At 31.1% G+C, this 57671-nt stretch carries 59 protein-coding genes and 5 pseudogenes (2 of these 64 running past the window's edge); 63 read left to right on the top strand and 1 reads right to left on the bottom strand.

The annotated features are described in order from the left end of the window. The 5 genes from JOD41_RS02980 to JOD41_RS02960 form a co-directional block, all read left to right on the top strand. Window positions 1-691: the 3' portion of a type III pantothenate kinase gene (locus JOD41_RS02980; protein ID WP_205051507.1), read on the top strand. It extends 92 nt beyond the left edge of the window; only the last 691 of its 783 coding nucleotides appear in the window; its start codon lies beyond the left edge, outside the window; its stop codon occupies window positions 689-691. Window positions 692-701: 10 nt separating this feature from the next. Further along, window positions 702-1631 carry a tRNA dihydrouridine synthase DusB gene (dusB, locus tag JOD41_RS02975; RefSeq protein WP_205051506.1) on the top strand — a complete coding sequence of 310 codons (930 nt, stop codon included), beginning with the start codon at window positions 702-704 and terminating at the stop codon, window positions 1629-1631. A gap of 187 nt (window positions 1632-1818) precedes the next feature. Then, window positions 1819-2292 (top strand): transcription elongation factor GreA, encoded by a 474-nt coding sequence (gene greA, locus JOD41_RS02970; protein WP_156702949.1) that lies wholly within the window; start codon window positions 1819-1821, stop codon window positions 2290-2292. 43 nt (window positions 2293-2335) lie between these two features. Continuing rightward, window positions 2336-4225 carry a lysine--tRNA ligase gene (lysS, locus tag JOD41_RS02965; RefSeq protein ID WP_205051581.1) on the top strand — a complete coding sequence of 630 codons (1890 nt, stop codon included), beginning with the start codon at window positions 2336-2338 and terminating at the stop codon, window positions 4223-4225. A gap of 63 nt (window positions 4226-4288) precedes the next feature. Next, window positions 4289-4570 carry a CD1845 family protein gene (locus JOD41_RS02960; RefSeq protein WP_039880650.1) on the top strand — a complete coding sequence of 94 codons (282 nt, stop codon included), beginning with the start codon at window positions 4289-4291 and terminating at the stop codon, window positions 4568-4570. A gap of 316 nt (window positions 4571-4886) precedes the next feature. On the opposite strand, the gene JOD41_RS02955 is transcribed toward JOD41_RS02960, so the two are convergent. Further along, window positions 4887-6053 (bottom strand): IS110 family RNA-guided transposase, encoded by a 1167-nt coding sequence (locus tag JOD41_RS02955; RefSeq protein WP_205051505.1) that lies wholly within the window; start codon window positions 6051-6053, stop codon window positions 4887-4889. A gap of 284 nt (window positions 6054-6337) precedes the next feature. Here JOD41_RS02955 and JOD41_RS02950 point away from each other — a divergent pair, with 284 nt between their 5' ends. The 58 genes and pseudogenes from JOD41_RS02950 to JOD41_RS02670 form a co-directional block, all read left to right on the top strand. After that, window positions 6338-7111: a replication initiator protein A gene (locus JOD41_RS02950; protein WP_001008418.1), complete on the top strand. Its 774-nt coding sequence runs from the start codon at window positions 6338-6340 to the stop codon at window positions 7109-7111. Continuing rightward, window positions 7108-7935: an ATP-binding protein gene (locus JOD41_RS02945; protein ID WP_000793094.1), complete on the top strand. Its 828-nt coding sequence runs from the start codon at window positions 7108-7110 to the stop codon at window positions 7933-7935. The genes JOD41_RS02950 and JOD41_RS02945 overlap by 4 nt, the downstream gene beginning before the upstream one ends. Continuing rightward, window positions 7928-8413: a PcfB family protein gene (locus JOD41_RS02940; protein ID WP_000606597.1), complete on the top strand. Its 486-nt coding sequence runs from the start codon at window positions 7928-7930 to the stop codon at window positions 8411-8413. The genes JOD41_RS02945 and JOD41_RS02940 overlap by 8 nt, the downstream gene beginning before the upstream one ends. Next, window positions 8410-9144 carry a BRO family protein gene (locus tag JOD41_RS02935; RefSeq protein ID WP_205051504.1) on the top strand — a complete coding sequence of 245 codons (735 nt, stop codon included), beginning with the start codon at window positions 8410-8412 and terminating at the stop codon, window positions 9142-9144. Before JOD41_RS02940 ends, JOD41_RS02935 begins: the two co-directional genes overlap by 4 nt. Further along, a pseudogene (locus JOD41_RS02930) lies at window positions 9137-9475 on the top strand (VirD4-like conjugal transfer protein, CD1115 family); the annotation flags it as partial. The gene JOD41_RS02935 and the pseudogene JOD41_RS02930, both read left to right, overlap by 8 nt. 60 nt (window positions 9476-9535) lie before the next feature. Further along, window positions 9536-11374 (top strand): recombinase family protein, encoded by a 1839-nt coding sequence (locus JOD41_RS02925; protein WP_205051503.1) that lies wholly within the window; start codon window positions 9536-9538, stop codon window positions 11372-11374. A gap of 80 nt (window positions 11375-11454) precedes the next feature. Next, window positions 11455-11637, top strand: coding sequence for a transposon-encoded TnpW family protein (locus tag JOD41_RS02920; protein WP_205051502.1), 183 nt, complete (start codon window positions 11455-11457; stop codon window positions 11635-11637). A gap of 92 nt (window positions 11638-11729) precedes the next feature. Next, the gene (locus JOD41_RS02915; protein ID WP_205051501.1) at window positions 11730-12449 is read left to right on the top strand and encodes a class I SAM-dependent methyltransferase; all 720 of its coding nucleotides are present in this window, start codon (window positions 11730-11732) and stop codon (window positions 12447-12449) included. 95 nt (window positions 12450-12544) lie between these two features. Beyond that, window positions 12545-12865, top strand: coding sequence for a DUF3847 domain-containing protein (locus tag JOD41_RS02910; protein WP_205051500.1), 321 nt, complete (start codon window positions 12545-12547; stop codon window positions 12863-12865). A gap of 243 nt (window positions 12866-13108) precedes the next feature. Then, window positions 13109-14569 carry a MobQ family relaxase gene (gene mobQ / locus JOD41_RS02905; protein ID WP_205051499.1) on the top strand — a complete coding sequence of 487 codons (1461 nt, stop codon included), beginning with the start codon at window positions 13109-13111 and terminating at the stop codon, window positions 14567-14569. A 72-nt stretch (window positions 14570-14641) separates the two neighbouring features. Next, a complete protein-coding gene (locus JOD41_RS02900) occupies window positions 14642-15106 on the top strand; it encodes a 2-thiouracil desulfurase family protein (RefSeq protein WP_205051498.1) in 465 nt (154 codons plus the stop codon). A gap of 45 nt (window positions 15107-15151) precedes the next feature. After that, window positions 15152-15502, top strand: coding sequence for a hypothetical protein (locus tag JOD41_RS02895; protein WP_205051497.1), 351 nt, complete (start codon window positions 15152-15154; stop codon window positions 15500-15502). A 150-nt stretch (window positions 15503-15652) separates the two neighbouring features. Next, window positions 15653-15892: pseudogene (locus JOD41_RS02890) on the top strand (type IV secretory system conjugative DNA transfer family protein); the annotation flags it as partial. Window positions 15893-15946: 54 nt separating this feature from the next. Next, window positions 15947-17599, top strand: coding sequence for a recombinase family protein (locus JOD41_RS02885; RefSeq protein WP_205051496.1), 1653 nt, complete (start codon window positions 15947-15949; stop codon window positions 17597-17599). 97 nt (window positions 17600-17696) lie between these two features. After that, entirely contained in the window at window positions 17697-18026 is a 330-nt protein-coding gene (locus JOD41_RS02880) for a PadR family transcriptional regulator (protein WP_205051495.1), read from the top strand. Window positions 18027-18031: 5 nt separating this feature from the next. Continuing rightward, the gene (locus JOD41_RS02875; RefSeq protein WP_205051494.1) at window positions 18032-18613 is read left to right on the top strand and encodes a DUF1700 domain-containing protein; all 582 of its coding nucleotides are present in this window, start codon (window positions 18032-18034) and stop codon (window positions 18611-18613) included. A 5-nt stretch (window positions 18614-18618) separates the two neighbouring features. Next, a complete protein-coding gene (locus tag JOD41_RS02870; protein ID WP_205051493.1) occupies window positions 18619-19260 on the top strand; it encodes an alpha/beta fold hydrolase in 642 nt (213 codons plus the stop codon). A 14-nt stretch (window positions 19261-19274) separates the two neighbouring features. Next, the gene (locus JOD41_RS02865) at window positions 19275-20126 is read left to right on the top strand and encodes a CPBP family intramembrane glutamic endopeptidase (protein ID WP_205051492.1); all 852 of its coding nucleotides are present in this window, start codon (window positions 19275-19277) and stop codon (window positions 20124-20126) included. Window positions 20127-20258: 132 nt separating this feature from the next. Beyond that, the gene (locus tag JOD41_RS02860) at window positions 20259-20573 is read left to right on the top strand and encodes a DUF3847 domain-containing protein (RefSeq protein ID WP_205051491.1); all 315 of its coding nucleotides are present in this window, start codon (window positions 20259-20261) and stop codon (window positions 20571-20573) included. A gap of 246 nt (window positions 20574-20819) precedes the next feature. Then, a complete protein-coding gene (gene mobQ / locus JOD41_RS02855; protein WP_023056488.1) occupies window positions 20820-22280 on the top strand; it encodes a MobQ family relaxase in 1461 nt (486 codons plus the stop codon). 61 nt (window positions 22281-22341) lie between these two features. Continuing rightward, on the top strand, window positions 22342-22761 hold the full coding sequence (locus tag JOD41_RS02850; RefSeq protein WP_023056494.1) for a nuclear transport factor 2 family protein: 420 nt from the start codon (window positions 22342-22344) through the stop codon (window positions 22759-22761). Between the two features lie 11 nt (window positions 22762-22772). Continuing rightward, entirely contained in the window at window positions 22773-23390 is a 618-nt protein-coding gene (locus JOD41_RS02845) for an SAP domain-containing protein (RefSeq protein WP_023056516.1), read from the top strand. A gap of 108 nt (window positions 23391-23498) precedes the next feature. Then, on the top strand, window positions 23499-23663 hold the full coding sequence (locus JOD41_RS02840) for a transposon-encoded TnpW family protein (RefSeq protein ID WP_205051490.1): 165 nt from the start codon (window positions 23499-23501) through the stop codon (window positions 23661-23663). Window positions 23664-23704: 41 nt separating this feature from the next. After that, window positions 23705-24142, top strand: a pseudogene (locus JOD41_RS02835) (type IV secretory system conjugative DNA transfer family protein); the annotation flags it as partial. 96 nt (window positions 24143-24238) lie between these two features. Continuing rightward, window positions 24239-26065 carry a DUF4368 domain-containing protein gene (locus JOD41_RS02830; protein ID WP_205051489.1) on the top strand — a complete coding sequence of 609 codons (1827 nt, stop codon included), beginning with the start codon at window positions 24239-24241 and terminating at the stop codon, window positions 26063-26065. A gap of 100 nt (window positions 26066-26165) precedes the next feature. Then, window positions 26166-26318: pseudogene (locus JOD41_RS09160) on the top strand (TetR/AcrR family transcriptional regulator); the annotation flags it as partial. Between the two features lie 60 nt (window positions 26319-26378). Then, window positions 26379-26777, top strand: a complete 399-nt coding sequence (locus JOD41_RS02825; protein WP_000184355.1) for a hypothetical protein — start codon at window positions 26379-26381, stop codon at window positions 26775-26777. Window positions 26778-26947: 170 nt separating this feature from the next. Further along, on the top strand, window positions 26948-27541 hold the full coding sequence (locus tag JOD41_RS02820; protein ID WP_001006067.1) for an MptD family putative ECF transporter S component: 594 nt from the start codon (window positions 26948-26950) through the stop codon (window positions 27539-27541). Continuing rightward, the gene (locus tag JOD41_RS02815; RefSeq protein ID WP_048950574.1) at window positions 27542-28228 is read left to right on the top strand and encodes an energy-coupling factor transporter transmembrane component T family protein; all 687 of its coding nucleotides are present in this window, start codon (window positions 27542-27544) and stop codon (window positions 28226-28228) included. A gap of 12 nt (window positions 28229-28240) precedes the next feature. Further along, window positions 28241-29656, top strand: a complete 1416-nt coding sequence (locus tag JOD41_RS02810; RefSeq protein WP_151378260.1) for an ABC transporter ATP-binding protein — start codon at window positions 28241-28243, stop codon at window positions 29654-29656. Window positions 29657-29659: 3 nt separating this feature from the next. Next, window positions 29660-31372, top strand: a complete 1713-nt coding sequence (locus tag JOD41_RS02805) for an ABC transporter ATP-binding protein (RefSeq protein WP_002842109.1) — start codon at window positions 29660-29662, stop codon at window positions 31370-31372. A gap of 1 nt (window position 31373) precedes the next feature. Beyond that, window positions 31374-33116, top strand: coding sequence for an ABC transporter ATP-binding protein (locus tag JOD41_RS02800; RefSeq protein ID WP_002842115.1), 1743 nt, complete (start codon window positions 31374-31376; stop codon window positions 33114-33116). A gap of 256 nt (window positions 33117-33372) precedes the next feature. Continuing rightward, complete coding sequence (locus tag JOD41_RS02795; protein ID WP_151378261.1) at window positions 33373-33789, top strand: sigma factor-like helix-turn-helix DNA-binding protein; 417 nt, start codon at window positions 33373-33375, stop codon at window positions 33787-33789. Window positions 33790-34054: 265 nt separating this feature from the next. Further along, entirely contained in the window at window positions 34055-34345 is a 291-nt protein-coding gene (locus tag JOD41_RS02790; protein WP_205051488.1) for a DUF3847 domain-containing protein, read from the top strand. 345 nt (window positions 34346-34690) lie between these two features. Further along, window positions 34691-36319, top strand: coding sequence for a MobQ family relaxase (mobQ, locus tag JOD41_RS02785; protein WP_205051487.1), 1629 nt, complete (start codon window positions 34691-34693; stop codon window positions 36317-36319). A gap of 73 nt (window positions 36320-36392) precedes the next feature. Further along, complete coding sequence (locus JOD41_RS02780) at window positions 36393-36566, top strand: hypothetical protein (protein WP_205051486.1); 174 nt, start codon at window positions 36393-36395, stop codon at window positions 36564-36566. Window positions 36567-36749: 183 nt separating this feature from the next. Continuing rightward, the gene (locus tag JOD41_RS02775) at window positions 36750-37277 is read left to right on the top strand and encodes a PcfB family protein (protein WP_205051485.1); all 528 of its coding nucleotides are present in this window, start codon (window positions 36750-36752) and stop codon (window positions 37275-37277) included. Between the two features lie 425 nt (window positions 37278-37702). Further along, window positions 37703-38776, top strand: a complete 1074-nt coding sequence (locus JOD41_RS02770) for a PDDEXK nuclease domain-containing protein (RefSeq protein ID WP_205051484.1) — start codon at window positions 37703-37705, stop codon at window positions 38774-38776. A gap of 71 nt (window positions 38777-38847) precedes the next feature. Continuing rightward, window positions 38848-39561, top strand: a complete 714-nt coding sequence (locus JOD41_RS02765) for a replisome organizer (RefSeq protein ID WP_205051483.1) — start codon at window positions 38848-38850, stop codon at window positions 39559-39561. 158 nt (window positions 39562-39719) lie between these two features. Further along, window positions 39720-39905, top strand: coding sequence for a transposon-encoded TnpW family protein (locus JOD41_RS02760; protein WP_143568406.1), 186 nt, complete (start codon window positions 39720-39722; stop codon window positions 39903-39905). A gap of 11 nt (window positions 39906-39916) precedes the next feature. Beyond that, a pseudogene (locus tag JOD41_RS02755) lies at window positions 39917-40726 on the top strand (VirD4-like conjugal transfer protein, CD1115 family); the annotation flags it as partial. A gap of 61 nt (window positions 40727-40787) precedes the next feature. Next, the gene (locus JOD41_RS02750) at window positions 40788-41324 is read left to right on the top strand and encodes a ClbS/DfsB family four-helix bundle protein (RefSeq protein WP_001258251.1); all 537 of its coding nucleotides are present in this window, start codon (window positions 40788-40790) and stop codon (window positions 41322-41324) included. 17 nt (window positions 41325-41341) lie between these two features. Continuing rightward, the gene (locus JOD41_RS02745; RefSeq protein WP_001105422.1) at window positions 41342-42811 is read left to right on the top strand and encodes a PIN-like domain-containing protein; all 1470 of its coding nucleotides are present in this window, start codon (window positions 41342-41344) and stop codon (window positions 42809-42811) included. Between the two features lie 195 nt (window positions 42812-43006). Further along, window positions 43007-43318 (top strand): single-stranded DNA-binding protein, encoded by a 312-nt coding sequence (locus JOD41_RS02740; protein ID WP_000373440.1) that lies wholly within the window; start codon window positions 43007-43009, stop codon window positions 43316-43318. 1 nt (window position 43319) lies between these two features. Further along, window positions 43320-43535: a Maff2 family mobile element protein gene (locus JOD41_RS02735; RefSeq protein WP_000394203.1), complete on the top strand. Its 216-nt coding sequence runs from the start codon at window positions 43320-43322 to the stop codon at window positions 43533-43535. A gap of 10 nt (window positions 43536-43545) precedes the next feature. Further along, on the top strand, window positions 43546-44409 hold the full coding sequence (locus tag JOD41_RS02730; RefSeq protein ID WP_000466914.1) for a VirB6/TrbL-like conjugal transfer protein, CD1112 family: 864 nt from the start codon (window positions 43546-43548) through the stop codon (window positions 44407-44409). A gap of 9 nt (window positions 44410-44418) precedes the next feature. Then, entirely contained in the window at window positions 44419-44709 is a 291-nt protein-coding gene (locus JOD41_RS02725; protein WP_047211601.1) for a hypothetical protein, read from the top strand. A 1-nt stretch (window position 44710) separates the two neighbouring features. Beyond that, a complete protein-coding gene (locus tag JOD41_RS02720) occupies window positions 44711-45121 on the top strand; it encodes a PrgI family protein (RefSeq protein WP_004827263.1) in 411 nt (136 codons plus the stop codon). Further along, window positions 45012-47435, top strand: coding sequence for a VirB4-like conjugal transfer ATPase, CD1110 family (locus JOD41_RS02715; protein WP_205051482.1), 2424 nt, complete (start codon window positions 45012-45014; stop codon window positions 47433-47435). The genes JOD41_RS02720 and JOD41_RS02715 overlap by 110 nt, the downstream gene beginning before the upstream one ends. A 7-nt stretch (window positions 47436-47442) precedes the next feature. Further along, window positions 47443-50022 (top strand): CD1108 family mobile element protein, encoded by a 2580-nt coding sequence (locus JOD41_RS02710; protein ID WP_205051481.1) that lies wholly within the window; start codon window positions 47443-47445, stop codon window positions 50020-50022. A 14-nt stretch (window positions 50023-50036) separates the two neighbouring features. Beyond that, window positions 50037-50276 carry a hypothetical protein gene (locus JOD41_RS02705; RefSeq protein ID WP_001080402.1) on the top strand — a complete coding sequence of 80 codons (240 nt, stop codon included), beginning with the start codon at window positions 50037-50039 and terminating at the stop codon, window positions 50274-50276. Beyond that, a complete protein-coding gene (locus tag JOD41_RS02700) occupies window positions 50263-51846 on the top strand; it encodes a stalk domain-containing protein (protein ID WP_205051480.1) in 1584 nt (527 codons plus the stop codon). The genes JOD41_RS02705 and JOD41_RS02700 overlap by 14 nt, the downstream gene beginning before the upstream one ends. Window positions 51847-51860: 14 nt before the next feature. Next, window positions 51861-52721, top strand: a complete 861-nt coding sequence (locus JOD41_RS02695; RefSeq protein ID WP_001043184.1) for a CD1107 family mobile element protein — start codon at window positions 51861-51863, stop codon at window positions 52719-52721. A gap of 74 nt (window positions 52722-52795) precedes the next feature. Next, window positions 52796-53407 carry a DUF6088 family protein gene (locus JOD41_RS02690; RefSeq protein WP_001089847.1) on the top strand — a complete coding sequence of 204 codons (612 nt, stop codon included), beginning with the start codon at window positions 52796-52798 and terminating at the stop codon, window positions 53405-53407. After that, entirely contained in the window at window positions 53400-54383 is a 984-nt protein-coding gene (locus tag JOD41_RS02685) for a nucleotidyl transferase AbiEii/AbiGii toxin family protein (protein WP_205051479.1), read from the top strand. Before JOD41_RS02690 ends, JOD41_RS02685 begins: the two co-directional genes overlap by 8 nt. 92 nt (window positions 54384-54475) lie before the next feature. After that, window positions 54476-56197, top strand: a complete 1722-nt coding sequence (locus JOD41_RS02680; RefSeq protein ID WP_205051478.1) for a DNA topoisomerase 3 — start codon at window positions 54476-54478, stop codon at window positions 56195-56197. After that, window positions 56190-57140, top strand: a complete 951-nt coding sequence (locus JOD41_RS02675) for a DNA cytosine methyltransferase (RefSeq protein WP_007894979.1) — start codon at window positions 56190-56192, stop codon at window positions 57138-57140. Before JOD41_RS02680 ends, JOD41_RS02675 begins: the two co-directional genes overlap by 8 nt. 1 nt (window position 57141) lies before the next feature. Beyond that, on the top strand, window positions 57142-57671 hold the beginning of the coding sequence (locus JOD41_RS02670) for a helicase-related protein (RefSeq protein ID WP_205051477.1). It continues 7114 nt past the right edge of the window; 530 of the gene's 7644 nt are visible here — the first part of the coding sequence; its start codon is at window positions 57142-57144; the stop codon falls past the right edge of the window.

Here is a 57671-nt window from a genome sequence, read left to right as displayed (position 1 = left end):
GAAGACTAGAACATCAGATGAGTACGGTCTTATTTTTATAAATACACTAACTCATGCCAACATTGATCCACAAGATATTGAAAATGTAATAATTTCTTCCGTTGTGCCAAACCTTATGCACACACTTCCTTCTATGATTAGAAAATATTTTAATAAAAATCCAATGATAGTAAGTGCAGATTTAGACTTGGGACTTAATATAAAATACGATAATCCAAAGGAAGTTGGTGCCGATAGACTTGTAAATGCTGTTGGGGCACTAGAAATTTATGGAAAAAAATCCATTATAGTAGACATAGGAACGGCAATGACTTTTTGTGTAGTTGACAAGGAAAAAAATTATCTTGGTGGTTTAATTATGCCAGGCATAGGAATTTCTGCTGAAGCACTTTTTATGATGACTTCAAAACTTCCAAAAATTGAAATTATTGCGCCAGATAAAGTTATTCAATCTAACACAGTTGGGGCAATGCAATCTGGACTCTACTATGGTTACACAGAAATGATTGATGGAATTGTGGCAAAACTTTTAAAAGAGTTAAATTGGAAGGAAGAAGACACAAATATAATTTCCACTGGTGGTTTCTCCACAATGCTTACTAGCGATTCAAAATATAATTTTATAATAAATAAATTCTTAACTCTTGAAGGACTTAAAATTATATTTGAAAAAAACAACAATATAGATTGAGAGTGATTTTTTGTTAAAAATTTTAGCACCAATGGCAGGCTACACCGACATAGCCTTTAGAGAAGTTGCAAGTGAAAAGGGAGCAGATATAACTGTGACAGAAATGGTTTCAGCCATGGCACTTGTCTATGAAAATAAAAAAACCCTGGACCTTTTAGAAATTTCTCCCAAGGAGAAAAAAGTTTCTGTGCAAATTTTTGGCTCTGACGCAAAAATTATGGGAGAAGCTGCAAGCATTTTAAATGATTATGACTTTTCCTATATCGACATTAATATGGGTTGCCCTGCACCAAAAATTGTAAAAAATAATTCTGGTTCCTATCTTTTAAGCGACCCATCACTTGTATATGACATTGTAAAAGCTGTTGTAGAAAATTCAAAAAAGCCCGTTTCTGTAAAAGTTAGAAAGGGAATAAAGGGAATTTCTTCTATGAAAGCCATAAAAAATATTGAGGCAGCAGGAGCAAGTTTTGTAACAGTTCATGGAAGGACTAGAGAAGAATATTACACAGGTAAGGCAGACTGGGATTTTATAAAAGAAGTTAAAGAAAATGTAAAAATTCCCGTAATTGGAAATGGCGACATCGAGAGTCCAGAAGATGCCCTAGAAAAAATAAACTATTCAAATGTTGACGGCATAGCAATAGGTCGGGGAGCAGTAGGAAACCCCTATATCTTTAATCAAATTGAAGAGCTAATCAAAACTGGAGACTATTATAAACCAAGTGATAGAGAAAAACTTCTACTTATGATAGATGAACTTGAAAGAAAAATATCTTATAGGGGAGAAAAACTTGGCATCCTTGAAATGAGAAAAGTTTATGCAAATTATTTTAAGGGAATGAAGGACTCCAAGGAAGTTAGGAATAAATTAAACACACTAAAGGACAAGGATGAGATAATAAATCTTATTAGATCTTATATTGAAACTTTAGACTAAAATAAATTTTAAAACTCTGTGGTGAAAGTTGCAGGGTTTTCTTTTTTGAAAAAATTATTAAAAAAAGCATTGAAATACTTTAAAATCTTGACATTTAGAGAACTTTCAACTATAATAGCCTAGATTAAAAGGTTTTTGTTAAAGGGCGGCTGACGCCTTATTTTTTATATATTGAGGAGAGAGAATTTTGGAAAAAGATATATTTTTTACACCGGAAGGTCTAGAAAAAATCGAAAATGAAATTGAGTATTTAAAAACTGTTAGAAGAAAGGAAGTTTCTGAAAGAATTAAAGTTGCACTAGGATATGGCGACCTTTCTGAAAACTCTGAATATGATGAAGCTAAAAACGAACAAGCACAAGTTGAAGAGAGAATCGCAAAACTTGAAATGATGGTTCGTAATGCAAAGATAATTGATGAAAAAGATTTAAATACAGATGTAGTTAATATTGGTTCTTCTGTAAAAGTTAGAGAACTAGACACTATGGAAGAAGACGAATATACAATTGTTGGTTCAGCAGAAGCAGATCCTCTTGAAGGAAAAATTTCTAACGAATCACCAGTTGGCTCAAAACTTCTTGGCAATCGCATTGGTGATGTAGTTGAAGTTGAAGTTCCAGATGGAATAATCAAGTATGAAATTTGTGGAATAACTATTTAGGAGGCAATTTGTGAAAAAGACAGAAGATGCAAATCTAAATGAAATGCTTTTGTTAAAGAGACAAAAGCTTGACGAGTTAAGAAATGAAGGAAAAGATCCCTTTGTCAATGAATCTTACGAGGTAACTGCTCGTTCAAAGGACATTAAAGAAGAATTTAAGGAAGATGAAGAAAGAGAAGTTTCTATTGCTGGTCGTGTAATGAGCAAGAGACGCCACGGCAAAATTTGTTTCCTAGATGTGAGAGATGCATTGGGAACTATCCAAGTTTTCGCAAGAAAAGATGTCCTTGAAGATAAATACGAAGAAGTAAAGGGACTTGACATTGGAGACATCATTGGAGTAAAGGGCCTTGTATTTAAAACAGAAGCAGGCGAAATCACAGTTCGTGCCACTGACTTGACTCTACTTTCAAAATCACTTCAAATTCTTCCAGAAAAATTCCACGGACTAAAGGACCCAGACCTTAGATATAGACAAAGATATGTTGATTTAATCGTAAATCCAGAAGTAAAAGATGTATTTATAAAGAGAAATAAAATCATCAAAATAATCAGAGAATTTTTAGATAACTTAGGATTTTTGGAAGTTGAAACACCAATCCTTGGCACAGTAGCAGGTGGAGCAAATGCAAGACCTTTCTACACTCATCACAACACTCTTGACATTGACATGCAACTTAGAATTGCCAACGAACTTTTCTTAAAGAGATTAATCGTAGGTGGCTTTGAAAAAGTTTACGAAATGGGCAAGATGTTTAGAAACGAAGGAATGGACCCTAAACACAATCCAGAATTTACAAATATTGAACTTTACCAAGCCTATGTAGACTACGAAGAAATGATGAGAATAACTGAAAACTTATTCGAATATGTAGCACTTGAAGTTCTTGGAACTGACACAATAAATTATCAAGGCACAGAAATTTCACTAAAAGCACCTTGGAAGAGAATCACAATGATAGATGCAGTTAAAAAATACGCTGATGTAGACTTTAACGAAATCGACACAGATGAAAAGGCAAGAGAAATTGCAAGAGAAAAGGGACTAGAAATTTCAGATCACGACACTTGGGGCAAAATTCTTTCAGAAATGTTTGAAGAATTCTGCGAAGAACACCTTGTTGAACCAACTTTTGTAATTGGCCATCCTGTAGAAGTTTCTCCACTTGCAAAGAGAAATCCAAAGGACCCAAGACTTACACAAAGATTTGAAGCCTTTATAAACACTTGGGAATTTGCCAATGCCTTCTCTGAACTTAACGATCCAATCGATCAAAGAGAAAGATTTGAAGCACAAGTTGCTGAAAAAGAAGCAGGCGACGATGAAGCTCACCCAATGGATTCAGACTTTATAAATGCAATTGAAGTAGGACTTCCACCAACAGGAGGACTAGGAATTGGTGTTGACAGAATGATTGTACTTTTAACAGACCAACCATCTATTAGAGATGTACTTTTATTCCCAACAATGAAGCCAATAGGCTTAGAAAAGGCAGAAAATGGGGATTTGTCAAAAGAAACTTACGAAACTTACGACAAACTTACGACAGAAAAAATCGACTTTTCAAAAGTAAAAGTAGAGCCATTATTTGAAGATATGGTTGATTTTGATACATTCTCAAAATCTGATTTTAGAGTTGTAAAAGTTAAGAACTGCGAAGAAGTTCCAAAGTCAAAAAAGCTATTGAAATTTACATTAGATGATGGTTCTGAAAAAGAAAGAGTTATTTTATCTGGTATTAAGGAATATTACAGTGCAGAGAGCTTAATTGGAAAGACACTACTTGCGATTTGTAATCTTCCTCCACGTAAGATGATGGGAATCGACTCAGAAGGTATGATTATATCTGCAATTTGTGAGTACGATGGAGAGGAAAAACTTAACTTAATAATGTTGGATGATAATATTCCAGCAGGATCAAAATTATATTAAAGGACACGCTAATTATGAAACTGGGATTTGTTATGAATCCCAGTTTAATTTTTAGGGGTATGTATGAGATGGATAATTAGAATAATTTTATTACCGATAAGATTAGTGTTGAGTTTGCTCATAGCTTTTTTAACCTTCATATTAAGTTTGAGTACTGCGTTGTTAAGCGTAGTTTCTACTTTAATTTTTATAATTGGATTAGCTAGCATATTTCAAGGAGACAAGCAAATTGTAATTGAAGCACTAATATTAGCATTTTTATTTAGTCCATTTGGATTACCTAAATTAGGTATATATGTTATTGGATTATTAGAATTATTAAACTATACAATAAAATCAATTTAAAGAAAAATAAATATTAGACAATCGTAGACGATAGAAAGCAATATTCTGTCGTCTTTTTTTATTTCACAGAAAGACTAACTATTAAAAGTCAAGAGGTGAAACAAAGAAAATATAAGTAATGATATTGATAAAAACTGAATAAAAATAAGCATGAAAAAGCACCCTAAAGTTTAAGATTAAAAATAGGGTAAGTAAAGTTTTTGCCTTTTAAATAGTAATTTTTTCAAAAGAACCTGTAAATGATAAAGGCTCCGCCCGAGCAAAGCTCGCCATTTACAGAACCTTTATCAAAAATTTGTAAACAGTTAAGCAAAAACTAACTCTGCACTTGATAAGGTTCATTCTTAGTAAGGACAGCAAAAATAGTATGACAAAGCTTTCTAGCAACAGCGTTTGTAGCAACTAAATGATGCTTGCCTTCACTGATTTTCTTCTGATAATAATCAGAAAAAACAGGGTCACAAAATTCAGCTCTAAGAGCGGATTGAAAAAGAGCACGCCTTAAGTAAGGAGAACCTCTTTTACTCATATGATTGTAAGTAGATTCATATTCTCCAGACTGAGAAACGCTAGCATCCAAACCAGCATAAGCGACAAGTTTTGAAGGATTAGAAAATCTTTTAATATCACCAATCTCACCTAATATAGTAGCAGCATTAACAGAACCAATACCTGGAATAGTAGTAATTGGAGAATTAAGTTTTTCAAGTAAAACCTCAATTTCATTCTCAACATCAGAAACCTGATTTTGAATAAAAGAAATTTGCTCAATAAGCATTTTGATTTGAAGACTAAATGAGTCCAGACAGAAATTAATACCAAAAGAAGAAGCCTTTTTAGAAAGCTCATCAATCTTCTTAGAAGCATAGTTTTTCCTAGTAACAGATTCAAGAAAAGTATTCAAATCATCAGAATTAATATCCTCAAAATCAGAAGGAGTAGAGAAATTTGAAAGAATTTCCTTAGAAGTCTTCCCAAAAATATTACTAAAAGAAGAGGCATATTCAGGGAAAACTTGATCTAAAAGCGCAATAGTTTTTCTTTTAAGATCGCCAATAGAAGAAATAAGGTAGGACCTAAATCTGGAAAGATTCCTCAAAGACAAATAATCTTCATTAGAAAGTGAAGTCTCAACGAAATCTCCATATCTAAGAAGATCAGCTATTAAAAGAGAATCAATAATATCAGTTTTTCTATTTCTAATCTCAATACCTTGTCGCCAACCGTCAGTTTGGATAGGGTTGATAACACGAACAGTAAAGTTTTTTTCAACAAGATATGAGTATAGAGATAACCAATAATGACCTGTAGCTTCCATACCAACTTCAAGTTCATTTTTGAAAGCTTCTAGTTTAAGGATTAAACTTTCAGCACCATCAATGGAATTTGAAAAAGAAAAAGCCTTAAAGATAACTTTTTTCTTGTCATCAACTAATGAAGCAACATGAGTATTTTTACCAATATCGATACCTAAATAAAACATTTGAAACCTCATAAAAAGTATTTTAGATAGAACCTTCTAAATCTAATAACGTTACTGCCTTATGGGAGATACGAAGTACTGAAAATCAGTCAACATCTAACTTATACGTAAACAGTTAAAAGATTAGAGGACTCACTCTTTCAAGTACGAGATTAAATCTCAAGGAGGGGACGAGTACACTCTATCTAATAACAATATTATACAGTAAAACTGAATAATACTTAGTCGATAAAGGGTTATAGGTTACCTTTAACAACCTAAATACATTATATAAGGAGGTAAGGATGAATTTTGATTATTTTTATAATAGGCAATCTGAGATGTATAACTTCATTAGGTTACCTATGGTATTAATGGAAGATGAGATTTTTGAGAGCATTTCTATTGAAGCTAAAGTTTTGTATTCATATATGCTTAATCGAATGGGTCTTTCATATAAAAATGGCTGGATAGATGAAGATGGAAAAGTCTTTATTTACTACACAATGGATGCTATTAAAGAGCAATTTAACTGTGCTAATGATAAAGCCTTAAAGATTATAAATGAGCTTGATATAAAATCAGGAATTGGATTGATAGAAAAGAAAAGACAAGGACTTGGAAAACCAAATAGGATATATGTTAAAGATTTTATGAGTGTTTTCTCCGATTCAAATAATAGAAATCCAGATTTCCGAAAAGCAGAAGTCCAGACTTCCGATAATCGGAATTCAAGAACTCCTAATAACAGACTTCAAGATTTCCGAAAATCGGAAGGTAACTATAACAATATTAGTAATAATGAGTTAAGAAAGAATGATTTTAGTAAGGGACAAAAGCCTTATGGAATATATAAAAACATATTTTTGACTGATGAAGAATACAAGGACTTAACAAATGAGTTAGGAAGTAGAATTAGTGACTACATTGATAGGTTGTCGTCATATATGAAAGCAAATAACAGAGTGTATCAAGATTACAAGGCAACGATAATCAATTGGTATCTTAATGATCAGGCAAAAAACATTAATGATAATACAACAAGGAAAATGAATTACGATATAGGAGAGAGTTTATGAAGAACTTAAAAGATTTTGTATTAAGAGAAAATGATATTGAAAGAAATGGACATATTTATTGTAAGGTATGTGATAAAAGAGTCGATGGAGAATTACTTGACCTTGGCTTTACAAAGTTTATTCCCAGAATTAAATGTGAATGTGAAATAAAAAGAGATAAGGAAAATGAAGAAAGAGAAAGACTAATGAAAATATCATCGCTAAAAAGAGATTGTTTCTCATCGCCACTCCAACACCAATATAATTTTGAGAGATTCTTAAATGAAAAAGGTCAAGCTTACAAGGTTGCTTACAATTATGCTAAAAGTTTTGAACAAATGAAGGAAGACAATGTTGGACTTTTATTTCATGGAGATGTTGGCAGTGGAAAGACTTATCTTGCTTGTTCTATTGCAAATGAATTAATTGAAAGAGAACAAGTTAAAGTTAAGATTATGAATTTATCTCAGGTTATAAATCAAATACAAAAATCAGCATTTAAGCTAGATTCAAATGAAATTATAGATAACCTATCAAACATTCCGTTGTTAATTTTAGATGATCTTGGAATTGAAAGGGATACATCTTATGCAAGAGAACAAGTATATAACATTATAAACTCAAGATACTTAAAAGGTAGGCCGACAATTTTTACTACAAACTTATCATTGGAAATTATTCAAAATCCTAATATTGAACTTGAGTATCAGAGGATATATTCAAGAATACTTGAAATGACAATACCAGTTAAAGTTACGGGAGAAGATTTTAGAAGAAAAATCCATCAAGAGAAGTTAAGAAAATACAAAGAGTTACTTTTATATGGAGGTGGAATAGATGATTAATGAAGAAGTATCTAGGTCGAGTCTTAACCTTGAAGTAAGGCTTGCAAAAGCAACAAGTAAAGCAATTCTTGATGCCTTAAAGAAAGTTCACAAGCAAATAGAAGATCAAGGAGGCTTGAAAAATGTAATAAAAAATAATGGAGAAGAAGTAAAACTAAAAGATATGGTTAAAAAGGGACAGTTAGAAGAAATTAATCTAAAAGATCCTGAGTTAAAAGAATTAAAGAAAATTTTAAACAAACACGGAGTGAAGTTTTCTGTTATGAAAGATAAGGAAACTGGTAACCACTCTGTGTTTTTTCAATCTAAGGATATAAAAGTAATGGAACACGCCTTTAAAAAAGCAGTTAAGGCTTCTGAAAAAAAGGCCGATAGAAAAGATTCAATAACGAAGACTATAAATAAGTTTAAAGATATGGCTAAGGACACCATTAGTAAAGATAAAGTTAAAAATAAACATAAGGAGCAAAGCTTATGATAAGTAATCTAAAAACATTTGAAAATAAGAATTTTGGGAAACTCACTGTTATTGAAAAAGATGGTGAGTTTTTCTTTATAGCAAATGAAGTAGCAACTATGCTAGGATATGTCAATCCCAGAAAAGCTATTTATGACCATGTAGACGAAGAAGATAAGGGTGTAACGAAATGGAACACCCCTAGAGGAATACAGAATATTTCAATAATTAACGAATCAGGATTGTATTCACTTATCCTCTCATCAAAACTACCACAAGCAAAAATATTCAAAGCTTGGGTAACTAGAGAAGTCTTACCAAGTATTAGAAAAAACGGAGGATATATAGTAGGGCAAGAAAAGAAAACTAATGAAGATCTACTTGCAGATGCAATTCTTGTAGCCAATAGAATTATTGCTGAAAGAGAAGAAGAAATTGAAGAATTAAGACCAAAGGCAGATTATTATGACAAATTAGTAGATTATAACCTACTTACAAACTTTAGAAATACTGCCAAAGAGTTAGGAATACCACAAAATCAATTTATAAGTTTTCTAATGGATAAGGGATTAATTTACAGAGATAAGAAAAAGAAACTCTTACCTTATGCAGATAAGAACAAGGGATATTTTGAAGTAAAAGAATGGATTGATCCACTAGGTACACTTGTAGGAATACAAACATTAATAACACCAAAGGGAAGACACTACCTACTAATTTTATTAGATAGTGAAGGTTTCTACGATGAATAAGATATTAGAAGCCATTCTTTCTGATATTAAAAACCTAATTAAAATAGACAACCCAAAGAAATTTATATTATCAAACATTCCCTATCTATCATTCTTCTACATTGGAAATATCTTTTCTAAGCACATCAATTCTTATGTAGGAGGAGATATTATTGATAAAATAATGGTGGGAATTTCTGATATAGGAACTTTATCTTATATACCAAGCCTTAATCCAAGGGACTTGTTAGTAGGTATTTCAGTTGCTTGTCTTGTTAAGCTAATTGTTTATAGCAAAGGTAAAAACAAAAAGAAATATAGGCAAGGTAAGGAATATGGATCTGCAAGATGGGTTGCATAATATTAACTGAACAGGAGTGATATATAGACACGAGAAAAGGAGGATAATGCCATGATAGAATATCACAATAAAATTACAGCACTATACTCCCGCCTTTCAGTTGGTGATGAAGATAGAGACGGTGGCGAGAGTAATAGTATTGTAAATCAAAAAGCCTTTTTAGAAAGGTATGCAAGAGATAAAAAGCTGATAAACATTCGCCACTATATCGATGATGACGAAAGCGGTAGGTTCTTTGACCGTTCAGCCTATACACAGATGATAAACGATGTAGAACAAGGCAAAATCGGTATTGTCATCATGAAAGATATGACAAGATGGGGAAGAGATTATCTTCAAGTCGGAAACGCTATGGAGATATTTCGAAGAAACAATGTACGCTTTATCGCCATCAACAACGGTATAGATAGCATAGACCAAAATACATTGGAATTTGCTCCCTTTATCAACATCATGTCAGAGTGGTATGCAAGAGACATCAGCAAGAAAGTAAAGACAGGAATTAAGACCAAAGGAGCAGACGGAAAGCCTGTCGCAACAGAAGCCCCATACGGCTATATAAAAGACCCTGAGAACAAAGATTATTGGATCGTCGATAAAGAAGCTGCCGAAGTTGTAAAACTCATTTTTAGGCTATTTATGGAGGGGAAAAACAGAAATCAGATAGCTGTTTACCTGAAAGAAAAAGAAATACTAACTCCAACCTTTTATATGAAACAGCAAAACAGAGGAACAGCAAAAAACAAACCACTAAATGAAGAAAACAGATATAACTGGAACAAAGCAACTCTAACACGCATACTGAAAAGACAAGAGTATTGTGGTGATGTAGTCAATTTTAAGACCGAAAAGCATTACAGAGATAAGAGAAACCATTATGTAGATAAAAGCAAATGGCAAATAACAGAAAATGTGCATGAGCCAATAATAGATAGAACTACCTTTGAAAATGTAGAGCGTATGTTAAAAAATGCACCTGTAAAAAGACCAAACGGAGATGGAGAAATTCACGCACTTTCAGGCTTGATGTACTGTAAAGATTGCGGAACAAAAATGCACATTCGCACCATACACAAAAATGGAAGAGTACAGCATGTAACCTATTGCAGTGAATATGCCAAAGGGAAAGCAAAGCACCCCAAATGCAACTCCCCACACCGCATTGATGTTGATGAGGTTATGGAAAATATCGCAGAAGTCTTGCGAAAGATAGCACAGTATTCTTTGGAAAACAAAGCAGAATTTGAGAAACTTGTAAAAGAAAGTCTGTATAAAGAGCAGACCGAAGAAGTAAAGAAAAATCAAAAGAGTATGCCACAAATCACAGATCGAATGGAGCAGATAGAAAGAGTGATGAATAAGCTCTATGAAGATAATGCACTTGGAAATATGGATACAGAACGCTATGAACAGTTATCAAGAAAGTATGCAGAAGAATACTACACCTTAAAAGCAGAAAAAGAAGAAATCAAAGAACGCTTATCCGAATGCGAAAATGCAAGCCAAAGAGCAAAGAAATTTATCAGACTTGCAGAGAGCTATTCCAACTTTGAAGAACTTACCCCTACCATTATCAATGAGTTTATAAGTAAAATCGTAGTGCATGAAAGAGATGTAAAAAGAGCAAAATATGTAGTTCAGCGAATAGAGGTTTATTTTAACTATATTGGAAAATTTGAAAATGAACTTACAAAACAGATAGAGCCGACAAAAGAAGAAATGCTACAGATGAGGGAAGAAATAGAAGAAGCAAAGAAAGAAAAAACCAGAGCATATCGTAGGGCATATTACAAAGAATACCGAGCCAAAAATCTTGAAAAGTGCCGAGAGTATGAAAAATTAAAAGCAAGAGAATACAGAGCAAAAAAGAAACTACAAGCAACAACCTAAAACTAAATATCAACCAATAAAAAAAGAGGTTTCCTAATCACAGGAAATCTTTTTTTGTGCAAGTCGAAAGGAGAAACTAAATGGCAGAAAATGAGAAAACAGATATTAAAGAAATACAGGCAGAACAACCCCAAAAGCCTGATGGTATTCTAACAAAAAAGATAAATGGAAAGACCTTTGTAACAGAGATATATTTTGATAAAAAGAGCAAAGAAACTTTTCAAGATAAACTGTTTAAGGTAATACACTCAAAGGATAAATAGTAGCGAGTAAGTGAGAAATCTGGCAGTAGAAAAAATGCCTAAAAAATGCTATAATATTTAGTAATTTACACAATATAAATGGGAGGTAAGTTATGGCTGAAAATTGGACAGCATTATTAGATAAATACATCAACAAACTTATTAGTCCTGATGGAAGACAGACCTATGAAAGTAAAGATGAATTAGTTAATCTTATGCTTAAATTAGCTGAATTGAAAAAAAGCGATAAGGTAATGGATATAGGTTGTGGCTGGGGAAATTTTTCAAAGGTTTGTAGTAATTTTTCAGATGAAGTTATAGGTATTGAGCCAAATGCAGATAATTTACAGGAAGCTATAAATCGTAGTAATGGAAATGTGAAATACATTCAAGGAAGTTTTGAAGAATTAAATTGTAATCAAAGCGTTAATAAAGTTATTAGTATGTTAGCATTCCATCAAGTGCCATGGGATTATAAAGAAAAGTCGTTAGAAAATATTTCAAAGATACTTACAACGGATGGTTATTTTTATTTGTGCGATACCATGCTTTTATTTGACGCAGAAAATGATACAGAATTATTTAATAAGGTATATAGATTTTTATTAAAAGAAACCACCCCTGAAGAAATATATAAAAATTATATAGAACCATACCTTAAAGAAAATGAAGTTTACACAGTTGAAGATATGAGAGAAAACAGTCCCAATGATAATTGGTTTTACTCTTTGAAAGAGTTGGAACATTGGTCAGAAAAAGCAAATATGGGATTAGTAAAAACTGTAGCTATTTGTCCATTTTTCGGAGTTGTAATTTTTAAGAAAAACAACTAACTAATAACTTAATAAAAACTAACACAGAAACAGTAAATCAAAAAAGGTTTACTGTTTTTTCTTTGCTCAAAATTAGAAAGAGAGGAAACGAAAAAATGAAAAACATAGAAGAAAAAATCTTAATGGCAGATGAAGAAATCAAGCAATTACAAAACAAAAGAAAAAAGCTCATCAGTCAACAGAAACAGGAAGAAAGAAAAAAGAGAGATAAAAGGATATATGAAAAAGGAGCAGTCTTTGAAAGTATCTTTACAGAAAGTAAAAATCTAACTAAAGATGAATTTTATCAGCTAATCACATCTCTAATTCGTAAAGAAGAAGCCAATATCAAAATTAAAAAAATCATTGAAAGCAGAGAAGAAACGGAAAATCAAAACACCGAAACCCAAGAGGAAGAAACGGACATAGAGGAATAGTCCCTTGTTTACAAGGGCGCACATATACACCTTAACAGGTGTGTGCGTTCTCCGAAGGCTCTTGCTAGATAAGCATATCAGCTAACGCTGATACAGGGGAACTACATTCCCCTACGGAAATAAATTTCCTACCCCTTGTGTACTTCGGGGAAGAAATCGGATAAAAAGCCATCCGATTTTTTTAGGAAGTCTTATCTATCGCCACCACAACCATACCGAAAAATGGAAAGGAGGTTTTCTTTTATGGCGATATATCATCTTTGTATAAAGATTATTTCAAGAGGCAAAGGCAAAAGTGTAGTAGCAGCTTCCGCCTATCGAAGTGGCGAAAAGATAAAAAACGAATATGACGGTATCGTCCATGACTTTACAAGAAAAGGCGGAATAGCTCATACAGAAATTCTTTTACCGCAAAATGCACCACAGGAATTTTCAGATAGAGAAACATTATGGAACAGTGTCGAGAAAGTAGAAAAGAATAAAAACTCACAGCTTGCAAGAGAAATTGAAGTAGCCTTACCCAAAGAATTAGACCGAGAAAAACAAATAAATCTTGTACGAGAATATGTAAAAGAAAATTTTGTAAAAGTCGGTATGTGTGCAGATATTGCCCTACATGATAAAAATGACGGAAACCCACATTGTCATATCCTACTAACCATGCGACCATTAGACGAAGATAAAACATGGGGAGCAAAATCAAAAAAAGAATATATCCTTGATGAAAACGGAGAAAAGGTAAAACTCAAAAATGGTAATTACAAAACAAGAAAAATAAATACAACAGACTGGAACGAGCAAGACAAAGCGGAAGAGTGGCGAAAAGCATGGGCAGACATTACAAACAAATATCTTGAAGAAAACAGCATACATGACAAAGTGGATCATCGTTCTTATCAAAGACAAGGCATAGAACAAATACCGACCATTCATTTAGGAGTGTCAGCAACCCAAATGGAGAAGAAAGGAATAGCTACAGACAGAGGAAATATCAACAGAGAAATCAAACATCAAAATGCAATTTTAAGAGAAATCTCAAGAAGAATAAAAGCTTTGTTAAATTGGATAAGAGGGATAGGAAAAGAAGAAAAAGCAGAAAATGAAAATACAAAGTCCACCCTCCCACCTAAAGAAAATCTGTTGTCAATCTTCGAAAATCTTATCCGTAAAAACGCAGATAAGAATAATGCAGACTTGGAAAAATATATTGAAAGTTATCAGCTACTCAAAGAGAAAAACATTACAAGTATCAATCAATTAAAAGAGAGCATTACCGATTTACGAGATAAGAATTATAAGACTACAAGAGCTTTAAAAGATACCGAAAAGAAGATTGATGAAAAAACACAACTCATAGACCAATCAGAAAAATATTTGAAGTATAAAGACACTTATAAAGTCTATACAAAATTAAAGAAAAGCAAACAGGAAGATTTTTATAACGAGCATACGGCAGAACTCATTTTATTTGAAAGTGCCAAGAAACATCTGAAAGAGTATTTAGGAGAAAGTAAAACCTTAGCCATCAGTAAATGGAAATCAGAACTTGCCACTTTGAAGAAAGAGAAGAAGAACCTATACAATCAAATAATAGAGATACGAGAAGAAGTTGAACAGGCAGAAAAGGTTAAGAACTGTATAGAGAAATTACAACAAGAAAACAGAGAACTAACACAGGTAAAGAAAAATGAGTTAGACTTGTAAAATTGGGGGGATATGATACAATATTGGAAAACAGTAATAGTAATAGGAATTGTTATATTGTAGGGAGAGTGGATGTATACACAATTGATAAGTGAAATTAATGCAGGAGATAAAATTGTAGTTAGTGCATGTTTAATTGGTATTAATTGCAAATATAATGGTAAAAATAATGCCAATCAAAATTTAATCGATTGGTTAAAGGATAAAAAATATGTTTCCATATGTCCTGAGATTTTAGGTGGGCTTTCTACTCCGCGTTTGCCTGCTGAAATTGCAAATGGAGTTGTGATAAATAAGGATGGCGAGTGTGTTCATGAAGAATTTATTAAAGGAGCAAAACTAGCACTTGAGAGGGTTATCTCAGAAAATCCCAAACTGATTATTTTACAGTCTAGAAGTCCAAGTTGTGGAGTGAAAACAATTTATGATGGTAAATTTCAAAATCAACTAATAGAAGGTAAAGGTGTATTTGCAAAAATGCTAGAAAAATATGGATACCCAGTAATGGATATTTCGGATTTTGGAAACAAGGAATAGTAGAAGAGTAAATGTGCAAATTTTCAAATTATGGAAGTGAAGATAATGAAAAAAATTGTTTTAATGATTTTGATATTTTCAATTATCCTTTCAGTAGCAGGATGTTATTCTAAAAAGGAGGACGAGAATATACTATCTATTGAAAAAGTTATTGAGCTTTCTCAGAAAGGCAATGATTTATCGTGGGATGATTTTGAAAAATATGAGGGCAAAGAGGTCGGATCAGGATTATATATTTTGGCATATGAAATAAATAATGAATATCATCTCATTATAGGAGGGGGAGATAAAAAGGAAACCCCAATGTATATCAGATTAGTATATAATGAAAACAAGGATGATTTTATTGATATAAGGCAAGAGAATGTGGAAGAATTCATTAAGAGTCATAATTAAAATAAAATATTGAAGAAACTTCATGTTTATTTAATGGAATGTAGCAATTTGAGAAACAGTAAATCAAAAATTAGATTTACTGTTTTTTCTTTGCCTAAAAATGAAAAATATTAAAAAACGTGTCCATAAATATAAAAAGGTACTTGACAAAACGCTTCCTGGGGGGAAAGCAAGGATATTGCTCCATATATTGATCCTAAGTTTGAAAATAATGTACTAATAACTAATACCGAAAGACTTACAATGAACTCAAGACCTAAAAATCCTAAATACGCTAGAAATAAAAATGTTTTAGTAATAGGAGGTTCTGGATCAGGTAAAACAAGATTTTATGTAAAGCCAAACCTAATGCAAATGCACTCTTCCTATGTAGTAACAGATCCTAAAGGATTAACCTCTTAGGGACAGAGAAAATAATAAAAACTTGGAAAGGAGGTAATTCTCATGTCAAATATGAAAAGAACAGGACAAACAGCCCTTTATGAGCGTTTAAGTCGTGATGATGAAATGCAAGGAGAAAGCAATTCCATCACCAATCAGAAGCAGCTACTTGAAAGCTATGCCAAAAGAAACGGCTTTGTAAATATCTATCACTATACCGATGACGGAGTAAGTGGAACAACCTTTGATAGAGAGGGATTTCAAAAAATGATAAAAGCAGTAGAAGAAAACAAAGTATCTACTGTGATAGTAAAAGATATGAGTAGGTTTGGCAGAGATTACCTCAAAGTAGGCTTTTACACCGAAATACTCTTCAAAGAAAAGGGAGTAAGATTTATTGCTATCAATAACGGAATAGACAGTGAGAAACAAGTAGAAAGCGACTTTACCCCTTTTCTAAACATCATGAATGAATGGTATGCAAGAGATACCTCAAGAAAGATACAATCCATCTTCAGAGCAAGAATGGAAGAGGGTAAAAGAGTATCACCAAGCGTTCCATACGGCTATTACAGAAACCCTAAGAACAAACAGGAGCTACTTGTCGATAAAGAGAGTGCAAAGGTCGTAAAACGTATTTACAGACTTGTTATAGAGGGATATGGAGTAACACAGATAGCAGAGATACTAACAAAAGATAAAGTCCTTATTCCGTCAGCCTATGCAGAAATACACTATCCTGAAAATAACCACAGTTCCAAGAAAAGAGGAATAGACGATCCATATTTTTGGACACCAACTACAATAGGCTATATCTTAGAAAAAAGAGAATACATGGGACACACTGTTCTTGGTAAAACAATATGTGTTGATTACAAAACCAAGAAACGCAGAAAGGCGAAAGAAGATGAACTGATTATCTTTAAGAACACTCATGAAGCCATCATTGATGAAGAAACATGGAAAAACGCCCAAAGGCTAAGAAAAACAGTTAGAAGAAGTCCAAAGTATGGTACAACATCAAATCCACTTACAGGACTATTAATATGTGCAGATTGTGGCGGTAAATTAAGTTACAGAGAGCCGGCAGAACATAAAGAAAAGAAATATGATTGTGATTATTGCTTTGTATGTCAACATTACAGACACAGAAAAGGAACTTGCAGTATTCACTATATCAAACTAAAAACAGTGAATGAAATTCTCTTAAAATCAATCAAAGAAATCACCGACTTTGCAAAAGAAGAAAAGCAAGAATTTATAAAAGTGATGAACGAGTTATCCGATGAAAAAAGAGAAGAAAAGTATCAAGGAGATAAAGAGAAGTTAGAAAAGCTATCGTCAAGAAATGCAGAACTAACAACCCTTATTACAAAACTGTATGAAGACCATGCACTTGGGAAAATTCCTGTAAAACACTTTGATAGATTATTTAATGTTTATGATACTGAGCAACAGGATTTAGAAAAACAAATACAGTATTTTGAGCAAGAAATAGAAAGCTATCATCAAAGAAAAGTTGATACTGATAAATTCCTAAAAATGATAGATAAATATACAGACATTGAGGAACTGACAGTACCAATGATAAATGAGTATATAGAAAAAGTTGTAGTCCACGAAGCCACAGGGGGTAGGCAAGGAAAAGATAGAAAACAACAAGTTGATGTGTATTTTAACTTTATAGGCAACTGTCAAGTACCACAGAAAAACTAGAACAGGAATACCTATTGACAAATATATACTATGTGGTACGATGTACATAGAGCGAACAATATTGAGTATTAATAAAATATAGAAATTAGGTATAAAAATGAACGAAGAATGGGTGTCACAAATCAAACGAGGGACATTAGAATTTGTAATTATGTCATTGATTCAAAACAAAGATAGATATGGTTATGATGTTATCCAAACGCTAGATAACTATCCTATGCTAAAAACCAAGGAAAGCACAATATATCCTTTGCTGAGGAGACTTTTGAAAAATGGATATCTTGAATCATATTGGCAAAATATGGGAGAGGGAATACCAGCTAGGAAGTATTATAAGATTACCGAATTAGGTATTTCTTATCTCAATCAGTTAAATGATGATTGGGAAATGCTTGTTCAAAATATTAATGAGTTGAGAAGAGGTTAAATTTTATGAATAAAGGACAAAATAAACAATTGGAAAAATATTTATCTCAATTAGATTCTTATCTTAGGTATATGCCTGTTTCTGAAAAAACAGATATTTTAAGTGAACTGAAAAGCACATTTTATGAACGTCTAAATAATGGACAATCTGAAGAATCAATTATTGCTGAATTGGGTACACCGAAAGAATTGGCTATGAGCTATATGGGTGAATCAATTATTAAAAAGAAAGGATTTTCTTTCAGAAGATTTATGATGGTGGTGGGTTTCTATTCAATTGCAACGATGGCATGGATGTCAATCATTCCGACTTTAGCGGTGCTTTCAATTTCTTTCTTTTTTTCAAGTGTTGTTAGTGTTTTAGCCGGAATTATGGGACTGCTAAAGGGGATTGTTCATATTTCTTTAATTGATAATATGAAATTTATGTTTTTTTTATATGAATTAAAAGGAGTTCCTGCTTTGCTTTTAGGCTTGTTGCTGGCAATAGTATTTATTGGACTTGGTATTTTATGCTGGAAAGGAACTATACAAATAATTAGTTTTTTACAAGTACAAAGATGGAAATTAAATAATAAAAGGAATTGACACAAATGAAAATACTATTTTTGCATGGTCTTGGTCAAAGTAAAAAAGCGTGGAATCAAACCATTAAACAACTTAATTGCGAAGATGTTAAATGTCTTGATGTAATTTCTAATAAATTAGATAATCCTAGTTTTAATTATTTAGCGGATCAACTAGAGATGAAACTAATTGAAGAACAAAATCCTATAATTATTTGTGGATTAAGTCTTGGAGCAGTTTTAGGATTTGAATTGTATTTCAGACATCCTGAAAAAATATCAGGGTTAGTACTTATTGCTCCTCAATACAAGATACCAACAATACTTATGGATGTTCAAAATTTTATTTTCAGGTTAATGCCAAATAAATTTTTTCCCAAAACAGGAACATCAAAAAATAATATGATTTCGATATCTTCATCCATGAGAAATCTTGATTATAGCGATAAAATTAAAAGAATATCTTGTCCTGTTTATATTGTTTGTGGGAATAAAGATAAAGCAAATATGAAAGCGACAATAAAATTAAATCAACTATTACCAGAATCAAGCTTACACTTAGTTTGCAATGCGAAGCATGAAGTAAACATAGATAAGCCTTATGAGCTAGCAGATATTATAAATAAAGCATACGATGAAATTTTGAATCTGAAATATAGTTTCAATTAGGTTAAGGAGTAAAAATGGAAGCAATTGATAGGAAAAGAATATATTTATTTTTTACATTTACGATGATGTGTTCTACCATTCTAGGTATAGCATATCATTTTAGTAAAAGTCCAGTTACCCTTACTCTTATGATGTTTACACCAGCTTTTTGCTCTGTACTAACAAGAATATTAACTAGAGAAGGCTTCAAAAATATGTATTTAAAGGTGAATATCAAGGGAAACTTGAAGTGGTATTTTTCTGCATGGTTTTTAACACCGTTAATAGCATACTTTGGCGTAATTGTATATTTCATAATGTTTAAATGTGATTTTAATCCTCTTGCCTCAGAACTGGCTCTTGCTGAAGGTATAACCTCTATGTCTGATTATGCAAAACATCTATTAATCTTAATACCATTGGCAGTTCTTATAAATCCTATAATGGGATTAGTACAATGTTTTGGTGAGGAACTTGGTTGGCGAGGTTATTTATTACCGAAACTTACAAAAGGACTTTCAAAATTTAGTGCAACAATAATTACTGGATTGATATGGGGGATTTGGCACATACCAATTATTTTATCGGGATATAATTATGGAGGTGAACATCCCTTATTAGGTAGTTTAGCAATGATTGTTTTTTGTGTAATTATAGGGGTATTTTCAGCATTTTTGTTCTATAAGGTTAAATCAATATGGGTTCCAGTAATATTTCATGCATCAATTAATGGGGTTGATTTATGGAAACCAACATCAATTTTTATGTCAAAAAATAGTAATCCATTTGTAGGTCCTGAACTCACAGGAATTATTGGAGGTTGCGGTTTTATTTTTGGGGCAATTATAATTGTTTGTACTTTAAAAATCAAAAGCAAAAGAAAGTAATTTTATTTTTGAAGTTTAAAAAGCAGTTTGTCGAATTAACAATTTAATAAAAACTAACACAGGAACAGTAAATCGAAAAAAAGGTTTACTGTTTTTTATTTCCAAAAATTAGAAAGAGAGGAAACGAAAAAAATGAAAAACATAGAAGAAAAAATCTTAATGGCAGATGAAGAAATTAAGCAGTTACAAAACAAAAGAAAAAAACTCATCAGTCAGCAGAAACAGGAAGAGAGAAAAAAGAGAGATAGACGCCTTTATGAAAAAGGAGGAGTCTTTGAAAGTATCTTCACCGAAAGTAAAGATTTTACCAAAGATGAATTCTATCAGCTAATCACATTTCCGAATATAAAAGAGTTAGTAAATCAAAAAATCAAGAAAATTATAGAGAGCAGAGAACAAAGCGAAAATCAAAATACAGAAAACCAAGAGGAAGAAAGCGACACATAGGAATAGTCCCTTGTTTACAAGGGCGCACTTATACACCCTAAAGGGTGTGTGCGTTCTCCGAAGGCTCTTGCAGAGAGCACATCAGCCAACGCTGATACAGGGGAGCTACACTCCCCTACGGAAATAAATTTCCTACCCCGTGTGTACTTCCAAAAAGAAATCGGATAAAAAACTATCCGATTTTTTTAGGAAGTCTTATCCATCGCCACATAAAAGTATCAGAAAAACGAAAGGGGGTTTTTAGCTATGGCGATATATCATCTCAGTATAAAGATTATATCAAGAGGCAAAGGGAAAAGTGCAGTTGCGGCAGCTTCCTATCGCAGTGGCGAAAAGATAAAAAATGAATATGATGGCATAGTCCACGACTTTACAAGGAAAGGCGGAATAGCCCATACCGAAATTTTATTGCCACGAAATGCACCACAGGAATTTGCAAGTCGTTCTGTCTTGTGGAACAGTGTTGAGAAAATAGAAAAAAGTAAAAACTCACAGCTTGCAAGAGAAATCGAAATTGCCTTACCCAAAGAACTGAGTAGAGAAAAACAGATAGAGCTTGTAAGGAAATATGTAAAAGAAAATTTTGTGAAAGTCGGTATGTGTGCCGATGTTGCTTTGCACGATAAAAATGACGGAAATCCACACGCACATATCTTACTTACCATGCGACCGTTAAACGAAGATAAAACATGGGGAGCAAAATCAAAAAAAGAATATATCCTTGATAAAAACGGAGAAAAGATAAAACTCAAAAACGGCAATTACAAAACAAGAAAAATCAATACAACCGATTGGAATGAGCAAGAAAAAGCGGAAGAGTGGCGAAAAGCATGGGCAGACATTACAAACAAATATCTTGAAGAAAACAGCATACAGGAAAAAGTAGACCATCGTTCCTATCAAAGACAAGGAATAGAGCAAATACCGACCATTCATTTAGGAGAATCAGCAACACAAATGGAGAAGAAAGGCATAGCTACAGACAGAGGAAATATTAACCGAGAAATCAAACATCAAAATGCGATTTTAAGAGAAATCTCAAGAAGAATAAAAGCCTTGTTAAATTGGATAAGAGGAATTGGAAAAGAAGAAACAGCAGAAACAGAAAACATAAAATCCACCATCCCACCAAAAGAAAATCTACTATCCATTTTTGAAAATCTTATCAATCAAAACGCAGATAGCAATAATGCAGACTTAGAGAAATATATTGAGAGTTATCAGCTTCTTAAAGATAAAAACATCACTTCCATATCTGAACTGAAAGAAAGCATAGTTACTTTAAGAGATAAGAATTACAAGACCACAAAAGCTATCAAAGACATTGAAAAAAGAATTGATGATAAAACACAGCTTATCGACCAAGCCGAGAAATATTTGAAACATAAAGATATCTACAAAGCCTATACCAAATTAAAGAAAAGCAAACAGGAAGATTTTTATAATGAGCATACTGCAGAGATTATTCTATTTGAGAGTGCCAAGAAATATCTGAAAGAGCATTTAGGTGAAAGTAAGACCTTAAATATATCCAAGTGGAAATCAGAGGCTAGCACTTTGAAGAAAGAGAAAAAGAGCCTATACAATCAAATATTAGAAATACGAGAGGAAGTTAAACAAGCTGAAAGTGTTAGAAGCTGTATAGAGAAATTACTACAAGAAAACAGAGGACTAACACAGGTAAAGAGGAACGAGTTAGACCTATAAAATTGAGTGAAAAAATGGTATAATATCAAATAAGTATTTGATTTTGGAGGTGTTTAAATTCATGGATGAAAGAGAGAAAATCATTCGTTTATGGTTTGATATGTGGCTTACACAAAAAGACTTAGGAATAGATGATATTTTTTCAGATGATGTGATTTATATTGAGAGTTGGTGTCCTAAGTATGAAAATCTGCAAACAGTAAAGCACTGGTTTAATGAGTGGAATACAAGAGGAAAAGTTCTTGCGTGGGATATAAAGCAATTTTTTCATAAGGATAATCAAACTATTGTAGAATGGCACTTCAAAAATAAAATGAATGAGGGGAAAGTTGAAGAATTTGACGGTATCTCTTTGATTGTTTGGACAGCCGATAATAAGATAAAAGCATTGAAAGAGTTTGGTTGTAATTGTAACAACTACAATCCTTACAAAGAGAGTGAAACACCATTATTTAGAGATGAAAAAGCAAATTGGTTTTAGGAGATAGAATATTGATAGAAAGTAGACCTGAGTTTGACAAAATTACATCGTTTGATGAGTTTAATAAATACTATTGGTATCGTGAAGAACTTTCACGGATATGCAAGTCATTAGGATTAGAATACAGAGGTACAAAACAGGAACTCAATTATATTATTGAGCAGTACTTTAAGGGTGATTTGATTAAAAAGTCATCAATAAAAAATGAAAAGAAACAAGTAGAAACTATTACCTTAGATACTCCATTACTTGAATGCGGGTTCTCCTTTAACACACATTTCAGAGAGTATTTCTCAATTTTAACAGATGTTTCGCCATTTAAATTTACTGCTGATATGGCTACTGCTTGGAGAAAAGTAAAAAGAGAAAATGATTTGAGTTTTACAATTCAAGATATGCTAAAAGTTTATTATGGAAAATCAAATTATGCGAAGTATGATAATTCAGTTTGTCAATGGAACCAATTTTTAAAGGATTTCTGTGCAGACAAAAATAGTTGCAAATATTCGAACAAATTAAAAGTAGCCTCTATTCTTTGGAAAGAAGTCAGAAATTCAAAAAATGAAAAAATTTATTCAAAGAATCTTTCGACTGAATATGCAGATAAGATAAAAGAGTATTGCAGGTAGGATATTTTTAGCTTGCTAAACTAACAAGTCAATAAAAGCTAACACGAAAGCAGTAAATCAAAAAAGGTTTACTGTTTTTTATTTGCCTAAAAATGGAAAGGAGGATACATGGAAGAAGAAAAAAGAAAAATACAAGTACCACCACATAAACAGTTAATTATGGATATTGGAAAGACAAAATACACTGTAAACCTACATTTCAAGCAAGGTACAGGTGAAACATACAAGGATAAAATACTAAAGCTACTCAAAAGAGAAATAGAAAAGATATAAATTTGTCAAAGAAATTTTGTTTATGTCCTTGACAAATCTTCCCAAAAGGCACACTTGTGTTAGAGTGTGGAAAAATGCTTTATGAAAATGGATATGACATAAAGATTTTAAATACAATAAACTTTAAAAAATCTATGAAATACAATCCATTTGCCTATTTGAGAAGTGAAAAAGATATTTTAAAGCTTGTTCAAACTATAATTGCTAATACAAAGGGAGATGGAGAAAAGGCAGGAGAAGATTTCTGGGTAAAGGCTGAAAAGTTATATTACACTGCTCTCATCGGTTATATATATTATGAAGCACCAGAAGAGGAAAAGAACTTTAAGACGCTTTTGTATATGATTGACGCAAGTGAAGTTAGAGAAGATGATGAAACCTATATGAACCCAATTGATAGGCTTTTTGAAGCTCTTGAAAAGAAAGACCCAAGTCATTTTGCAGTTAAGCAATATAAGAAATATAAGCTTGCAGCAGGAGTAATAGAATTAAGGAGAACACTTAATCACTGTTTTAGTGAAACATGTACTTCTTAATTCTTTTTTATTTAGGAAATTAAGAGGAAGGAGGAAAAAGTGAGGAATTTTGAAAAGATAACAGCACTCTATGAGAGATTAAGTCGAGATGATGAACTTGAAGGAGAAAGTAACTCAATCGTTAATCAAAAGAAAATCCTTGAAGAATATGCAAGTAAGAATAATTTAACCAACATCATCCATTTTACAGATGACGGAATAAGCGGGACACAGTTTGATAGACCAGGCTTTATGGAAATGATGAATGGAGTAAATACTGGAAATATCGGTTGTATCATCGTAAAGGATATGAGTAGACTCGGCAGAGATTATCTCAAAGTCGGTCAATGTATGGAGATATTAAGACAAAAGGGCATAAGACTGATTGCTATAAATGACAATGTAGACAGCTTTTACAGAGAAGATGATTTTACCCCTTTTAGAAATATTATGAATGAATGGTATGCAAGAGATACTTCAAGAAAAATACAATCTACATTCAGATCAAAAGGAGAAAGCGGAAAGCATACGGCAAGCACACCGCCTTATGGATACATCAAAGATGAAAAAGACAAAGATAAGTGGGTTGTAGATGAAAAAGCAGCCGAGATAGTAAGACGAATATTTAATCTTACAATGGACGGAGCAGGACCATACAAAATAGCAAAGATACTGGAAGCGGATAAGATAGATATACCCGCTTATCATCAGAAAAAATTGGGATATGGATTACATCAAAGCAAAAACTTTGAATATCCTTATCGTTGGTGTAGCTCCACAATTGCAAGTATCTTAAAGAAAAAAGAATACTTAGGGCATACAGTTAACTTTAAAACAAGAAAGCATTTCAAGGATAAGAAAAGTAAATATGTATCCGAAGATAATTGGCTCATCTTTGAAAATACTCACGAAGCCATCATAGACCAAGAAACCTTTGATAATGTGCAAAGGATAAGAGGAAATGTAAAAAGGTATCCTGATGGTTGGGGCGAATATCACCCACTAACAGGACTGATGTATTGTGCAGATTGTGGAAGCAAGATGTATGTTCATAGGACAAATAACTATAAGAATATTCCTTATTATGTTTGCAGTAATTATAAGAAAGCACCTTGCGGAACGCTATGTCCATCAGCTCATAGGATAAAAGCAGAAGTAGTCTTAAACCTTATCCAAGAAACATTAAAAGATATAAAAAATTATCTTGATGAAGATAATGAAGCATTTATTCATTCCATTCAAAATGAAATGGAAGAAAAGGAAAAGGCACATATAGAAAAGAAAAAGATAAGATTAACAGAAAGCCAAAACAGGCTTCAAGAGCTGGAACGATTGATGTGCAGAATTTATGAAGATATGATTTTAAATAAGATACCGAATAATCGCTATGAAATTTTAAATAACCAATATGAAACGGAGCAGATAACTTTAAGTAAAGAAATTAAGGATTTGGAGCAGCAGGTATCAAGATATGAAAAAGAAACAGACAGAGCTAAAAAATTTATATCTCTTATCAGTCGTTATGAAAACTTTGATGAACTTACAACCACAATGATAAATGAGTTTGTAGAAAAGATTATCGTACATGAAAGAGATAGAAAAGGAAGTCAGACATCAAAGCAAAAGATAGAAATTTACTTTAATTTCATAGGCAATTATGAACTGCCACAGGCGGAGTTAAGTGATGAAGAAAAACAAAAACTTGAGGAAGAAGAAAGAAAAATCGAAGAAAGAAAAGACAAGCTACATCAAAATTACCTGAAACGAAAAGCAAGCGGAAAACAGAAAGAGTATGAGGATAAATATAAGGCAAGAAGGGAGCAGAAGAAACAAGAGAAATTAAAGGTTTTGAAAAGAGAGGGGATACCGGCAAGAGATTTTCAGTAAAGGCAAGAGATTTTCAGTAGAATATTGTGGATTGACTTTGAGGTTAGATTATGCTAAAATATAGTAAACGGTGTTATCTTAATTTGGGAGGTGAAACTTACTGAGAGACAAAGATGTTACAATAAAGAAAATATTAAAAAGTGCAAAAAGCGAGTTTACAGAGCATGGATTCGAAGAGGCTTCTATTCGCACTATTGCTAAAAATGCAGGAATTACACCTGGTGCAATATATAAGCATTTTAAATCTAAAGAAGATATTTTTAAGGTACTTGTAAGTCCTATACTTAATCACTTATACAGAAGAAGTAAAGAATTGACAAATCAAGCGATTGAAGAAATTAAAGTAAATGGTTTACAAGCTTTTGGAGAAAAATCTGATGATAGTAATAGGGAATTATTGGAATTTATTTACCAAAACGATCCTATAGTTAATCTTCTGTTTAACTGTTCTCAGGGTACGGAATTTGAATCAATTCGTCATGATTTAGTGAATCTTGAAGTGCAGGGTGCTAAGAAATTGATCGAGGTTCTTAAAGAAAAAAAGATTGAAGTAAATGATTTGAATGATGATGAACTTCATGTTCTTTATACAATGGCATGTACACCTTTATTTGAGGTAATCACACATAGGTATTCATATAATGAAGCCTTGAATTTTATCGATATGATGGAGGCAGCAATGAATTTTGGTTGGAGGAGGATTATTAAATGAAAACATAATATAAAATTAAAAATAATAAATTTTGAAATCGGGTTAATCCCGATTTTCTGCGTTTTATGGAAAGTAAACAAAAATAAGAAAAATTTACCAGTAAAGATTATTTTGAATCAATCATATTGCAACTGGTAAATAAATATAAAAATTTAAAAGGAGGTATTCAAATGAATGAAACAAAATTAAAAACAAAAGATTTAGTTAACATCGGCATTTTTTCAGTGATTTATATGGCGTTATCCATGGCGGTAATGATTATTCCAATACTTTCACCGATACTTTGGTTATTATGGCCAGCAATGACAGGCATAATATGTAATTTTATTTACATGTTGTTGGTCTCTAAGGTGCCAAAACCAGGAACGGCTTTACTTTTGATAGCAATTACAGGGATTATATATTTTGCTATAGGAGAATGCACTTTTACAATTGTCATAACTTGCGTTATTGCAGGGGTTTTAGCAGAAATTACTAGAAAAATTTTGGGATATAAAAGTCAAAAAAGCGTAATAGTATCTTCAGGATTGATTTGCATTGGATTGATTGGCTCACCATTGCCTATGTGGTTGTTCCAAGAATCTTATATGAAATCTATTATTAAAATGGGAATGAGTCCAGAATATGTAAATAAATTACAAACTTTAATTTCAATTCCAACACTTATCGGGATGATCATTACTGCATTTATTGGAGGAGTCATTGGTGCATATATAGGTAAAGCAATGTTCAAAAAACGTTTTGAGAAAGCTGGAATTATGTAAATGGAGGGTATTGTAAGAGGCATTATAAAGCTAAATCCACTAACTGAAATCATTTTTTTGATTTCAGTTAGTATTATTAGCTTTGCAAATAATAGCTTAAAATTAGATGTTTTTATTCTTTTAATGGTTGCTATTATAGCGTTATTTATGGGACTTGTTAAAATATCTTTAAAGGCATTATCTATGTTTGTATTATTACAGGGATTGAAATATTTTGTTTTGCCGATTCTACCAGATGTCATATCAGCACATTTTGGATTATTGGTGATTCATGCTCCTAAGTTAATACCGATTTTTTTAGTTGGTCAAATTCTTGTAAAAACTAATCCTATACGAAATATTATGTATGCCTTAAAAATGATGCATTTTCCAAAAAGCCTAATTATTTCTCTAGCAATAGGCATCAGATATTTTCCATCTTTAAGAGAAGAAAAAATATTAATCTCAGATGCAATAAAAATAAGAGGCGTGACTGGATTTAAAAAGATACAATTAGGACTAATATCTTTAATAGTTACAGCTTCTAATACCGCAGATGAATTAGCTCAGGCTATTACAGTAAGAGGGATAGAAAATCCTGCAAGAAAGACCTTTATGGATGATGCAGGATTTAACATTTGGGATCTAATAATTATTCTATTATGTATTCTGATGTTCTTTAATGTAAAGTTCAAGTTATTTTTATAAGAGGTACGAAACATGATTAATATAAATGAAGCTTCATATTCCTATAAGAGAAGCTTAGAAAACCAGTTAAAGAAAATTTCAATAAAGATTAATCAAGGAGAAGTTATCTTATTATGCGGAAAATCTGGTTCTGGGAAAACAACTATAACAAAATTAATCAATGGATTGATTCCTCATTTTTTAGAGGGAAATTTATTAGGAAATATTTTTATAAATGGGATAAACACAAAACAAATGAAGATATATGAAATTTCTGAAAAAGTGGGAACAATTTTTCAAAACCCCAAAACACAGTTTTTTAATTTAGATTCAGATAGTGAACTAACATTTGGATTAGAAAATTTAGGTGAAAACCCTGATAAAATAAAAAGACAAGTTTTTAAAGTGGTACGTGATTTGGGAATTGAAAGATTAAAAAACAGAAATGTTTTTATGATGTCAGGTGGAGAAAAGCAATTACTTGCTATTGCATCTATTTATGCTACCAATCCAGATGTATATGTGTTTGATGAACCTTCTGCAAATATTGATGAGTATGGCATTGAAAGAATAAGAGAGATGCTTATAAATCTTAAAACTCAGGGCAAGACAATTATTATTTCTGAACATAGACTCTATTATTTAATGGATTTAATTGATAGAGCTATTTATTTACAAGACGGAAAAATAAAATATGTTTTTTCAAATGTGGAATTTTCTTCAATTACTGACGAATCACGAAAGAAACTGGGACTTAGAACTTTTGTAAGAAAGAAAAATGATGATTTTGCAAATCCTGTCACATTTTGTGAATCTGATGACTTTGTAGTTTCAAATTTAGAATATGAAAATAAGAAACAAAAAATTTTAGATAAGATAAATATTTCCGGAAACAAGGGAGATATTATTGCAATAACAGGTAAAAATGGTCAAGGAAAAACAACATTAATGAGAATTTTGTGTGGACTGTTGAAAGAAAACGAAGGAAAAATAAGCTATAAAGGAAGTCCCATAAAATATAAAAAACGAAGAAAACTTTGTTATATGGTTATGCAAGATGTAATTCATCAGTTTTTTTCGGAATCTGTAAGAGATGAATTTAGTTTATTTGATTCTAAAATAGATGAAAAGCAAATAGATAATATTCTAGAAAAATTAGATCTTAAAAAATTAGATAATCGTCATCCTATGTGCTTATCAGGAGGTCAAATGCAGAGACTTTCTGTAGCATTGGGGATGTTAATGGATAGAGAAATTATTATTTTGGACGAACCAACGAGTGGACTTGATTATACAAATATGCTCGAAATAAGCAAAGTCATTAAAGAATTTTCAAATAATAAAATTATATTTATTGTTACGCATGATAATGAATTGATTGATAGTACATGTAATAAATTATTGGAGATTTGTGATGGCAGAATAAAAAGATTTTATGAAAGAAGGTAAAAGATGGATATTCTAAAGGGACATAAAAGCAAGATTTTCGCAGCTGTATTCATTGCGATAGTAGGAGTAGGATTTGGTGTAATACCTTATTTTTCTGTAGCAGCCATTATTAATAACTTGGTTGCAAAAAATGCAAATTTAAATAATTATTATCCATATATTTTTGCTGTATTTTTGGGATTTTTGGCAAGTATATTATTTCATGAAATATCTACTATTATTTCTCATAATCTTGCCTACAGGATTATTGAAGATAAAAGAAAGTTATTAGCTGACAAATTAAGTAAAATTTCTATGGGAGAAGTTGAAAGAAAGAGCAGCGGACAGTGGTCTCAATTTATGGTGGAAACACTTGATAAAATGGAAAAACCGATTGCTCATGTGATTCCAGAAGTTATTGCTAATATATTCATTCCTATAGTATTGATCATAACAATTTTTATAATGGACTGGAGAATAGGAATTGCAAATTTACTTACAATTCCATTGGGATTATTGTTCTCAATGTTAATGATGCGAGGTTATGAAGAAAAATCTAAAAGATATCAAGAAGCAGCTAAAGCTATGAATACGACAATGGTTGAATATGTAAATGGTATTAAAGTTATAAAAGCATTTAATAAATCAGCATCATCATTTGGGAAATTTAGAAAGACTGTTGAAGAAAATAAGAACGCAATGCTTGATTGGTACTTGAGTGTTTGTTTTTCAATGACAGCAACTATGGAAACTATCCCGTCAACTATGGTATTCGTTTTACCAGCTTCCTTGTATTTCTTTATGAAGGGTAGTGTTGAAGTAGGGACTCTTATCATGTGTATATTGCTATCATATGCTTCATATAAACCATTAATAAAAGCTATGAGTCATATGGAAACAATAGCAAATATAAAAGTTGTATTTGAAGAAATAAAAAAGATAATGGAAATTCCTAACTTAAAAAGAGGAGAAGAAGTAAGAGACATAAAATCTTATGATGTAGAGTTTAAAGATGTTACATTTGCATATGAAGAGTCAAAGAATGTATTAAATAATATTTCGTTTAGAGCAAATGAAAATGAGTTAACTGCAATCGTTGGAAATTCAGGTAGTGGAAAGTCTACTATTACAAAACTAATCGCAGGATTTTGGAATGTTTCTAATGGAGAAATTTTAATTGGAAAAACAAATTTGAACGAATTGCCTTTAAAACAGAATATGGAGCTTGTTAGCTATGTGTCGCAAGAAAACTTTCTTTTTAATAAAACAATATTAGAAAATTTAAAGATGGCGAAGGAAGATGCGAGTATGGATGAAATTAAAGAGGCTTGTGAAAAAGCGAGTTGCTATAATTTTATAAAGAGCCTACCAAATGGATATGAAACTATTGTAGGAAAGGGAGGAGCAAATCTTTCTGGAGGAGAAAAGCAAAGAATTGCAATAGCTAGGTGTTTTTTAAAGAATAGTCCTATTGTACTACTTGATGAAGCAACAGCATATTCTGATCCTGACAATGAATCAGTTATTCAACAGTCTATTGATAAGTTAATTAAAGATAAAACAGTGATTATGGTAGCTCACAGGTTATCTACAATTGTAAATGCAAATAAAATAATTGTGGTGGATAATGGAGAAGTAATTGAAGAAGGCACTCATAAACAATTACTAGAGTTAAATGGGAGATACAAAAAAATGTGGGATGTATATACAGAATCTAAAGAAATCGAGGTGATATAAAGTGAGAGAATTGATAAAAACTTTATATGAGGTGTCAGGGTCATATTCAAATAAAATAACAAAAATGCTTATTTTTGATGTATTTAAGGGAGTATTTGAAGGAGTTTCTTTAGGTGCAATTCTATTATGTTTGACCAAAATTTGTGAAAATATATTCACGAACCAAAGCATTTTAATGAAAGATGTGTATATTGTTTTTATTATTGCAGCTATAAGTGTGGTGGGAAAAATTATATTTGGATATCTGGCTGATAAAAACAAATACATTGCTTCGTACAATTTAGGAGCAGAAAATAGATTATATATTGGTGATCGTTTAAAAAATGTAAACATGGGATATTTCAGCACAAATTCTTTAGGGAATATAGCAGGAGCATTGTCAACTGTTATAGGTGAACTTGAAACAATAGGAGTTTTTATTATTGAGCAAATGCTTGTAGGTACAATACAGACACTAATTATGGTTATTTTCATACTACCTTATGATTTTGCAACAGCTATAATTATATTGTTGACTTTGATTGTTGGAACCTTAGTAAACTTATTCACACAAAAAAGCACAGATCAACTAACAGAGAGATTGTTAGGACTTAAATTGGATTTAAGTGAAAAAATGCTTGAGTATGTAAATGGGATAGGAATAACTAAAGCATTTGGAAAAGATAAAAATACAGTCAAGGAACTAAACGAAAGTATTACAAAAAGTCGCAAAGGCTTCCTTGCTGTAGAAAAAATTTTAGTTCCAACACAGTTTTTATTCTTGTTAGTATTTAAACTTGGTATTTGTGTGATAATTTTTAGTTCTATAATAAGATATTTATCAGGGGATATTGAAGTTACTAAAGCTATTATATTAATTGTTATGAGTTTTGTTGTTTTTTCTGGATTTGAATTAGCAGGAAGTATGCAGAGTATTAAGGGTGTTGCTGTACGAAATCTTAATACTGTTATAAATTTAAGAAATTTGCCTGTAATTGAAGAAGGTGAAATGACAGAAGTAGATAAAGCAGAAATATCAATGAACAATATTTCATTTTCTTATGGAAAAGAAAATCTTTTCAATAATCTAAGTATGCTTGTTCCAGATGGGAAAACTACTGCTCTTGTTGGATTTTCAGGAAGTGGTAAAACAACACTTTGCAATTTAATGGCGAGGTTTTGGGATGTAAATTCTGGCGAAGTAAAAGTTGGAAATCTAAATATTAAACAGTACAAGTATGATGAATTGCTTTCAAATTTTAGCTTTGTTTTTCAAGACGTGTATCTTTTTGATGATACCATAAAAAACAATATTAAGTTTGGTAATCCAAATGCAACAGATGAAGAAATGATAGATATTGCCAAAAAAGCTCAGTGCCATGATTTTATTATGAAATTGCCACAAGCTTATGAAACTGTTTTGCAAGAAGGGGGTTCAAATCTATCGGGTGGTGAGCGTCAACGAATTTCTATTGCAAGAGCCATGTTAAAACCGAGTAGGTTTGTAGTTCTTGATGAGGCAACTTCAAGCGTAGATCCAGAAAATGAAAAAGAATTATTGATTGCTTTGAAAAACTTATTAAAAGGCAAAACTGTTATTGTAATTGCACACAAGCTTTCTACTGTAAAAAATGCAGATCAGATAGTTGTTTTAAAAGATGGTGTTATAAAACAAGTAGGAACACATAGTGAACTTGCATCTAAACATGGAATATATAAGGATTTTATTGAAATCAGAAAACAATCTGAAGAATGGGTAGTTTAGAAAGGTTTGATATATGAATATTAGATAGATGTAAGAAACGGGGGAGTAAGATGAAAAAGACTTTTCATATAGAAGAAAGAAATAACAAAAAATTCTTCTTGCCTTATAGTTTCTTATTATCTCAAGCAACTAAATATATCTAAAAAAAAGATAGATTCATTTCTTTTCGGAGGACTATTTACACCAAAGTGTAGAAGTCCTCCTTTTTTTATTCTCAAAAAGCAAAAACAGAGAGCATAAAAAGGAGGATTACACAATGGACAAAAAAGAATATTTCCTTTATGTCAAAGGAAAAGCCGTACCTGTAAGTGAAGAAGTCTATAAAGCCTACTGGAAGATAACAGAGCATGAAAAATATCTCCAAAGAAAAGATTTGAAGCATAATGTAATTCCATTTTCAGCACTGGATCATGATGGACACTTTGTAGAAACAATAACAGATGAAAGAATAGACTTGGAAAAAATCGTAGAAGTAAAAATGCAAATTGAAGAACTAAACAAGGCATTAGCTACACTAACAAAAGAAGAAAGAGAGTTAATAGAAGCCATCTTTTACAGGGAAGAAAGTCTAAGGTCGATCAGCAGAAAAGAGAAAGTTACACATCAAGCAATCAGTGGGAGGAGGGATAGAATTTTAGAAAAACTGAGAAAGATTTTAGAAGATAAAATCTAAAAAATGATGAAAGGTTAAATATCAAAGAAAGGTGCTTAGCCTTTCTTTAGAGAACAGAAGAATATTAGATGGAGGAACATAAAATGAAGAAGAAAAACAATTTAGAAGAAGAGAAGAACAATTAAAAAGAAAGAAGCAAGAAGAAATAGAAAATCATTATAGAAACATAAATGATATTTCAAAAGACATAAAATTCTAATAATGAAACTTTAAAAGGGATAGCAGAAATGTTATCTCTTTTTATATTGCAAGAAAGGAGTTTTGTATGAAAAAATTAGAACAAATAAGACGAGAGTCAAAAGAAATAAAAGATAAAATAGACAATACAGAAGAAAGATTAAGGCAACTAAAAAATCAAGAACAAAAGATATTAAAACAAGACATAATAAAAAGAAGAAAAGAAAGAACTCATAGGCTAATAACAAGAGGAGCAATTTTAGAAAGCCTTATAGAAAATGCAGAAGAACTAACAGATGAAGAAATAAAAATCCTACTAGAAGAAGCAACAAAGACAAAAGAATTTAAAGAAACACTAAAAATAATGAGAGGAAATTAAAAAAATAAATGAATCTGTAAATAACCAAATCTCCCTTAGATTTTCTAAGGGCGCAATTATACACCCTAAAGGGTGCTTGCGTCCTGCGGAGCCAAAACCCTGAAGCGACCAATAACCATTCGCTTTTTAAAAGTCAAGGGTAAATAAACTCGCTGAGGCTCGCCCTTGACTTTTAAAATTTGAAATGAACAAAACAATTAAGCCGACATACTGAAACAACAAAAATTAATTCAGTAGTCGGCTTTTTTTAATTCTATCATTTCAAAACGCTCATTCACAAAGTGGCTATAAAAAATCTATTAAGCCTCCACCTAAAACAACAAAAAAAGAAAGGAAGTGATAAAAATGGCAGACAGTTTTCATTTTTCAGTAAACATAATATCAAGAGGAAAAGGAAAAAGTGCAGTAGCAAGTGCAGCATATATAAGTGGAGAAAAAATAAAAAATGAATGGGACGGAGTAACCCATGACTACACCAAAAAACAAGGAGTAATTAGCAAAGAAATATTTTTGCCAGATCACGCACCAAAAGAATATAAAGACCGAAAAACCTTGTGGAACTCGGTAGAACTATTTGAGAAAAACTCTAATGCCCAACTTGCAAGAAACTTTATCATATCTTTACCAAAAGAGTTAAGCATAGAAGAAAATAAAAAGATGATAGAAGAATATGTTCAAAACAATTTTGTAAAAGAGGGAATGATAGTAGACCTAGCAATTCATGATGAAAGTAGAGAGGGAAATCAAAACATTCATGCTCATATAATGACCATAGTAAGACCAATAAACGAAGATGGAACATGGGGGCAAAAAAGTAAAAAAGAATATATCCTAGATGAAAAAGGAGAAAAGATTTTAAGCAAAAATGGAAAACCAAAGACAAGGAAAGTAGAACTAACAACCTGGAACGATAAAGGCAATGTAGAAAAATGGAGAGAAAATTTTTCAGACCTTTGCAATGAATATCTGGCAAAAAACAAAATAGAAAAAAGAGTAGACCATAGGAGTTTTAAAAGACAAGGCATAAAACAAATACCAACAATACATCTAGGAGCAAGTGCTAGTGCAATGGAAAGAAAAGGAATAAGGACAGAAAAAGGAGATATAAATCGTGAAATAAAAAAACAGAATGAACTATTAAAAAACATAGGCAATGAAATAAAGAAAATAACATCTTGGCTAGCAGGCTTCAAAGATAAGCTAAAAGAATCATACAAGGAATATAAAGACCAAAGTAAAAAGCAAATCGAAAATGAATCAGGACTCTTTAACCTCTATGAATATTTAAGCTTCTATCAAGAAATGCAAGAAAATAATAGAGATGAATTATCATTTTATGGGAAAAGAAACAAAGCAATCTATGATCTAAAAAGATATGCAAGTGGAATAAATTATCTAAGAGAAAATAAAATAAAAACCATATCAGACCTACAAGGACATATAAACACCCTAAGAAGCAAAAACTCTGAAATATATAAGACCATAAAAGAAAACAGTCAAAAGATAGAAGACCTTAATAAGTGCTTAGCCTATGCAAAGACTGTAAGAAAAACAAAAGCAACCTACCAAGACTATGAAAGCAAGAAAATACTCAAAGAAAGCTTCTACAAGAATAATCAAAAGGAAATAGACCAATATATAAGGGCAAGAAACTTAATTGAAAAAATCAGTGGAAAGAAAAATTTAAGAGAAAAAGAATGGTTAGGAGAAATTAAAAACTTAGAAGATGAAATCAGTAAATTAAATACAGAGTCAGAAAAGATAAGGGAAAGGTACAAGGAAATAAATCATATTAAATATGCAGTAGAAGTAGTAAATGAAGAATATGGTATCGACCTATCAATAGAAATTGACAAGGCAATTAAGAGGGGAGAGAAAGAAAGTATCATAGAAAAGATTAAAGAGTATAAAAAAGACAGTGATAAGTTTAATAAAAAAAGACAATTAGTCAAAGACTATTATCAAGAAAGATAAGACCTTGTAAAAATATCTTATCCAAGCTATAATATGACCAAGAAAATAAAGGCAGATCTAGGAGGTAATAGAGATGAATAAAAGGCAAGAGCTAATATATGAACTCATAAAAGCAGACGAAGATGGAACATATAAAATATATAAAAGCACAGAAGAAATAAAAGCAATGAACAATGAAGAAATACAGATTATATATTCCAACATGAAAAACTATCTATCAGACAAAAGAACACACATAAACTACTAAAGGTGGAAAAGCAAAATAAGAGCAGAAAAACAACAAAAGGTACAAAGACCTAAGTAATCTATAAAAACATCAAAATAAAGCATTCCACCACCAAGAACAATAAAATAAAAACAAGCAAAGGGAAGTATAGAAAAATTAAAACCTATACTTCCCTTTTTTTAATTCAAACAAAGGAGATAAAACATGATAAACGAAGAAATAAGCAAAGAAGTAGGTCAAGCAGCACAAACCATAATAACATACACAATAAAGGCAGCAAAAGAATCAATCAACTTAGACAAAGAAATAAGAAAAAAGATGAATGATACTTTAGAAAAAGCAAACGGAAACTTAAAAAGTCTTATGGGCGATGAAATGAAAATGAAAGACCTCTACAAAAGAGGACAACTAGAAAATATAAGCCTAGATCAAAGCGACCTCAAAGACTTAAAAAAAGAACTAAACAAACTTGGAGTAAGTTTCTCAGTAATGAAAAACAAAGAAAGCAAAAACTATGAAGTATTTTTCCAAGCCAAAGACATAAAAGTAATGGAATATGCCTTTAAGCAAGTCATAGCCAAAGAAAATAAAAAAGAAAAAGAAAGTATCCTAAAACAAATAAAGAAATACAAAGACCTATCCAAGAACAAGGATAAGACAAAAGAGAAAGTCAAAAGGAAAGTAAAAGAAAAAGTAAAACCAAACAAAAAAGATATGACCAGAGAAATCTAAAGGGAGTAACGAAAAGTTACACCCTTAAATAACTATAATAACAAGACTTCCGAAAATCGGAAATTAAGAATTTCGATTATCGAAAATCAAGAAAGGAGCAGATATGGCAACAAACAAAAGATATTATTGGATAAAATTAAAAGAGGAATTTTTCACAGACAAAATAAACAGAGGACATTGTCCTTAATTAGTCCAACCCATGTCCGACAAGAGATAGAGATAGAGAAAGATATAGAGATAGATAAAGAGAGAGAGGGAGAGATAGAAAAGATTTAACATTTTTGGTATAATCACATTAATTAAACTAAATGTGTAATGATAAAATGAGCTTGTTTACTGTAAGCTGATTGTGATAAAAAGATTAAAACTCCCACCATTGGTGCAAGAAATAGAATAAAATAAAGAATTAGATTGGAGTGATTAGAATGGATAAAAAAGATTTAGATATTATAGGAGATAGTGAATATAAAAAATTACTTTTAGATTTAAAGGAAAAAGTTAGACGTAGTCAATTAAAAGCAGCAGTAAAAGTTAATTATGAGTTGCTTGATTTGTATTGGAACTTGGGGAAAGAAATTGTTGAAAAACAAAAACAATATTCTTGGGGTGATAGTTTTCTAAAATTATTGAGTAGTGATTTAAGAAAAGAATTTCCAGACATGGGAGGATTTTCAGCCGTAAACTTAAAACACATAAGATATTGGTATAACTTTTATAATGATTACCTAATTGGGTTACAAGCTGTAACCCAATTATCGGATATTGAAAGAAGAATAAAAAGTATTCCTTGGGGACATAATCAAAGGATTATGTATAAGTGTAAAGATGTCAAAGAGGCTTTGTTTTATATAGATAAGACCATTGAAAATGGATGGAGCAGGACGGTTTTGGAACATCAGATTGATGGAGATTTATATAAAAGGGTTGGGAATGCAGTTACTAATTTTGATAATAGATTACCGGCTGTCCAATCTGAATTAGCTAAGCAAACAATAAAAGATCCATACAACTTTGATTTTCTAACAATAAGGGATAAATATGATGAAAGAGAGTTGGAAGAAGCATTAGTAAATCAAATAACTTCTTTTCTTTTGGAACTTGGGACAGGATTTTCTTACATGGGTAGGCAAGTCCATATCAAGGTTGGAGAAAGTGATTTTTATATGGACTTACTTTTCTATCATGTTAAACTACACTCCTATGTTGTAGTAGAATTAAAGACAGAAAAATTTAAGCCGGATTTTGCAGGTCAACTCAATTTCTATGTAACAGCTGTAAATAAGAATATGAAATCAAATAGTGATAATCAAACCATAGGAATACTAATTTGCAGAGATAAAGATAATGTAGTCGCTGAATATTCGCTTGAAAATATCTCACAGCCAATAGGAATAAGTAAGTATGAAATTAGCAAACTACTTGAGCAGGAATATAAAAGTAGCTTACCATCTATTGAAGAAATAGAAGAGTCTATAAAAGAATTAGATTCAGAAAAATAAAATATGAACTTACAAAAGGCGGTAGAAGTGAAAACTATCGCCTTTTTTTATTTGAAGAAAGGTAGGAGAGCATGGCAGATAAAAGAATGTTTTCACTAAAGATAGTTGATAGCGACTTATTTTTGGATATGCCACTAAGTAGTCAATGCCTATATTTTCATTTATCAATGAGGGCAGATGATGATGGTTTTGTAAATAATCCTAAGAAAATCATCAAAATTATCGGAGCGAATGAAGATGACCTAAAAATACTTATTGCCAAAGGCTTTGTGATAGTCTTTGATCAGGGAATTATCGTCATTACTCATTGGAAGATAAATAACTATATTAGAAAAGACAGATATAAGCCAACAATGTATATAGAGCAGAAACAACAGCTTTATCAAACGGAAAATGGAGCATACATTTCAGAAGAAAAAGTTGGTTGTCATCTGGTTAACCAAAGGTTGTCAAGTGGTCAACCCAGTATAGATAAGGGTAGATTAGATAAGGTTAGTATAGATAAGGGGAGAGGAGAAAAAGAAAACCAAGCAGCCCCAGTTTCTTTTTATGGAGAATTCAAAAATGTAAGGTTAAGCAAAGAAGAATATAAAAATCTTAAAGAAAAACTAAATTCACACACAGACATAATGATAAATAAACTATCAAGATACATGAAAAGCAGTGGAAAGACCTATCAAAACCACTATGCGACAATCTTAAAATGGTATGAAGAAGATAAAGAAAAACTAATACAGAAAGGTTTAAATAAAAAAATGAACTATGATGTAGGAGAATCTCTATAGATAAAAAGAGGTGGAAAGCCACTATTAAAGACTTTAAGTCTAAAAAGGTATAAAAGTATGCCAGAGATAATAAAAATGTAAATATGACACTTAAAAGGCGATTAGATTTTTAATTTTCTAATCGCCTTTATTATTGAAACAAACAGGAGGAAAAATATATGAACGAAAATAAAAATGAACAGAATACAGGAACAAAAACTATAAAGAAAATTGGTAAAGCAACCTATGAGGTTGTTGTTCACTTTAATGAAAATGCAACAGAAACAATGCAAGACAAATTAAAACGCATAATTCTTAGAGAAATGGAGAGAGAAAAACATCAAAAAGCGATAAAAAATGATTAAAAAGTCCTTGACAAGTTGTTACAGGAAAAACTGCCAAGTCAATTCTAATATCTTGTGGAGCAAGACTTGCACCTTTTGATATAAGAGAGCTTAGAGAACTAATGAGCGAAGATGAATTAGAGCTTGATAAAATTGGAGATAGAAAAACTGCTTTATTCGTAATAATATCAGATACAGATGATACCTTTAACTTTGTAGTTTCAATAATGTATTCTCAACTATTTAATCTTCTATGTGATAAGGCAGATGATGTGTATGGTGGAAGACTTCCAGTTCATGTTAGGTGTCTACTTGATGAGTTTGCAAATATAGGATTAATTCCTAAATTTGAAAAATTGATTGCAACAATTCGTTCAAGAGAAATATCGGCAAGCATAATACTGCAAGCACAATCTCAATTAAAAGCAATCTATAAAGACCATGCAGATACAATAGTTGGTAACTGCGACTCTACACTCTTTTTAGGAGGAAAAGAAAAAACAACAGTAAAAGAATTATCTGAAACCTTAGGAAAAGAAACCATAGACCTATATAACACATCAGAAACAAGATCCAATCAAAAATCTTTTGGTCTAAATTACCAAAAAACTGGCAAGGAACTTATGAGTCAAGATGAAATAACTGTAATGGATGGCGGTAAGTGTATTTATCAGTTAAGAGGAGTAAGACCTTTTCTATCTGATAAATTCGATATTACAAAGCATAAGAATTACAAGTTGTTGGAAGATTATGATAAGAAAAACTTGTTTGATGTGGAAGAGTATTTAACAAATAGAGATAAAATAAAAATAAACAGGAACAGTTTGATTACAAGATTATGAATTAAGCCTAGGATAAAAATATTTTTGGTATAATATCTATATAAACCATGGAGGTAGGCATATGAGGTCTTATGAAAGTAAGGAAGAATTAAAAAATGAGATAAAGAAAACTTTTGGAAAATATATTTCAGAGTTTGATAATATCCCAGAAGAATTAAAAGATAAAAGAGTAGATCAAGTTGATAGGACACCAGCTGAAAATCTTGCCTATCAAGTAGGTTGGACAACTTTAGTTTTGAAATGGGAAGAAGATGAAAAAAAGGGAATTGAGGTTAAAACGCCATCTGACAAATTTAAGTGGAATCAACTTGGAGAATTGTATCAATGGTTTACAGATACCTATGCTCATAAATCGTTAAAGGAATTAAAAGAACAACTATCACAGAATATAGAAGATATTTACTCTTTGATAGATAATCTTACAGAGGAAGAATTATTTAAACCACATATGAGAAAATGGGCAGATGAAGCAACAAAAACTGCAACTTGGGAAGTATATAAATTTATCCATGTAAATACAGTAGCACCATTTGGAACATTTAGGACTAAGATTAGAAAATGGAAAAAACTTAATAATTTTGTGAATGTAATTAAATAATAAGGTTGGTGCTTTAATTGAATTATGAAAAATTTAAAAAAATAATAAATAGAAAAACCTCTATAATAGTATTAGATACAAATGTAATACTTGACTTAGCTCGATATTCATTATACAGTAGCAAAAACATATTAGAAATTTTCAAGGAGTGTAAGGATTTAATATGGATTCCGAATCAAGTGTATAAAGAATTTAATAAAAATAAATATAGCGTATTCGGACAATTGAAAAAAAAGTATCAAAATTTTGAAAAAGATTTACTAAGAGTAATTGAAAGGAGTCAAAAAAATTTAGAGAGTGTCTTGATTAAATCATCTAAATATAATTATTTTGGAAGAAAAAATTTGGAGAATGATTTAAATAACAAGTTAGTTGAATTAAAACAAATAATCAAATCTTATAAAAATAGTGTTGGTATTGAATATGATGAAATAACAACAGATTCTCCTGAAATAATTAAAGATATAGATAATCTTATTTCATATTTAGAAAAAAATAATAGGATAGGTAATAGGATAAGGTTTAGTGAACAATTAAAAATTATTAGAGAGGGTGAACTTAGGTATAAATATAAAATTCCGCCTGGATATGAGGACATTAATAAAGATGGAGTTGAAAAATTTGGAGATTTATTTGTTTGGAAAGAGATATTAGATTTACCAGTTGAAAAATCAGTAAAAGATATTATTTTTATTACGAATGATATAAAAGAAGACTGGTGGAGTAAGGATAGTCAAGATAATTTAGTAGTTCACGATAAATTATTAAGTGAATTTAAAGAAAAAAATCCAAATGTAAATATTGAATTTTTAACAACAGGAATGTTTCAGAATTTCGCTTCAAAAGTATATGATAGATATGATTTTAATGTTTATGTAGATTTAAATAGAAAAGATGTGTCATATGTAGAAAGAGTAAAACAAGATATTTCTAATGATATAGTTGACAGTATTTATAATAACAACTATTATTATCTAGAATCGTATGTTATTGGAAGTGAGGGTATTGAAGAATTAGATATAAATAATTGTGAATTCAATGAGATATTAGATACTTATGAAGAGTTTACAGACGAGATTGTTAGTATAACTTATGAGCTAGAATATTTAATAAATTTAAGTTGTGTATCCTTTGATTATTGGGGACGTGATGATGATACAAAAGAAGTCATACAATCACCACCAATAGAACAAGAATTTAGTGGAAGTGTCATAGTTAATGTCACAAGATTAATTAATAAAGATGATATCGAAGAAGATTCTTTTTATATTAATAATGATAAAGAATATACAGATATTGAAATAATTGAAATTCAGATAGATCAAGATTCTATAAACAAAAATGAAGAAGACTACGATGACTCTTATTTAGAAGAGGAGAATTACAATAATGATTATGCATTTATTTGCTCTAAATGTGGAAAGGGATTTAAGGATAGGCGAGAAGATGTAGGTGGTATTTGTCGAGATTGTTCATTTAATGATTAATAATATAGGATATTTTATTAAAGCAGTAATTATAAAGTTTACTGCTTTTTTTATACTCAAAATTAGGAGGTTAAGATGTTAAGGATAAGAGCTCCTACTTAGAACAATTTAATAAGGAATAATGTATAGCGATTGGAAATAAATAGATCCAGTCGCTTTTTTAATTGAAATTTATAGATTAAGGAGAAGAAATTAATGGATAGAGAAATGATAAATATTAATGCAAATTTAGTTAAGGAAGCTGAATTTTCAGAATTTGAAAAAGATGGAGAAAGTGTTCAAGTAGCTAATTTTGCTCTTGTAAAAAAATATGGAAAAGGCAAAGAATATACAAATTGCTCAGTATATGGAGAAAAGGTAGAAATTGCAAAAGAATTTGAAAAAGGAGATCTGATCCATGTCTTTGGATATTTCAAAGAAAACAAAAAAGGAGATAAGGTCTACAAGAATTTTATAGTTAAATCACTAAACAAAATAGAAAATAAGAAAGAAAACGAGGAGGAATAATATGGAATTTTTTACAGCTGGAGTTGGAGTTTTAAAAACACTTGTAACTGCAATTGGTGCAGGTTTAGGAGCATGGGGAGTTATTAACTTAATGGAAGGTTATGGTAATGATAACCCTGGTGCTAAATCTCAAGGTATTAAGCAGCTTATGGCTGGTGGAGGAATTGTGCTAATCGGTATCAAATTAATTCCACTACTTGCAAATGCTTTAAAATAGGAGAAAGTCTATGTTTGGTATCTTTGACAAGCTAACTGAATTTTTTAAGGATATGCTACTCGGAGGTATCAAAGCAAATCTTGAGTCCATGTTCTTAGATATAAATGACAAGGTAGGAGTTATTGCAACTGATGTTGGTAAAACACCTATGGGTTGGAATGGAGAAGTATATAACTTTATAAAAAACATTAATGATAATGTGATTGTTCCAATAGCAGGTCTTATCATAACAGCAGTTTTATGTATTGAACTCATAAATATGGTTATGCAAAAGAATAATATGCACGATACAGATACTTTTGAGTTTTTCAAATACATTATAAAGATGTTTATAGCAGTCTACCTTGCAAGCCATGCCTTTGAATTTTCAATGGCAGTCTTTGATGTGGCACAAAATCTTGTAAACAAAGCGGCAGGGGTAATCACTACTTCTGCCACTGTTTCAGGAGATCAAATAGTTGCTATGGTTGATACATTAAAAGAAAAAGATGTTGGTGCATTAATAATGATATTAGTTGAAACAAGCCTTGTAAGGATTGCAATTCAATGTATATCTTTAACTATTACCTTAATAGTATATGGGCGTATGTTTGAAATATATGTCTACTCATCAGTATCATCCATACCATTTGCTACTATGGGAAATAAAGAATGGGGTCAGATTGGAACAAATTATATCAAGGGACTTTTTGCCTTGGGACTACAAGGTTTGTTTTTGATGGTATGTTTAGGTATCTACACCGTTTTAATAAGAACGGTACAGATTACAGATATTCACGCAAGCTTGTTTAGTATATTAGGATATGCTCTACTACTTGGACTTATGATGTTTAAGAGTGGAACAGTTGCGAAAAGTATTATGAATACGCACTAGGAGGAATAAATGTTAAAAAAGAAAAATTGTGCTTTATTAGGACTTGGAATTTTATTGGGAGGAACTTATGAAATTTTAAAAGAGAAAAAAAGAAATGAAGAAATTAGAAACTTAAAGAAGAGAATAAATAGACTCGGAAGGTGTCACAATGAATTTGTTATGTATCAAGGAGAATACAATGACAGAAATGAAGAAAAACAAGAAGAATTAGAAGAAAGAATTAGCTACCTAGAAGAGGAAACAACATCTAATTATGACCATATACTTGAACTTTCCAAAGAAGAAGTAGAGGGAGATTAAAATGGCATATGTACCAATACCAAAAGATTTGGACAAGATTAAAACAAAAGTTGCCTTTAACTTAACTAAAAGACAACTTATAGGTTTTTCTGTGGCAGGATTAATTGGCATACCAACCTATCTATTTATGAAGAAATATCTACCTAATGATGTTTCTATCATTGTAATGCTAATAGTAACCCTGCCAATCTTTTTTATAACCTTATATGAAAAAGACACCTTAACTTTTGAAAAGTATTTTAAATTTTTCTATCTTCATAAGTTTTATCAACCAACTAAGAGAATAAGAAAGGAGGCATACCTTGAAGCAAAGAAAAAAGCAAATCAGCGACTTAAATCTAAGGGAAAAACAATTAAAAAAAGACCGAAAGGAAGTAAGAAGGCTAAAAACAAAGAAAGATCCAACAAATAGTCTTCTAAGTGTTCTTTTAAAGAAAGAGAAAAAGAGATTTACTGTTGAGGATACTATTCCATATATAAGAATGTTACCAGAGGGCATATGCCAGTTAGATGAAAAAAATTATTCAAAGACAATTTCATTTCAAGATATAAATTACCAGTTGGCATTGGAAGAAGATAGAGATTTAATCTTTAACCAATTTGCCAACTTTTTAAATTCTTTTGATCCAAGTGTCCACATTGAACTTTCATATGTAAATCAACTAGGAAGAAATAAAGACCTACAAGATGCAATTAAAATTGCTGATAAGGGAGACTTCTATGACGAGGTAAGAAAAGAGTTTAGGGAAATGTTAAAGCTTCAACTTGCAAAGGGCAATAACGGACTTAAAAAGATGAAATATATAACATTTACCACAGAAGCCGATAACCTAGAGCAAGCAAGAGCAAAGTTAAATAGACTTGAAGTAGATATTTTATCTAACTTTAAATCTATGGGAGTAAGAGCAGAGAGTCTTGATGGCGAAGAAAGACTAAGACTTGTTCACGATATGTTAAATCCGGACAAGAACTTTGATTTTTCATATAAAGATTTGAAGAAGAAAGAGTCTACAAAATCGCATATAACTCCCAATATCTTTAATTTTGCACCAGCAAATAATTTTAAATTTGAGAAATTCATTGGAGCGGTAAGCCATTTTCAAATACTTGCAAGTGAGTTATCAGACAGAATGTTATCTGAGTTTTTAGATATTGATGACAATATTTATGTGGCTTTTCATATAGATGTAGTTGAACAAGCAGAAGCTATTAAACTCATTAAGAGAAAGAATACAGACCTAGACAGAATGAAAATTGAAGAACAAAAGAAAGCAGTGCGTGCTGGATATGATATGGATATTATTCCTTCAGATATAAACACTTTTGGGGCGGATGTTAAGTCTATGTTATCTGACTTACAAAATAGAGATGAAAGGCTCTTTGTAGTTAGCATAGTAATGATGAATTTTGCTAGGACTAATCAAAAATTAGAAAACACTATTGCTCAAATTTCATCAATTGCAAATAGACACAATTGTCAGGTAAAAAGATTATCTCATCAACAAGAACAAGGACTTGTTTCTGCCTTACCTCTAGGAGTTAACCAAATCGAAATAAAAAGATTTTTAACTTCATCATCAACGGCAGTCTTTATGCCTTTTACAACAGAAGAATTATTTATTGATTCAGCAAATTCTTTGTATTATGGCTTAAACGCTCTTAGCCAAAACTTGATTATGGCAGATAGGAAGAAACTAAAGAACCCTAACGGACTAATATTAGGTACACCAGGTTCTGGTAAATCTTTCTCAGCAAAGAGAGAGATGGCAAATGCAATTCTTGTAACAGACGATGATGTAATTATTTGTGATCCTGAGGGAGAGTATTCAAACCTTGTAAAACAGTTTAATGGAGAAGTCATTAAAGTTTCAGCAAAATCAAAGGACTACCTAAATCCACTAGATATTAATATGAACTATGGAGATGGTGACGCACCTTTAAAGGATAAGGCAAATTTCATAATGTCTATGCTTGAACTTGTAGTAGGAGGATCTGGTCTTACTGCTGCAGAAAAATCTGTTATAGATAGGTGCTTACCAAAGATATATCAAAAATATTTTGAGGACCCTAAACCAGAAAATATGCCAATATTAGGAGATTTATACGATATGCTCCTATCTCAAGAAGAGGGAGTTGGTAGGAAACTAGCAACAGAAATGGAAATTTATGTTAAGGGAAGTCTTAATGTATTTAATAATAGGTCAAATGTTGATCTAAATAGGCAACTGCTCTGTTTTGATATAAAAGAGCTAGGAACACAACTTAAAAAAATAGGTATGCTTGTAATTCAAGACCAGGTTTGGAACAAGGTTTCCCTAAATAGAGGAAGTAAGTCTACAAGATACTATATAGATGAGTTCCACCTTTTATTAAAAGACCCACAAACTGCTTCATATTCAGTAGAAATCTGGAAAAGATTTAGAAAATGGGGCGGTATTCCAACAGGTATAACTCAAAACGTAAAAGACCTTTTAACAAGTCAGGAAATTGAAAATATCTTTGATAATACAGACTTTGTTCTAATGTTAAATCAAGCATCTGGAGATAGGGATATTCTTGCTAAGAAATTAAAAATATCGCCTTATCAGTTAAACTATATTACTAATTCAAACGCAGGTGAGGGACTATTATTCTTTGGAAATACCATTGTTCCCTTTATAGATAAATTCCCTAAAGACACCATGCTATATAAGCTAATGACAACAAAACCAGAAGAAGCTAAGTAGGTGTGATATGGATAAAAAACTAAAAAAAGATTTTCAAAAGAAAATTATACGAAATAGGGACGCTCCTGAAAAAAACATGGATAGTAAACTTGTTCATTCAGATGATTATACCAATAAGATTATTAAGACTAAGGATAGGTTCGGAGATAAAATTTCAGAAAAAGAATCTAAACTTATCCATGAGAATGTATTAGTTAAAGATCAAAAACAAGATAAACTAAAAGATTTTCAGAAGTCTAAAAACAAGGAAAGAATTAGAAAAGAAGTTTTAGATAATAAGAATAAGGCTGGAGAAACAAAACAAGCTAATCTTGAAATAAGGGCAGATGAAAGCTTTAAACTTGATGAAGATTTAGATGTAGACTTCAAAAAGGTGAATTTTGATAGTGAAAACAGTAGAAATATTAATTCTAATAAATTAACAACAGATGATATTTCAGCTAAGGTTCAACCAAAAAGCAATAAGAAGACATCAAGTAAAATACAAGTTCTTAAAAATTATGAGGATAAACTTATCCATAGTAAGGATAAATTCCAAGACAAAATTAACGAGAAAGAGTCTAAGCGAATCCACACAAGCGAAGATAAACCTATTGAAGCAAGGAAGAGCAAGAGAATATATAGAAAAGATAAGCTTGTTAAAGATGAAGTAAGTAAGAACGAAAGTAATACTAATATCGATAAAAAGCAAAAGCAGAAACTTTATCAAGAAAAGAAGTTTAGAGATAAGGAAAAAATTTCTAAAGAGATAGATAAAGAAAATAAGCTAAGCGAAATTGATACAGATAAGACTTTTGACAATTCTGAGCTTAAAGACAATAATCAAGAATTTATAAAAGATGAAAAGGAAACAAGCCTTAAACTTTCAGAACAAAAGAAAGTTAATAAAAAGAAGACTTACTACAAGAGAAAAAATTATGAAAGTGATAAATTCACTCTAAAGAAAATTGATAAATTAAAAAATGAATCTAAGAAAGTTACAACGAAAGATTCTAAGAAAGCACAAGATGTTAAAGATTTTATATCAGATAAAAAGATTGGAGAGCTTGAAAAGTCTAAAAGCAAGCTAAAGGATAATATTTTAAAGAATAAAACTAAAGGAAGTCTATCTTCTGGGGTTTTATTATCTGGAGCTAAGTCATCAGAGTTAGTGAGAGATTATCTAAGTTCAGGATCTGACAATACTGGTGTAGAATCTGGAGAAAAAGTCGCTAATGTAAGCTCTAAACTCCAGCATGGAATAAGGAAGTATAAGTTAGACAAAAAGAAAAAGTCCTTAAAAAAGCTATCTAAACTTGATAAAAAAATAAAAAAGAGAAAAAGCAAGTTGGAGTTTAAAAGTGGCTTGGAAGATTTAAAAAAGTCAGATGCCTATATAAAGAAAAATAGATTTAAGAAGTTTTACCAGAGAAAACAAATGAAAAGCATGATAGCTAAAAAGCACGAAACCAGACTTGTGGATAGAGTTAAAAAAGCTATTTTAAGTTTAGGTAAGGCTTCTAAAGAGCTAATCGTAAGAAAAAGTAAGATGGTTCTATTTCTAGTAATAGGAATAGGTCTTATGCTATCAATCATGATTGGTGGTGGAAGTGTTGGTATGAGTGGATTAAGTAACTCTGTTAACTCAGTAATGACAACAACATACCTATCACAAGATACAGTTCTAAGTGAAGTTAATCAAGAATTTTCATCAATGGAGTATGACCTACAATCACAAATCGAAAGTGTAAAGACAAGTCACCCTGGATATGACGAATATATCATAAACAAAGAAGGAGAAATTGGTCATAATACCCATGAACTTTTATCCTATATAACTTCAAGATGTGGAGAAGTAAAATCAGCATCTGAAGTAAAAGGAATTTTAAAAGATCTTTTCGATAAGATGTATAAGCTTGATTTTAAGGAAGAAATTGAAATTAGAACAAGAACAGTAGCAAGAACAAGATATGATAGTCGTGGTAATCCTTATACTAGCTATGAAAAAGAAGAGTACGAATATAAAAAGTTAATTGTAACTTTAAAGAAAAAAGAAATGGATGAAGTTGTTAGGGAAATATTTAAAGATTATCCAGACAATGTAGTTCATTATGAAGCTCTTCTTGAAGCTAAGGGGAATATGGGTGATGTTTTTGGATCAGGTAATGGGGACTTAGGAGAAATAGTAGATAATCCAAACTTTGGAAATCCTGGTCTTGCTTTTGATTCAGCTACTGCCAAGGCTCTTTTTAATGAAGCAGAAAAACATATAGGCAAAAGATATGTGTTTGGAGCAAGTGGACCATCTAACTTTGACTGCTCAGGATTTGTATGTTGGTCATTTACAAAGTCAGGAGTAAAAAGAATGCCAAGAACAACTGCATGGAGAATATACAAAGACTATTGTAATCCAGTAAGTCCAAGTGAAGCTCAACCTGGAGATATTATATTTTTCCATTCAACATATAACAGTGGAACACCAATATCTCACGTGGGAATATACGCAGGTAACGGAATGATGATTCACGCAGGAGATCCAATTCAATACACATCAATAAATTCAAAATATTGGAAATCACACTTTTATGGTTTTGGAAGACCAAGATAGAAGGGAGATATTATGTGAACAGAAAACTTATTAGTATTAGAAACAAAAAGAAAAAAATAGAAGAGAAATTGAAAGATTTAAATGCAAAATACAAGGAAATTTGCGATGAAGAAATACAAGTTGAAAATGAAGAAATAATTGTAACTCTTAGGAGGAACAATATTAGCTTGGAAGAATTAATGGAGAAAATCAATGATAGAAAAAGAGAAGAAAAATTAAAAGAAAAGGAGAACATTCATAATGAAGAAATTTAATACGAACACACTAAGAGCCTTTTTTATGGCTCTTTTATTAGTTTTAACATCAACCTCAACTACTAATGTACTAGCTAAAGCTGATGATACAGATGGTAGTAAAAAAGTGATAGAAAGTTCAATAAGTAAAATTAGTGATTTAGAAAATCAGATCAAAGACTTAAATGATAAGAAACAAGAAGACCAATCAAAAATAGATGAGTTAAAGGGAAAGTTAGAATCTTGCAAAGATAATGGAGAGAAACTGAAACAAGAAAAAGCTAAGCTAGAAGAAGAGATTAGAGATAAAGATAATAAGATTGCTCAATTGAATAAAGAAATTGAGGAACTTAAAAATTCTAACAATGATGAACTAATAGCAGAAATTACTCAGCTTAAAGATGAATTAAAAAGATTACAAGATGAAAATGTAAAACTAAAAGAAGATTATTCATCTACAAAATGGGAGTTAGAAGCTGAGAAAGAGAATACCGATAAAAACGAAAATAAAATCAAAGAAATGCAAGAAAATCTTGAGTCTTTAGAAGAGGAACTTGCAAAGAAGACTAAAGAAATTGAGGATAAAGATAATAAAATTAAGGGGTTGGAAAAAGCTCTTGATGAAAAAGATAATAAGATAAAAGAATTAGAGTCTAAAAAGAAAGAAACAGAAAATTCTAAGTCAGAATGCTTTAAGAAGATTGAAGAGCTTCAAAAGGCTATTGATAGTTTAAAAGAATCTTCTGAAAATACAAAAAAAGAATTAGAAGAGAAAATTAAAGAACTAGAAGAAAAACAAAAAGCTTCTGAAGAAGAAATTAAAAAGCTAAAAGAAGAATTAGATAAGAAAATTGAAGAAGCAAAGAAGTTAATCGAGGAAGCAAATAAAAAAGCTAAAGAAGAACTTGAAAAGCAAGCTAAAGATGAAAAAGAAAAAAATATAAACCAAGACTTATCTAAGAAATTAGATGAACTTCTAAAACTCCAAAAAGAAAATAAAGAGAAGAAAGAAGATAATAAATCTCAAGATAAAAAATGGGACGAACTATTGAAAGCTGATGACAAGAACATTCTAAATCAAATTGATCTTAACAAGATGAAAAAGCAAGAGGAACAACAAGGTAAAAAACAAGTTAAAAATGAAAAAGAATTTGCAGTTTTCCAAGTAGACAAAAACTTTTATAACATTATTAACAAAGATGGTAAGACAACAGTCTATATGGATGTAAAAACTTATGTGGATCAAGGAAGAACTATGATTCCAGTTAGATATATTGCCTATACTCTAGGTTTTAATGTTGAGTATGACAACTCTACTCGTGAAGCCATTTTCTCAAATAAAGAGAATAATATCCTGGCTAAAAAGACATTAAGACTAAATATTGATACTGGTGTTATGAAAGATTCAGATGGAAAGGTCTACAATTCAGATGTTAAGCCAGTTATTATAAATGGAAGAATTCATGCTTCAATTTCAAACATTGCAAAAGCTTTTGGAGCTAGTCATGGGGATATTAAAGATGGTAAAAACCAAACAATAGAATGGGACAATACTAGAAAAGCAGTCTATGTATTTAAAAATGTAAAATAAGAAAGGATAGAAAAATGAATAAGAGCATTAAACGAGGAGTAGCCATAGCGTTACTCCTTTTTACATTTACAGTACCAGCAACTACATTTGCGATGACAAATGAAGGACAAATAGAAAGTCAAAATGAATCAATCTATGAACCACAAAAAGAAGAATTTGAACAAATGTTGAAAGATGATGTTTTTACACCATCAAAAGAAGAAATTCCTTATCAAGATGTTCCAAGAATACCAGGAAATACAAGTGAAACAAATAAGCCTTCAAATAATCCTCCTAAGAAAACACCGCTTGTAAAAGGTGGTAATACAAAGGCAGTAAATAATCTTGCGACACAGGAAAATAAGGCAAGAGGTTCAGTAATTGAAAATGTAGATAGGAATGGAAAAGATATTACACCAAGTGGAGACACAGAAAAAGATAAAGAAAATCCAGTAGATGTAAGACAATTTTTAACATTTCAAACTAAAAGTGGAAAAACTATGCATCTAATAGTGGATCACTCATCAAATCAAGATAATGTAAGGTTATTGACAGAAGTAGGAGAGCAAGACCTACTTAATATGATTGAATCAGAAAATAAAAACACTATAAAGGTTGAAGAGCCTAAGAAAGAAGAAGTGAAAAAAGAAGAGCCCAAGGCTGTTCCAGTAAAAGAAGAAAAGAAAAGTGGAATAGGTTCATTTCTAATTGTTTCACTTGTAATTGGAGGAGTAGTAGGAGCAGGATACTATTTTAAGGTAGTTAAAGCAAAAGAAGATAGAATGTTGGAAGACTTTGAAGAAGATGATGAGGATTATATTAGTGAGTCAGAAGATGAATCTGACAATGAAGAAAGTCATGAAGAGTCTTTAGATGAAGATGATGAACTATTATAAGGATATGAAAATTTAATCTAAATTGATTATTTCTCCCGAATATGATACAATATTCGGGAGAAAGGTGGTGCAAAATGAATTCCTATTTAGATCAAATAAAAAATAGAATTAATGATTTTGATAGCAGAAAAGTTTTTATAAACAATGATTTCTTAGATATAGCAGGAAATGAAACTGTTCGTAGAACTTTAAATCAACTAGTTAGTGAAAATAAAATAAAAAGAGTAATTAATGGATTCTATTATAATCCAATATACAGTGAATTAATTGGAGAGTATGAAGCAGTATCAATTCACGAATTAGCACTTGCTATAGCAAGAAAATACAATTGGAATATTGCACCATTTAATAGCACAGCCTTAAACCTATTAGGACTTTCAACACAAGTACCAACTCACTATAAATATATATCTAGTGGCAGATATAAAGAATATAAAATTGGAGATACGGTTTTAGAATTTAAAAAAGTAAATCCAGGAGAAATTGCTAATATGTCTTTGAAGACAGCGACTATAATTCAAGCAATTAAGTCTTTGGGTAAAGAAAATATAACAAGCGAAGTTATGCAAAAGATAAGAGAAAACTTAACTGAAAAAGAAAGAATAGACTTAATGAACGAATCAAAATCAGTGCCAGCATGGATATATGAAGTGATAAGGGAAATTTGTGAGGGTCAAAATGAATAAGTTTTATATAGAAAACAAGGACGATTTAAGAGTTTTAATAGTCAATACTGCAAGAAAGAAAAATATATCTGAAGCAGTCATTGAAAAAGACTATTGGGTTACTTTTATCTTAGACTATCTATTTAATGAAAATAAATGGAAAGAATATTTAACCTTTAAGGGTGGAACATCACTTTCAAAGTGTTTTGGACTTATAGAAAGATTTTCTGAAGATATAGATCTAATCTTAGATTGGCGAGTATTAGGCTATGAAGAAAAAGAACCATGGATTGAAAGGTCAAATACCAAACAGGATAAATTCAATAAAGAAGTTAATGAAAAGACAGAAATATTTTTAAAAGATGAATTATTAAAAGTCTTAGAACAAGATTTAAAGAACTTAGGTTTTGAATTTTCTATAGATAGTATAGATCCACAAACAATTCTATGTAAATATCCTAAAATTTTTGAATCTAATTATTTGACACAAAATATAAGACTTGAAATAGGAAGTCTTGCAGCATGGACACCTGCAATTGAAGTGGGAATCTTGCCGATAATTGGAGAAGCTTATCCAAATGTATTTAAAGAAAAAACTTGCATAAGAACAGTATCAGCAGAGAGAACCTTTTGGGAAAAAGCAACAATTTTACACCACGAAGCAAATAGACCAGAATCTTCTCCTATGCCACATAGGTATGCAAGACACTTTTATGACTTATATAAAATAGCAAATTCAGATTTCAAAGACAGAGCCTTAGAGGATAAGGAGTTATTAAAGAAAGTAACTGAATTCAAAATGAAGTTTTATCCTAGGAAGTGGGCAAGGTATGAAGAAGCATTAGATGGTAGATTAAAATTAGTCCCAAGAAAATACCGATTTTCTGAAATAGAAAAAGATTATAAGGCTATGTCAGAAATGATATATGGAGAATATCCAAAATTTGAAGAGATTATAAAAGTTCTTCAAGAACTAGAAAAAGAAATTAATAAGTAATAGAATTCTCCCGAAAATAATACGATATTCGGGAGAAATATTTTGAGCGAGAGAGAAATCTTTCGCTCTTTTTTTTATTTATGGAGGTATTAATGAAGTTAGTAATAGCAGAAAAGCCAAGTGTAGCAGTTACAATTGCAAAAGTAATTGGAGCAAGAACAAGAAAAAACGGATATTATGAGGGGAATGGATACATTGTTTCTTGGTGTGTAGGTCATTTAATTCAAATGGCAAGTCCCGATAAGATAGACGAAAAATGGAAGAAATGGACAATAGAAAATCTTCCTATAATTCCAGAAGAATATATTTATGAAGTATCTAAAAACACTAAAAAACAATATGGAGTTTTAAAGAAACTTTTAAATGATAAGAACATCGACACAGTTATAAATGCTTGTGATGCTGGAAGAGAGGGAGAGCTTATTTTTAAGCTTGTATATAATCAAGCTAAATGTAAAAAGAAGATTCAAAGACTTTGGATATCTTCAATGGAAAACAAAGCTATTGAAGATGGATTTAGAAATCTTAAAGACGGAGAAAACTTTGAAGACTTATATAGATCAGCAAGTGCAAGAGCCATTGCAGATTGGCTTGTAGGAATGAATTTAAGTAGGCTTTATTCTTGCATTTACAAGGAAACATATTCTGTTGGTAGAGTACAAACACCAACTCTATATTTAATAGCTAAAAGAGATAGCGAAATAAACCTATTTAAGAAGCAAAAATATTATACGGTAGACCTATCTTATGGAGAATTAAAACTTGTATCAGATAGGATTGATAAAATTGAAGTTGCAGAGCAACTATTAAATCTACTAGAAGATGAAATAGTTATTACAGAGGTAGAAGATAAAGAAATAAGTACAAAACCAGATAAGCCTTATGATCTCACTACCTTACAAAGAGAAGCAAATAAATATTTTGGGTATTCAGCAAATGATACTTTAAATCTAGCACAAGGTTTGTATGAAAAAAAGCTAATCACATACCCAAGAACAGATAGCAGGTATTTAACTGAAGATATGGTTAATACTATAAAAGATTTATTAGAAGGACTTGAAGAAGATTTTAAAATCAACGAATCAAACTTTAAGTCTATTTTTAATTCATCTAAGGTTACAGACCACTATGCAATTATTCCTACTATATCAGGTATTGGAAAAGCCAAAGATTTATCTGATAAAGAAAGCAAAATCTATAATTTAATTAAGGATAAATTACTTGCTTCATGTTCGGATAACTTAAAGGAATCTAGTAGAAAAATCAGATATGAATATGACAAGTTTAACTTTAATGCAAGTGGCAAGACTGTAATCGATGAAGGTTATACAAAGTATCTAAAGACCTATGGAAAGAAAAGACAAGAAAATGAATTACCAGATGTAAAGACTGGAGATAAAATTAAGCTAACTTCTAAAAATATATCGGAGAAATTTACCAAAGCTCCAAGTCATTATAATGAAGATACACTTTTAAAGGCTATGGAGAATGCAGGGATTGAATCACTAGATAAAGATGTAGAAGTAGAAAGGAAAGGCTTAGGAACACCAGCTACAAGAGCAGGAATTATTGAAAATCTTATCCATAAGGATCTCATAAGAAGAGATAAGAAAAATTTACTTGTAACAGAAAAAGGCAATAGACTTGTATCGATTGTAGAGGATAAGTTTAAATCAGCAGAAACAACATCTGAATGGGAAATGAAACTTGCAAAGATTAGCTCTGGCGAAGTAGATAAAGAAGACTTTTTAAGAGAGATCGAAGTTAGTATAAGGGAGCTTGTAGACAGGTACAAGAATAATCTAAATGAATAAGGTAAAAATATTAGAGCTTTTCGGTGGCATAGGTGCTATTAGAAAGGCTTTTATTAATTTAAAGATACCTTATGAAGTTGTTGATTATGTAGAAATAGATAAGGCTTGTGTTAAATCATACAACGCACTTTATGGAGAAAGTTATAAGCCAAAATCAGTAGTAGGATATAAAGCTCCTAATGAGAAGATAGACTTAATTATGCATGGAAGTCCTTGCCAAGACTTTTCAAGAATAGGAAAAAAGCAAGGAGGAGTAAAGAATTCAGGAACTAGATCAAGCTTACTATTTGAAACAATTAGAATAATTAAAGAAATGAAAGAAAAACCTAAATGGATAATTTGGGAAAATGTAAAGGGAGTCCTTGATAGAAATATGAGGGATTCCTTTTTTATTTATCTAAAGGAGCTAGAAAATCTTGGATATGAAAGCAAATACGAAATCTTAAATGCAATGGATTTTGGGATACCTCAAAAAAGAGAGAGGATATTTGTTGTTTCATGTCTTGGAGCAAATAACTTTTCTTTTAATAAATTGGAGAGGAAAGAAACAAGACCACTAAGTGATTTTTTAGAAAAGGATGTAAGTGAACTTTATACAATGACCCAACCTTATATGCTGAAATTTTTAAATAAAGGCATAGATAATAGTTTTAGAGGGCGACTCAAAGTGATTAAAGATTTTACTTATACTATTTCTACAAAACAGATGAGAGTACCTAATTCTGGAATAATAGAGGTTGGAAATAATCAGTATAGGTATTTAACAGAAAGAGAATGTTTAAGACTCATGGGTTTTGATGACGGTGATATAGACAAATTAGAGAAAGTACATCCAAGAAGAAAAAATTGCACTTCAAGTAAACTTTATAAGCAGGCCGGCAATTCTATTGTGATTGATGTTTTAATGGCTATTATAAAAGAAATTCATAGAATGGAGGTATAAAATGCAAGTAAATGATTTTAAGAATATACAAGAAGCAATAAAGTATGAAGTTTTGCAAGATGAAAAAGAATATTTAAAACTCTTAAAAGTTATAGGCAATAATCAGAAATATGATTTTTCTAGCCAGTTAAGTATATATAACAAAGAACCTGAAGCTAGAGCTTGTGCGACTTTTGATATGTGGAAAAAATATTTTGGAAGAGTTGTTATGAGAGGTCAAAAGGGTATTCCAATTTTAGTTGGAAGTGATGTAAATCAAAGAATTTCATACATTTTTGATATTAGTCAAACCACATCAATGGATAGGAATATTAATGAGGTTAGCTTATGGCAGTTTGACCACGAAAACCATAAGGAGGCTTTAAAAGAAATAATAAGAGATTCTTCATTTGAAGCTAGTGATTCACTTAATGAAAATATATTTTCTTTAAGTCGAATTTATGGAGATGAATATATTAATTTGGCTCTTGCTGATTTAAGGATAGATATAGAGGATAGACTTAGTTTTGAAAAGTTTATGAGAGACTCAAT

Source organism: Peptoniphilus gorbachii (genome assembly GCF_016908115.1).
Taxonomy (GTDB): Bacteria; Bacillota; Clostridia; order Tissierellales; family Peptoniphilaceae; genus Peptoniphilus_A; species Peptoniphilus_A gorbachii.
This window is presented reverse-complemented; position numbering and strand designations above follow the sequence as displayed.

Excerpts from the sequence above, each read along its gene's own strand:
- JOD41_RS02860 (WP_205051491.1), top strand. The coding sequence starts at position 20,259 with ATGAAAAACATAGAAGAAAAAATCTTAATGGCAGATGAAGAAATTAAG.
- JOD41_RS02895 (WP_205051497.1), top strand. The coding sequence starts at position 15,152 with ATGAAAAAAATTGTTTTAATGATTTTGATATTTTCAATTATCCTTTCA.
- JOD41_RS02820 (WP_001006067.1), top strand. The coding sequence starts at position 26,948 with ATGAATGAAACAAAATTAAAAACAAAAGATTTAGTTAACATCGGCATT.
- JOD41_RS02920 (WP_205051502.1), top strand. The coding sequence starts at position 11,455 with ATGGCAGAAAATGAGAAAACAGATATTAAAGAAATACAGGCAGAACAA.
- JOD41_RS02960 (WP_039880650.1), top strand. The coding sequence starts at position 4,289 with ATGAGATGGATAATTAGAATAATTTTATTACCGATAAGATTAGTGTTG.
- JOD41_RS02935 (WP_205051504.1), top strand. The coding sequence starts at position 8,410 with ATGATAAGTAATCTAAAAACATTTGAAAATAAGAATTTTGGGAAACTC.
- JOD41_RS02675 (WP_007894979.1), top strand. The coding sequence starts at position 56,190 with ATGAATAAGGTAAAAATATTAGAGCTTTTCGGTGGCATAGGTGCTATT.
- JOD41_RS02710 (WP_205051481.1), top strand. The coding sequence starts at position 47,443 with ATGGATAAAAAACTAAAAAAAGATTTTCAAAAGAAAATTATACGAAAT.
- lysS (WP_205051581.1), top strand. The coding sequence starts at position 2,336 with ATGCTTTTGTTAAAGAGACAAAAGCTTGACGAGTTAAGAAATGAAGGA.
- JOD41_RS02900 (WP_205051498.1), top strand. The coding sequence starts at position 14,642 with ATGTATACACAATTGATAAGTGAAATTAATGCAGGAGATAAAATTGTA.
- JOD41_RS02780 (WP_205051486.1), top strand. The coding sequence starts at position 36,393 with ATGAATAAAAGGCAAGAGCTAATATATGAACTCATAAAAGCAGACGAA.
- JOD41_RS02690 (WP_001089847.1), top strand. The coding sequence starts at position 52,796 with ATGAATTCCTATTTAGATCAAATAAAAAATAGAATTAATGATTTTGAT.
- JOD41_RS02795 (WP_151378261.1), top strand. The coding sequence starts at position 33,373 with ATGGACAAAAAAGAATATTTCCTTTATGTCAAAGGAAAAGCCGTACCT.
- JOD41_RS02880 (WP_205051495.1), top strand. The coding sequence starts at position 17,697 with ATGAACGAAGAATGGGTGTCACAAATCAAACGAGGGACATTAGAATTT.
- JOD41_RS02790 (WP_205051488.1), top strand. The coding sequence starts at position 34,055 with ATGAAAAAATTAGAACAAATAAGACGAGAGTCAAAAGAAATAAAAGAT.
- JOD41_RS02950 (WP_001008418.1), top strand. The coding sequence starts at position 6,338 with ATGAATTTTGATTATTTTTATAATAGGCAATCTGAGATGTATAACTTC.
- JOD41_RS02735 (WP_000394203.1), top strand. The coding sequence starts at position 43,320 with ATGGAATTTTTTACAGCTGGAGTTGGAGTTTTAAAAACACTTGTAACT.
- JOD41_RS02925 (WP_205051503.1), top strand. The coding sequence starts at position 9,536 with ATGATAGAATATCACAATAAAATTACAGCACTATACTCCCGCCTTTCA.
- JOD41_RS02750 (WP_001258251.1), top strand. The coding sequence starts at position 40,788 with ATGAGGTCTTATGAAAGTAAGGAAGAATTAAAAAATGAGATAAAGAAA.
- JOD41_RS02850 (WP_023056494.1), top strand. The coding sequence starts at position 22,342 with ATGGATGAAAGAGAGAAAATCATTCGTTTATGGTTTGATATGTGGCTT.
- JOD41_RS02865 (WP_205051492.1), top strand. The coding sequence starts at position 19,275 with ATGGAAGCAATTGATAGGAAAAGAATATATTTATTTTTTACATTTACG.
- JOD41_RS02910 (WP_205051500.1), top strand. The coding sequence starts at position 12,545 with ATGAAAAACATAGAAGAAAAAATCTTAATGGCAGATGAAGAAATCAAG.
- JOD41_RS02885 (WP_205051496.1), top strand. The coding sequence starts at position 15,947 with ATGTCAAATATGAAAAGAACAGGACAAACAGCCCTTTATGAGCGTTTA.
- mobQ (WP_205051499.1), top strand. The coding sequence starts at position 13,109 with ATGGCGATATATCATCTTTGTATAAAGATTATTTCAAGAGGCAAAGGC.
- JOD41_RS02940 (WP_000606597.1), top strand. The coding sequence starts at position 7,928 with ATGATTAATGAAGAAGTATCTAGGTCGAGTCTTAACCTTGAAGTAAGG.
- JOD41_RS02700 (WP_205051480.1), top strand. The coding sequence starts at position 50,263 with ATGAAGAAATTTAATACGAACACACTAAGAGCCTTTTTTATGGCTCTT.
- JOD41_RS02915 (WP_205051501.1), top strand. The coding sequence starts at position 11,730 with ATGGCTGAAAATTGGACAGCATTATTAGATAAATACATCAACAAACTT.
- JOD41_RS02945 (WP_000793094.1), top strand. The coding sequence starts at position 7,108 with ATGAAGAACTTAAAAGATTTTGTATTAAGAGAAAATGATATTGAAAGA.
- JOD41_RS02955 (WP_205051505.1), bottom strand. The coding sequence starts at position 6,053 with ATGTTTTATTTAGGTATCGATATTGGTAAAAATACTCATGTTGCTTCA.
- JOD41_RS02875 (WP_205051494.1), top strand. The coding sequence starts at position 18,032 with ATGAATAAAGGACAAAATAAACAATTGGAAAAATATTTATCTCAATTA.
- JOD41_RS02680 (WP_205051478.1), top strand. The coding sequence starts at position 54,476 with ATGAAGTTAGTAATAGCAGAAAAGCCAAGTGTAGCAGTTACAATTGCA.
- mobQ (WP_205051487.1), top strand. The coding sequence starts at position 34,691 with ATGGCAGACAGTTTTCATTTTTCAGTAAACATAATATCAAGAGGAAAA.
- JOD41_RS02695 (WP_001043184.1), top strand. The coding sequence starts at position 51,861 with ATGAATAAGAGCATTAAACGAGGAGTAGCCATAGCGTTACTCCTTTTT.
- JOD41_RS02765 (WP_205051483.1), top strand. The coding sequence starts at position 38,848 with ATGGCAGATAAAAGAATGTTTTCACTAAAGATAGTTGATAGCGACTTA.
- JOD41_RS02730 (WP_000466914.1), top strand. The coding sequence starts at position 43,546 with ATGTTTGGTATCTTTGACAAGCTAACTGAATTTTTTAAGGATATGCTA.
- JOD41_RS02740 (WP_000373440.1), top strand. The coding sequence starts at position 43,007 with ATGGATAGAGAAATGATAAATATTAATGCAAATTTAGTTAAGGAAGCT.
- JOD41_RS02775 (WP_205051485.1), top strand. The coding sequence starts at position 36,750 with ATGATAAACGAAGAAATAAGCAAAGAAGTAGGTCAAGCAGCACAAACC.
- JOD41_RS02760 (WP_143568406.1), top strand. The coding sequence starts at position 39,720 with ATGAACGAAAATAAAAATGAACAGAATACAGGAACAAAAACTATAAAG.
- JOD41_RS02810 (WP_151378260.1), top strand. The coding sequence starts at position 28,241 with ATGATTAATATAAATGAAGCTTCATATTCCTATAAGAGAAGCTTAGAA.
- JOD41_RS02870 (WP_205051493.1), top strand. The coding sequence starts at position 18,619 with ATGAAAATACTATTTTTGCATGGTCTTGGTCAAAGTAAAAAAGCGTGG.
- JOD41_RS02840 (WP_205051490.1), top strand. The coding sequence starts at position 23,499 with ATGGAAGAAGAAAAAAGAAAAATACAAGTACCACCACATAAACAGTTA.
- JOD41_RS02770 (WP_205051484.1), top strand. The coding sequence starts at position 37,703 with ATGGATAAAAAAGATTTAGATATTATAGGAGATAGTGAATATAAAAAA.
- mobQ (WP_023056488.1), top strand. The coding sequence starts at position 20,820 with ATGGCGATATATCATCTCAGTATAAAGATTATATCAAGAGGCAAAGGG.
- JOD41_RS02725 (WP_047211601.1), top strand. The coding sequence starts at position 44,419 with ATGTTAAAAAAGAAAAATTGTGCTTTATTAGGACTTGGAATTTTATTG.
- JOD41_RS02815 (WP_048950574.1), top strand. The coding sequence starts at position 27,542 with ATGGAGGGTATTGTAAGAGGCATTATAAAGCTAAATCCACTAACTGAA.
- JOD41_RS02685 (WP_205051479.1), top strand. The coding sequence starts at position 53,400 with ATGAATAAGTTTTATATAGAAAACAAGGACGATTTAAGAGTTTTAATA.
- JOD41_RS02805 (WP_002842109.1), top strand. The coding sequence starts at position 29,660 with ATGGATATTCTAAAGGGACATAAAAGCAAGATTTTCGCAGCTGTATTC.
- JOD41_RS02720 (WP_004827263.1), top strand. The coding sequence starts at position 44,711 with ATGGCATATGTACCAATACCAAAAGATTTGGACAAGATTAAAACAAAA.